Origin of the sequence: Streptomyces sp. NPDC004327, assembly GCF_042873935.1 — a bacterium.
In the GTDB taxonomy this organism is placed as follows: Bacteria; Actinomycetota; Actinomycetes; order Streptomycetales; family Streptomycetaceae; genus Streptomyces.
In genome coordinates, this window is the sequence record NZ_JBIAME010000002.1 from 689,248 (window position 1) to 742,903 (window position 53,656).

Consider the following 53,656-nt stretch of genomic DNA (forward strand, 5'->3'; position numbering starts at 1 on the left):
AGCTCCGGGGCGTCCTCGTCGTGGCGGGTGCCGCAGCGGCAGGGGCGGTTGCTGGGCCGGTTGTGGACGGGGCCGAACGAGGGGGCGGTGAGGGTGGCGAAGACGCGGGGGTGATCCCGGATGGTCTCCGGGGTGCCCTTGTCGGGGGCGCCGACGAGTCCGGCGCGGATCAGGTGGTAGGTGTCGCCGGCGTAGGTCCAGGCGCAGGACGGGCAGCGGGAGGCGCGGCGATTGCCGCAGGCGACCCGCAGGACCCCGCCGGGCTCGGCGTCGGTGGTGTAGGCGTGGAGGACGGTCTTGGTGGCCGGGTCGAGGAGCTTGGTGCCGCCGGTCAGGCGGATGGGGGCGGCGCATCCGCCGGTGTGGCGGATCTGTTCGGTGAGGCGGTCGAAGCCGGGTGACCCGGCCACCCGGAGCAGATCGCTCAGGGTGGTCGGGTCCAGGCCCGCCGCAGTGGCGGTGTCGGTCACGTGATCACTTCCCGTGCGCAAGGCCGTGGTTGGCGTTCCATCCGGCGACCAGGGCACCGACCTGGGCGTCTCCCTCGGCGGAGGCCGTGGCGCCGCAGTGGCAGACAGCCGAGGCGGTGGCGGGCTCGGACGGGGAGGGCTTGCTGATGTGCAGCCCGGGCGCGCTCTGTGTGGGGGCGAGGCCAGCCACGGCGGTCACTTCCCGGCGCGGGCGAGGGCGGCGGGGACGGTGTGGCCGAGGCCCCGGCACGTGCGGCAGTTGACGCGGATGGTGTCGCGGGTGCCATCGGCGGTCTTCAGGCCCGTGGTGATGGTGGCGGTGGCGAAGCCGTCGCAGTCGCGGCAGATACGCGGGGCCTGGATGGTCTGGGGCATGATGAGGTCTCCCTTTCGGGTCCGTTGGATCTGGAATGGGGTTCAGGCGCCCGGGGCGGCGGAAGTTTGGCGACAGAGGCCGCCCCGGGGGCCGCTTAGCGTGTGTTGCGCCTGCCGTGACCCTTGGCCGCGTACATCGACATGTCTGCGGCGGACAGGGCGTCGGTGAGGATCGGGACTGGCAGGTGTTCGCGGTGGCAGTGGCCGACCGAGGCGGAGACCCGCAGCGTGTGGCCGTTGTGCGTGACTGGCTGGTCCAGTGCGGCGCGGAGGGCCGGGAGGCCAGGGGTGTGGTCGGGGTAGGTGACGATGGCGGCGAACTCGTCTCCGCCGAGGCGGGCTGCGATGCCGTGGCGTCCGCACCAGGCCGCCAGACGGTCAGCGGTCGTGGTGAGAACGGCGTCTCCGGCGGCGTGGCCGTGGGTGTCGTTGATCGCCTTGAAGTCGTCCAAGTCGACCAGGACCACGAGCGCGTTCGCGTGCCGGGTGATGAGGTGGTCGGCGCGGGTGGTCCATCCGGCGCGTGTGTGCAGGCCGGTCAGGGGGTCGCGGCGTGCGGTGGCCAGGCGACGGATGAGCAGTCCGCCGTGCAGAGCCCAGCCGAGGGCCGGTAATCCGGCGGCGGCGAGCGTGTACGTGTCCATGGTGGTCACCGGCCCTTCTGCACGTCGCGGATGAGCAGCCGCAGGACGACCGCCACGACGGCGACGGAGACGCCGGTGATGGCGACCGCGAGCAGCAGGGAGACGAGGACGGCACCGACGACCAGGACCACGGCCCCGCCGCCGGCGGCGAGGGCGACCGCGCTACCGGGAGTGAGCTGAACCGTCGGGTGGGAGGCGGCGACCGGCACCGGCGCCGTGGCCGGGGTGGCCGGCGTGAGGGCCGTCGAGTGATCGGGCGCGATGGGCTGGACCGGGATGTAGGTGTCCGGGGTCGGGTACTTCGGGGTGAACACGAGCGGGTCTCCTCTCAGGCGTTGCAGCGGTGGGTGCGGGCGGCGAGTTCGGCGCCGGCGCGGGTCGGGTAGTCGGCGGAGTAGTCGCAGCCGGGGGCGGTGCACACGGCGGTGTGCTTGGTGCGGCCCCGGCCGTCGTGGTGGGTGCCGACCAGCACCGGGCCGAAGCGGACGACGTTGTAGAAGCGATTCGGACGCAAGAGGCCGATCTCCTTTCGAGGTCAGGCGAGTTGGAGGGCGATCGAGTCAGCCAGGGCGGGCGGAACACCGAGGCGGGCGCGGAGCGTGGCCGCGTCGATCGGGGCACCGGTCTGGGAGCGGTGGACGTCCGCGATCTTTCGCGCGTGGTCGAGCAGTGCGGGCGGGACAGGCACGGCCGGAGCCGACGGGGCAGGCACCGGCGGGACCGGTACGACGGTGGGCTCCGGCGCCATTTCTTCCGGTGTGGGCGCGGCCGGCGGAAGTTCGGGCGCCGGTTCCGGGGCGCGCTCCACGGTCAGATCCGGCACCGGTTCGGTGTCGGGCTCTTCCAGCGGCGCCGGGGTCGGATCGGGCTCAAGTGTCGGGGTGTGGGTGTGGGCGAGGAGGGTGCCGCCGAGGAAGGCGAGGGCGGGCCATCCGGCGACGAGGATGCGCAGCCAGGCCGGGACGTGGTGCATGTCGAGGAGTCCGGCGGTGGCGACGTTGGCGCCGAGGGAAGCGGTGAGGGCGATGGCGAACCACAGCCACGCGTCACGGTTGCCCGCCTCGGTACGCATCCGGCGCCAGGCGGCGACCAAGAGCAGGTCGACGCTGACCGGGTAGGCCCACGCCTTCCAGCCGTCCTGCCCGGCCGCCGCAGCCAGGTCGTGCAGGTGGGCGAAGGACAGAGCACCAGCGATGACGGCCTGGATCAGGACGGCGTCGAGGCGGAGGGTTCGGGCCACCGGGTCACCTCCTTTCTTGGGTCAGGCGAGGCAGCTGTCAGTCCGTTGCCGGGACCGGCTTCACCAGCGGCACGGACTCCACCGGCGGGACCTCAGCGGGAACCACGGGCCGGTACGGGGCGAGGGCCGGGAGGTGCGGGGTGAGGTGCGCGAACTCCACGCAGATCGCAGCGGCCTTGGCCGCACTCAGCTCGGGTGTGCGGATGCGGGACCAGCCGCCGGAGGAGTCACCCGCCACCGCGACACCGGGCTTGTCGGGCGGGATCGTCGTCACCGCCACCACGGCGTCCGGGGCGATGTCGCCCAAGCCCATGTCGGCGGTCTGCTTGTCGTTGACCCGGTGAACGACACGGCCAGTGAGCTGAGCACGCAGGGTGGTGGCACCCTTGCCGAGGTCCGAGCCGAAGCGCTGCCCGCAGACCTCCAGGAAGATGCCGGCCGCACTGGCCATCTGCCCGAGCCGGATCATCTGCGTGACCATCCGGTCCCGCCGTTCCTCGTCCTTCTTCCCTGCGACGAGGAACAGCTCCGCGACCTCGTCCACCAGGAGCACGACCGGCACGGGACGAACCGTGTCGGGCAGGTCCCAGATATCGCCAGCGCCATGCTCGCTGAGCAGGTCGAAGCGGTCTTCCATCTCGCCCACGAGCGCATCCAGAACACCGGAAGCTTCCTCAGGGGTGATCGCGAGGGCGGAGAGCCTGGGGGCGTACCCGCGCTGCTCGACACCGCGCTTGCAGTCGATCCCGACCAGCGCGACGTTCAGCCGCGCGAGCCCGGCGATCAGATTGCGCTGATACATGGACTTGCCCGACTGGTTCGCCCCGAGCGTCAGCGCGTGGGGGACCTTCAGGTAGTCGCGGACGAACGCGGTCCCGTCCTCCCGCAGCGCGACCGGAACCGTCATGGGCCCGGACGGGCGCCGGCGCGGCATTCGCACCCGACGCAGGACGTCATAGCCAGTCATCCGCAGCTCGACGAACCCAGGCTTGGTCTCCACCACGTTGACCGAGTGGACGCCCCAGGCGTGCCGCAGCCGTTCCGAGGCCGCCATCACGTCGGCGGGCTCAAGACCAGCTGGGAGACGGAGCGTGACCCGCATCCCGGTCGAGGAACCCCGCACCCGCCGGATCTTCGGCGGCACCGGCTGGACGTCGCTGCGACGGGCCACGTTGCGCACGAGGAAGGCCCGGAAGCGGGATGGCTGCACCGTCAGCCCGCACACGTCCATGGTGGAGCGGTAGGTCATCGTGAACCGCACCTGCGTGATCGGCAGTCCGACCAGCGACCAGTAGAGGCGCGGGGCGCGGACCTTCGCGACCCCGAGGCCACCGGCGCCGGCCAGCGGGAGGCCGACCTCCCATAATGTCGACAGGTCCGTCATGGTCAGGCCCCCATCGGCGTGACGGCGACGGCGCGGAACGAGATGCCGTGCCGGGTCTGGCCGTTGAACGTGTTCTCCCAGTCCCGCGCCTTGAGCCCGATCACCGACACCGGCGTGCCCGGCGTCAGGTTCTCCGGGAGCCCGGTCTCCGGGACGGTCACCTGGTAGAGGTTGCCCTCACCCTCGTCCGAGATCAGCAGGCCCACCGTGGACAGCCCGGCACCGGTCTCCCGGTCCATCGCGCGCTCACCGGTCTGCTTGCTCACGAGCTTCGGCGCCGGCGCGGTCGCGACGAACACCACGGCGGTCGAAAGGTCAATCTTGAAGGACGGCATGAGCACTCCCCTACATTGTCGAAGCAGCCCAGAAGAGGGCCGCAAGGCCCGCTGTCCTAGGACTGCGAGCGGCCTGAGTAGATAGTGCCCCGCAGTCCTAGGACTGTGTTTGACTAGATCTCGTCGAGAGGGGTTCGAGATGGCGCCCAAGTGGCGGGAGCTGGCAGACAAGCTGGCTGAGCAGATCAAGAGGGGCGACTACGAGCCAGGCCAGCGCTTGCCGCAGATCAGAGAGCTGGTCGAGGCCGGCGAAGGCTCCAAGGCCACCGTCCACGCCGCCTACAAGGCACTGGAGGCGGAGGGCTTGGTCACTTCCTCCCGTGGCCATGGGACTGTCGTGCGTCAGCAGGTACCGCTTAAGCGGCTCGGCATCGCTCGGTACGACAAGGCCAAGTGGCGAGACGGCGACGAGGTTGCGTTCATCGCTGATCGCGTCGCCACCGGACGGGCGTACCGCCGCAACGAACAGACCCAGACGGTCAGCCTCGTCGAAGCTTCACCAGAGGTAGCGGCCGCACACGGCCTCACGGCCGGCGATCCGGTCTACGCCCGCGCACGGTTGGTAAAGGAAGGCGACCGGCCAACACACTCGCTGACCAGCTACTACCGGCCTGAACACGTTGAAGGAACCCGGATCGTCGATCCGACGCCCGGCCCGGCCGGCCGAGGTGGCGGGTTTCGCGTCCTTTACGACGCGGGTTACGAGATCGACCACATGAAGGAACAGCTCTTCGCGCGTACACCCACCCCGGACGAGGTGAAGCTCCTGCAGCTGCCACCCGGTGAACCAGTAGTCGAGCTGCACCGGACGACGTACACGGCTTCCGGCACAGTGGTCGAGTTCGCCATCGGGATCCATGCTGCTTCGCGCTTCGCATGGGAGTACGACTTCAAGGTCCCGGACTCAGCCAAGGACAGGGAAGGTCGGGAGTGATCTCAGCGCAGAACTGGGCAGACACGCAGCGCCTGTGGGACTACCACCAGATGGGCCACGTGCCCCGGCCGTGCTCGGTGGCGATCGGGCTCGGCAGCCACGACCTGGGGGTGGCCGACACCGCAGTCGACCTGTACAGGCGCGGCATGGCTCCACTGCTCGTGTTCACCGGCGCCACCAGCCCGACGACGCGGGAACGCATGCCCCGCGGTGAAGCCGTCCATTACCAGGAGAGGGCGATCGAGCTTGGTGTTCCTAGCTCGGCGGTGCTGGTGGAGCCGCGGGCCCGAAACACCGGTGAGAACATTCGCTTCTCTCGGGAGCTGCTGGCCGAAGTCGGCATTGACGTGTCGTCCGTTCTGCTGATCAGCAAGCCTTACGAGGAACGACGGGCGTACGCCACGGCGCGGAAGCTGTGGCCCGAGGTTGAGATCGTCAGTGCTTCCAGCCCAATGACGCTCCAGGACTACGTAGACGCCATTGGTGACGCTCGGCTGGTGATCGACATGCTTGTCGGCGCATTGCAGCGGCTGCTGATCTACCCGGAGCTGGGATTCATGATCAGCCAGCAGGTGCCAGATGATGTGATCGGTGCGTACGAACGACTGTGCCGAGGCGGCTTCACGAGTCGCCTCATCCGAGACAAGGACGGTCACGTCCTCAGCCAGGCGCGTCGGTGACGGGCAACGGCATACACGGATTCCACTTGTTCAGAGGTGAGCTTGCCGGCGAGAGGGGCGAGAGCTGCGACTTCACGCTCCTGATAGACCCGGACCGTGTACTGGGTAGCTGCTCGCCGTAAGGACTCGACGCCCACGAACACCAGCACCGGCTCAACAGGCACGTCGAAGTCGCAGTACCGTCCCAACACGCCTCGGACGTATTCGGCCTCAGCGTTGCTTGCGGTGGCATAGGGGTGCGGCTTCCCACCGTTCACTTTGGCCATCGTGTCGCCGACCCAGACCGAAGCGCCACGATGGGTCTTGGTGTTGATGCTGAAGACTCCGCCGGGACCGATCAACAGGTGATCGATGTCGCCACCGTTGCTCTTCTCTATGCCGTGAAGGACCCGCCAGCCGAGGGAAGAGAGGCGTGCCAGCTCTCGACCAACCCGCTGTTCCCCCTCCAGCCCGGTGTACCAGGTGTCCCACTCGGAAAACTGCCGTAGCAGCTTCGCTCTCAAGCGTTGAGCGGTTGAAGGGCCCCCCGTTCAGCAATCAGCCCAAGGAGCCGAGCACCTGGACGGTTCTTCGCCAAGTCCTCGCTGGGTGACAGGGGTGGGAGGGCTGCCGGTCGAGGAGCGCGTCGCTGAGGTGTTGGCGGGGACTGCTGCGCGCGAGGCGCAGGGGGTGAGGCGCCGGCAAGTGAGGAGCCAACGGTGACCCCGTCGCCGAGGTGCCTTCGAAGTAGAGCCAGAGCTTCATCCTGGTACTTCTGAACCTTGATCGTCACGACCTTGGTGGCTCGGTCTGCCCATGCCACAGCAGCGCCGTTCGGCAGGTTCACGTACAGCCGATCCTTGCCGTGCCGCTTCCACGGATTCACCGTCAGATCGCTCATCGATCCCCCCATGCATGCCGTCTCCACACACATGCCAGCAGCTGGCGGCTACGCCGACAAGACCGCCCGGCCCGAGGGAGCTGTTACAGGTTTCTCTACCTCATCAAGGCACCCGGCTGCGCTACCGCTCCGCCGGGCGGGCTTCCCGGCTCCGCTCCGCGCGACGCTCCTGCCTGCGGCCCGCTCCGCGCGCGCTGCGCCGACGCCCGCCCCTGCAAGACGGGATAGGCCCAAGGGCATGAGTCGAGTCCCAACGGCCGCCGGGTTCCCACGGTCACCGACATGCCTCCGGCGGGGGCGCTCCGACTCCGGGATGGCGGGGGCACCGTACGCGAGTGCCGGCCCGTGGGGTGTGGCGGTGGGCAACTCCCATCCCGTCTGCCGTCGACCCAGGACAAGCCGAGCAGCCACGGCACCGGGCGTCCAGGTCGTTCGTACAGTGGCGCGCTCCACCTGGACGCCCGGCACCGCGCCCGCTCCACATACGTGTGGGCCGACGGCAGACGGGACGGGAGTTAGAGGTGAGTGACGGCCGAGGCCGTTCCCTTTCTTGCGGAACAGCAGCGAAGACAAAGGTGCCCGTGCCACGATACTGATCCCAAGTTGGGAGGGCACATGAAGGCTCAGGAAGCACTCATCTCAGTCAGGCTTGTGGATCACCCGGTCTACTACCCCCAAGAAGCATGGGACATTCAGCTTGACCACCTCGACATGTACACGGAGGAAGTATTGGAAGAACTCGCAATCATCCGCTGGGCTGAAACTTCCGAGTGGCCCACCCACAGCACGGTCTCAGCGAATACAACGCAACACAACTGGGGCGCATCAGGCTCGTTCTCTGAAATCATCATGCAGGTTTCCACTGGGGCAATGGGAGGAGTTGGAGCCGCGGCTATCGCTGGCTCTATAAAGGCCATTTATGCAAAATTGAGGGCCCGATCGCAGGGTGAGACCTGGAGCAATATCCCATCCGCCGAGGAAGCCTCACGTCTAGCGAAGTCTCGACTGCACCTGCATTACGACGTCGCAATGGACAAGCTAACCGTTTCGAGGTCCGATATCGACGCCGAGGCGGAGCGGTACGACTTCAATTTCGTCCATGAAGACGGCAGGAAATTCGGGGCGACAGTTGGAGCGGCAAAGGGAATCCCCTCATGCACGCGCGTCTGGATGGAGACGGCGCATCCTATTCTTCGCCCCACACGCGAACCACAGCAAGAGGAAGGATGATTTAAGGCGTCGGGGCCGGATAATGTTAGCGAGAGAAGAGTGACGAGGATTTCACCGGATTCTTTCTGCAGGTCCGAGGGTTGCGCTCGCGCGGTGTACGCCATGGGCCTCTGCGGCACCTGCTACGAAAAGGACCGCAAGAGTCGAATCTACAGAAAGTGCGAAGAGGGGGACTGTGCGGGAAACCAACACGGCCACGGACTTTGCAGCAAGCACTACCAGCGTCGCCGAAACGCGATGCCCAAGCAGCCTTGCAGTCTCGAATATTGTGAGGCGCCACTTTGGGCGGCAGGGTTGTGTCGAGGGCACTACAAGCAAAAGCAACGTGGAGGGGAATTCACTCCGCTCCAGGATAGAAAAGGTAGGACGCATCCCTGCAAGCATACTGGGTGCGAGGGAACTCCCGTGGCGAGAGGTTACTGCAACCTGCATTATCTGCAGTTCATGAAGACTGGTATGACAACCGATCGTTCGCGACGGCGGCGCAGCAAGAGCATGCTTGCAGAACTCCTAAATCAAGGCCTGTGGGAGTGCTGCCTATGCAATCACAGAGCACCAGTTGAAGAGTTTGGTAGATCCACCACCGGCGCTCCTGCTTCATACTGCCGCACCTGCTCTAACATGAAAATGCGTCTCCGTAAGTTTCGAATGACGGAAGACGCTTACGCTGAACTCCTTGAACTGCAGGGAAACGGTTGCGCGATATGCGGCGTTGCGCACCCAGACGATTCTATTTGGCACATAGATCATGATCACGCCTGCTGTCCTGTTGACGCCACGATTACGTGCGGAAAGTGCATCAGGGGCCTTCTGTGTCCCCCCTGCAACACCAGAGCGCTCGCTTGGTATGAACGGCTCCCCGTCGGGCTCCGAACCTTCGACCTGCTTAATAACTACCTCAACAGTCCCCCGTATCGCCTGTATATGGGCAGCAGGCACCGCCGCTAGGCACTCTATGTGCACCCGAGTAATGAACTCAGGGCGGGGTTGCAGCCTTGCGGCCCATTCGTGGACTAGGCGCGCCAAACCAAAGACAGTTATGGGGATCTGACCTGCGCAAATGATCGACACGCACGGGTCCTCCGGAGCTTCGTGCGATCGCGGTCATCATGGTCGGCATGAACCCTGAATCCAGCAGCGCTCCGACGGAGAGCCCCAGATTACGGCCGTGGGGTGGTGCCGGACTGGTATCCGCGTGGGACGCGAACGCGCGCATCGAGGTACGAGACTTTGGGGGCCAGGTTGTCATCGAGGTGCATGCAGCCGGCCTCAGGACGCCGGCTGGGAATTGCTGGTGCTGGCCGGGGACGGCGTTCCCGATGGGGCCCATCTGCATCTCGAAGACAGTAATGAGCTGGAGGACGGGTCCGTCACCCTGGTGCGGGAGCGCAGCGACGAGGAAGCGTCGGCGCACGGCTCGCGGGCGGCGATGGCTGGGCCATCTGTGGACCTTCCGAGAAGCCTTAGTGGTGACCGGTGGGGACCGACAGTGACAAGTCGACGGCCAAGGTGACCCGGGAAGCACGCAGCTCAGGAGCCCCTCACCCACTGGTTCGCACCTAGGGGCGGCGGTCAGACGAGATGGGGTGTTTCTCGCCGCGGCGGTAGGTTGAGTGGCTCGTGGTGGTGCCAGATGAGGTAGCGGTCCTCGCGGCGCAGTTCGGCGGAACCCCACTCGATGCGCATGACGCCCTGGGTCATGGAGCAGGCGTAGGCGACGAGTACGAGCTTCACGTCCTCTGACAGCACGGCGAGGTCCGGATGGGGTTCTTGCTCGTCCAACTCGTCGAGGCCCAGGTCGAAGGCTTGTTGCATGGGCTCGGGGCCATGCCGGCGTATCAGCTCGGCACGGAATCCCGTGGCGCGTCGCAGTCGTGCCGTCGTGACGGGGACGTCTTTCTTCGCGTAGCGGAACGGATAGATCACATGGTCGCCAAGGGGCATGAGCGTTCGTCCCTGTAAGCGCACAGGGGCAGCCGTGGGGAGCGAGGCGAGGCCCACTTCCAGTTCCTCGTACTGTGCGGCGTACAGGCCGTGTCCGTATGCCTCCAGAGTCTGTGTTTGCACTCCCTCGTGGCCGCTACGGGCTCGGGCATGAGCTCGAACCAAGCTGGAGGGGATCAGTTCGACCAACGGGCCGGCGGCGTCGCCGAAGGTCTTCTCGGCCCATCCTGTCACGGTTGGCATGGCCTACTACCGCCCTTCCCCCTTGTGGCACCTGAGTGCCGAGCAGCATTCAACGAAACCGTGCAGGTTGGGTGTGAGCCGCGCAAGAGGGCATCCGGCGCATGACCGGGCGCACGGTGGCCATCATTGGTTGCCTCGGGTGGCCGGTGGTCGTCAGTGGTGGGCCGTACGCTGCCGCCATGCGCAGAGGAGCGATCACACAGGGATCCGTGCTCAAGGCCATAGCGGAGTACGACGAGTTGGGACAGGCAGCGTTCCTGGCGAAGTACGGCTTTGGCGAGGCTCGTTCGTACGTTGTGCTGCACGACGGGCGGGAGTACGACTCCAAAGCCGTAGCCGGCGTGGCGCACCAGTGGGATCAAGGACGAGCACTCAGAGCCGATGAGTTCAGCGGAGGCAAGGAGCACGCCGCGGCGTGGCTGAAGCGGGCAGGCTTCCAGGTCAAGGCCGTCAAGAATCCTGACTGGGCCCGGGACGAGATCATCCTTGCCTGTCAGCTCGTGATGGAGAACGGCTGGAAGGGGCTGGACGCTCAGGACGCCACGGTGGTCGAACTGTCAGCCCTGCTCCAACTGCTTCCCATCCACGCGGAGGCGGAGCGCAACGAGAAGTTCCGCAACCCGAACGGAGTGGCGCGCAAGACGTTCGACATCGCCACGCGACATCCGGAGTACCAGGGCAAGCCCACCAACGGCGGCGCCCTCGATGTTGCAGTGCTGATGGAGTTCCTTGCCCGGCCCGACGAGATGACCGAGGTCGCTCGTCTCATTCGGCAGGGCATCGCGGCCGGCGAGCTGCAGAGCCTTGCGCCGACCGAGGAGGAGGAGTTCGACGACTACAGCGCTCCTGAGGGACGGCTCCTCATGCGCCGGCACCAGGCCCGCGAGCGGAACAAGAGCCTGCGGAGGAAGAAGATCGCTTCTGTGGTTCAGCGCGGTGGGCGGCTGGCGTGTGAGGCGTGTGGGTTCGACTTCGAGGAGGTCTACGGCGACCGCGGTGCTGGGTACATCGAGTGCCATCACGTTGTGCCGTTGCACGAAGCAGGCGAGGGGCGGACAAAGCTCAGCGATCTCGCCCTCATATGTGCCAACTGCCACCGCATGATTCACCGGCGTGCGCCATGGCCGACCCCTGAGGAGCTGCGGGCCTCCATCGCGCGAAAGCATGCAGCTGACAAGCGTGCCGCGGAAGCCATTGCCCGGCCTCGCAGGGCGGCTGACGAGCAGATGCCGAGCACGTGATCTGACTCCAATGCCGACATCAACGTCGGCGCACAGACACAGTTCCGATGGGCGATGGGTCGACGGCGGACAGGATGATAGCGAGGGCGCCTGGGATGATCGCCACGCCTTGCTGTCCGTCCTTCCACCGTTAACCTAGGGCGACTTCAGGTATCCCCTCGCGTTGAGGTATTGACTCCAGGAATCAACTAGATGGATTAGGAATTCGACGATATCGTCGACGTACCTCTCAACATCCGCGATGGCGACGCCTGCTTGCTGGAAAATTTCAGTGTAGGCGATGTTTCCGTGAGCAACGTCGTTTCTGAGCATCGCCATCTTTTGTAGCGAGGCCCCCCAAGATGCGACGGGGAACGAAACACCAGGAAGGCCATATATCTCCCAGAGGCGATTGAAATGCTCAGGTTTTAGCGTTTTTCCGTCGAGCGGCGGCTGGGCTTGCTTTCTATTGATGGGGAATTCTGCCGGCTCAGCACATGCATCCAGGGTTGTTGCGTACCTTCGACGCTCCCATAGTTTCCCGTGGTCATTGAGTTCGCGAAGGCTTTCGAAGGTGGTGTGGGCGGCGAGCTGTCGCAGCGTAGCCCTCAAGTCCCCTACCTGGATGGTAGAGGCGTTCAGGGCGGAGTGAGTATCCTGGATCAAGTACTTCGTGAACGACTCGAGCTCCGCCATTGAGCACACAATGGCGAGTGCTCTCGCGTCGCGACTCTCGCTTGCCCATTGAAGATTCCCTGTTGCGGACCTTCCTGTGACTAATGCCAGGAAGTTCTTTAGGTCGTCAACTCTCCGCAGGAACCTATCGGCCCGATCGTGTATCTCCGCCACGAGCGTTTCATGCGGCGCCACTGAGCAGTTCCTTGGCTCGCTTCAGGCGTCGGCGCAGCATCGAACGAGTATTCGTGCCTGCGCCCGTAGAAGCCCGCAGTTCGGGATCCTCTAGCCAATCCGGAGCAACGTCAGAAAAGGCGATTCCTTCCTGCACCATTTCTCCTGCGGCGACGAAGCATGCCTCGAACTGGACAAGGGGGGTGACTGGGGTCTGCTTGCGGAGAAAGGCCCCGCCGCCGCATGCCCTGTGTAGGGCTGCCAGTGCTTGGTCGAAGATGTCGCGCTCGGCGGCATAATTGAAATTTTTGTTGGCTTCCTGCATGTATTTATTAAGGAAGGTCTCGACCTTCCCGTCGAACTTATCCTTGTAATTCTTGTAGGCGAAGAATTTAAGGACTTGCTCCGTTCGTGTCCCATCATCTTGGCGCGCTTTTTGCAGCTTCAGGACATCGGTGAGGCGCTCATCCTTTGAGAGTTCTTCGAGGAACTCGTTGAAGCGCCCCCGGTAAACGCATGCCCGAACCTCTTGGGCTGTGAGCTGAATTCCTCCCCGGTTCAGCCTCTCGAAGACATCGAAGCGCGCCTGGAGGTCACTCTTGTCTGTTAGTGAGGTGACCTGTAGAGGTTGCCTGCCAAAATATACCTGCAGGTTTTTGGGAAGGTCGGAGAAGGTGCACTCGTTAAGCTCGGTGAGCTTTTCCAGTCCCCGCAGGCGTAGAGGCTCGTCCCGTTCGGTGAGTTGCGCTTCATCAGAGTCGCGTGCCAGGAAATGTGCGAGTGTCGAAAGCCGCTGGAGCCCGTCGACTACTTCCCATTGGAACCCGACGTTTGTAGCGACAAAGATTGGCGGGATCGGAAGTCCCAGGAAGACTGATTCGATGAAGAGGGACTCATCGTCCTCTGTCCAGCGAAACTTTCGCTGATAGCTCGGAGATGCGTTTAGCTCCTCGTCGAAGATCATGCGCACCAATTCGCGTACGGAGAAGTTGTGTACAGCCACATCGACTCGTCCACGCTCTCCGCGCAACTGCTCTTCGAGGTTCTCAAGAGTGGGAGACTCAGCCATGCAGAGCATTCTAGTGTCGCAAGGCTCAGCGACGAAGGCCACGGGTAGTTGGCTCCTCCGGCGAAGGCCTCAGCTACGGCGGTCAAGCCTCCCTCGTCGCAGTCCTCGATGGCCAGTCAGGTCCCCGTCGTTGCCATGGCCGACCTCTCGTCATGGCAAGGCGTGCCGAGGAGCCTGCTGTATGCCGGCGTTACCCCGTGTCGATGCGGGTGCCGCCCGAACTGTCCGCCGCTGGACGGGCCGTGTGCATCGGCCCCCGTTGCGGTGAAGCTCTCGGCAGTTGACCTCGAGCGTTCTGGGGTGCCGCAGAGGGAACAGGAGAGGGCTGATCATGGTGAGGCTGACATCCACAGGTGACATCAACACGGGTGTACAGCAGCGGTCTGCCGCGGTTACTCATGTTCCTGGTTGCTTGCCTGCGGCGGCCCAACGTCGGGCGCAGGGCGAGCTTACAAAGCAGATGTCGGCGGTTCGAAACCGTCCGCGCCCACCAGGACAGAGGCCCCTCGCCGATCATGGCGAGGGGCCTTTGACGTCCGTTTCTGACGGCAACGCGGACGGTCACTCATGCCCTGGGGCGTCTTGGTGCCAGCGGGTGTCGTGCCGGTGCGATTGGGAGTCACGTGACACCTGCCGGCGGGACAGGGTCAGCTTGCGCTGCTCCCGGTCGAGGGCTGTGATGACGACCGTCATTTTGTCGCCGACCTCGACGACGTCCTGCGGAGCTGCCCCGGGTACCGACGTGACCCGCTCAGTCCCACCAGAAGTACCAGCTGCCGGCCCGCAGCTGGCCCGCCGCGAGGGCCTCCAGGGAGCCGACGCCCTGCGAGACGATGTCGGGGCAGTAGGCGAGGTGTTCCAGGGTGGCGGTTGCCAGGGACTCGGGGGTGGCGGGGCGGCGGTGGACGAGGAGTTCGATGATGTCGGGCTCCAGGGTCACCAGGTCGGCGCCGTAGTGGGTGTGGAAGTGGCGCAGGACCGCCTGGTGGTCGGCGCCGTTGAGATCGTAGTTGCAGGCGCCCAGCCAGTTGAGGAGGGCGGGGACGTCGTGGCCGGCGGGGGCCTGGACGAGGCAGAGGGTGGTGCGGTCCTGGCCGAGGGCGGAGACGTGGATGCCGCCGGCCTGGGTGAGGTCGAGCTCGGCCTCGACATGGGCGGCGAGGGCGTGGACGGCGTCGGCCGTCACCTCTTCCGACAGCAGGTCGGGGTTGCTCGGGGTCGTCGTCCCGGGCGCGAAGTCGGGGCACAGACCGATCAGGACGCTCGCCAGCTCGTCCGGCTCGCCGGCGAGGACGGGCCACCAGCCCGTGTGCTCGTGCAGCCGGCGCAGGTCGCTCCAGAGCCGGAAGGCGTCGACGCCGTCGACCTCGCCCGCGTAGACGGGTGTGCCGTCCGTCGCCGTGGCCGCCTCGCGGAGCGGGGGCAGGGTGCGGAGCTGCTGGAGTTCGTCGATCGTCATCGCCATGAGGGCACCGTAGCGAGGGGGTCCGACAGTGCCATACTCGCCGCATGGAGAACATGGGGGACGGGCCTGAAGTGCGGCCGCAGAGCGGGGAGATGACGGCCCAGGCGTACGTCGACGAGCGGCTCGGGCAGTATCAGGCGTGGTACGACCGCAAGGCCACCAAGATGAAGGCGATGCATCTGCGGATGCGGACCGTGTCGGTGGTCGGGGGCGCGCTGGTGCCCGTGCTCGTGAATCTGGACATGGGGTTCGCGCGCGTGACGGCGACCGTGCTGAGTCTGGTCGTGGTGGCGTCGGTGTCGCTGGAGAGCGTGTACCGGTTCCGGGAACAGTGGAAGAACTACCGGTCGACCGAGCAGTTGCTCGGGCATGAGCGGGTGTACTTCGCGGCCCGGGTGGGGCCGTATCAAGGGCAGTCGGAGCGGGACGCGTTCACGACGCTGGTCGCGCGCGTGGAGAAGGCGATCGCGAGCGAGAACTCGGCGACGCTCAATGTCATGACGCTCGGCGGGCAGGTCAACTCGGAGCTGCAGCAGTACGGGCTCCCCCCGCAGCGCGAGGAGAGCCCGGAGGCCGACGTCAAGGCGTGACGTCAGCACATGACGGAGTCGACCCGGGTCGAGTTGTACGAGCAGGTGTCGACGCGGGTGCCGTTGGCCTTCTTCAGGGTGGCGGTGTCCCGGTCGTTGTTCCAGACGTACGCGGCGCGGCCCTGGTAGAGGTGGGCGGCCGTGTTGGTGCCGCGGCCCGTGTGGACCGTGACGGTCTTGCCGCGGCCGAGGGTGAAGTTGCCGAAGGTGTACGTGTGGCTGGACGCGTCGGTCAGCGTCCAGCCGCGCAGGTTGACCGCGTACGCGGTGGTGTTGCTTATCTGGACCCACTCGCCGTTGAGGCTGGTGTTGGAGCGGGTGTCCGTCCCCGGGCTGTCGTAGTAGATCTTGTAGAGGTGGACGGAGCCGGCGGCCTGCGCCTGCGCGGGCAGCAGGAGCAGGCCCGCGGCGGCGGCCGTGGCGGCCGCGGCGATCGTGCGCGTACGGAACATGGGTGTCCCTCAATCACGGTTCGGAAGGGTGCGATGAGCGCGCGCAGGGTGTTGTCCCCCGTTCAACCATCCCGGCGCATTCACAGAGTACGCACAGTCTTCACAACTTCTCCGTGAAGGAAGGGAATCGGCCACTGGCCGTTATGCGTCGAAGTCGTACTCCAGGACGTACGACGACGCGTCCAGCGTCATCTCGTTGAGTTCCACCGCGACTCCCGCCTCCGTCACCGCCGTTCGGCCGATCAGGATCACCGGCGTGCCGAACTCCAGGGCCAGCCGCGCCGATTCGTCCGAGCTCGGCATCCGGCAGCGGATCTCCTCCCGGAAGTGCGCCGGCCGGTGGCCCAGTTCGGTCAGGCGGGCGTAGGTGCCGCCGGGGCCGGTGTCCGGTTCGGTGATCGAGGTGCCCGCGGCGAGGGCGGCCGGCAGGTACGAGACCGAGAGCAGCACCGGCCGGTCGTCGAGCACGAAGCGGCGGCTGCGCACGCAGACCGGGGCGTCGGCGGAGTCCAGGCCGAGCACCCGGGCCACCCGCGCGCCCGCCGGAGCGGCCGGCGTCACCTCGATCTGGTCGACGACGAGCGCGCGGTCCTCGATGTCGGCCGACCACACCGAACGGCCGCTGCCCCAGTGGTCGCCGGCCAGCCGCGGGATGCCCCGGCGGCGCACCGGGAGGAACGCGCGGACGAAGACCCCGGCGCCCTTGCGGGCCTCGGCCAGGCCTTCGTTGCGCAGGACGGACAGGGCCTGACGGGCGGTCATCCGTGCCACGTCGTACGTGGACATGAGGTCGTTCTCGCCGGGGAGGCGGTCGCCCGGCGCGAAGGTGCCCGACTGGATCGCTGTCCTCAACTCGTCGGCGATGCGCTGGTACTTGGGCCGACGACCGGCGTCCTGGTCGGTCTGGTCAGTCATGGGTGGACCACTCCCTTCCGTCTGCGGGACACCCTAAGGCCCTGTTCTCGGCGCCGGTGCACAGCGGTGCGCGGGCCCGCGCCGCCGATCCATCCTTCGGGGGACATCTCTAGAGATGCGTTGACAGAGGAGGGTCTCGGCGATTCTCTGGGGGTGTCCATCCGATCTCCGCCGTCGTCGAAGGAAGGGCGGACCGACCGATAGGCGGACGGTTGGACCGGACGGAAAGGCGGACGGTTGGGCCGGCGGATGGACGGACGGTTGGACGGGAGGGACGCATGCAGCCAGTGCCCGAGGTCGGTGACCTCGTCCGGGACGGTGCCACCGGTGAGGTCGGCTTCTACGTCGGCACCGTCGCCGGCCGCTTCCTGATCCGGCCCGTCCACGGCGGCCACGCCTGGGAGGCCGAGCCCGCCGACGTCCAGCCCGCCACGCCCCTGCGGGAGCTGCGGGCCCGCGCCGCCGAGATCAACGCCCGCAGCCGGCGCGCCTGGGGCTGCTGAGGCCCGGGAATCCGGGCCGGCCTGGCGTTGTCAGTGGCGCGCGCCACACTGGAGGCATGTGCCGAAGCATCAAGACCCTCCGCCCGCCCGCGCTGCCCCACGAGGCCACCGAGGACGACATCCGCGCCGCCGCGCTGCAGTACGTCCGCAAGGTCTCCGGCTTCCGCGCGCCCGCCGCCCACAACCGCGAGGTGTTCGACCGCGCCGTCGACGAGATGGCGCAGGCCACCGCCCGGCTCCTGGCCGGGCTGCAGATCAGAGGAGGGCACCCGGTCAGGCAGCAGGTGCCGGAGCCTCAGCCGGACGCCGTATGACGAAGGCCGCGAGCGTCCCGGCCAGGAACAGCGCCAGGACCGGTACGCAGGCGCCGAGCCAGGTCGCGCCCAGCCAGCGGCCGCCGAGCCAGCCGAGGCCCACGCCGTAGGTCGCCCAGATCACCGCCGCCAGGGCCGACCAGGGCAGGAAGTCGCGCGGCCGGCGGCCGGTCGCGCCCGCGCCGAGGGAGACGACGGAGCGGCCCGCGGGGGCGAAGCGGGCGAGGACGACCAGCAGGCCGCCGCCCCGCGCGAGCGTCTCGCCGAGACGTTCCTGCGCCGCGGTCAGGCGGCGCGAGCGGGCGACGGCCCGGCCGAAGCGGGACCCGCCGCGCCGGGCCAGGCGGTAGGCGGCGAGGTCGCCGAGCACCGAGGCCGTGGCCGCGCAGAGCAGCAGCGGGAGGAGGGAGGGGGCGTACGGGACGGCCACCGCGCCCGCCTTCGCCGTGGCGGAGGTGCCGGCGGCCGCCGTGGCGGCCGTGACGACGAGGATTCCGCTCGGCAGCACCGGCAGGAAGACGTCGAGCAGGATCGACGTCGTCACCGCCGCGTAGATCCACGGGCCCGCGGTCAGCTCCTGCAGTGACCACCCCGTGCCGTCGAGCACGTTCACAGCGCCAGAGCCTACGCGGGCGGCGGTTCCAGGCCGCCGGCCGGGGCCGGAAACCGCCGTGGGGGCCGGTCCGTTACGCGGCGACCGCCGCCTCGCCCTTCTCCTGTCGCTGCTCGGCCCGCTGCCCGGCGAAGAGGGCGTCGAGCGCGAACGCGCCCGGGCCGGTGAAGACGAGGAGCAGGAACGCCCAGCAGAACAGGGCCGCGCCGTCGCCGCCGTTCTGCAGCGGGAAGAGGCCGCCGGGCTGGTGGACCGAGAAGTACGCGTACGCCATCGAGCCGGAGGCTATGAACGCGGCCGCGCGGGTGCCCAGGCCCACCAGGACCAGGACGCCGGCGACCAGTTGGATGACGGCCGCGTACCAGCCCGGCCAGCTGCCGGCCGGCACGGTGCCGCCGCCCATGGCGCCGCCGAGCACTCCGAAGAGCGAGGCGGCGCCGTGGCAGGCGAAGAGCAGGCCGACGACGACCCGGAACAGTCCGAGCGCGTAGGGCTGGGCCTGGTTCAGACGGCTGGCAAGCGCATGCATGAGGGGAGGACTCCTTCGGCCGTGGGGGGACGGTGAACCGATTGAGACCTTAGGTTAGGCAGCCCTCACTATTGCTTGCAAGTTCAACATTCGGACGGCGTGTCGCCCACGCCCCGGTTCAGCAGCCGTTGAGGATCGATTGCAGGGCGCTCTTCTCCGCCGAGTCGACGGTGAGGTCGTAGGAGTACTTCACCTGCACCCACATGCGGGCGTACGTGCAGTGGTACGCCGTGCGCGGCGGCAGCCACTGCGCCGGGTCCTTGTCGCCCTTGGCCTGGTTGACGTTGTCGGTGACCGCGATGAGCTGCGGGCGGGTCAGGTCGTTGGCGAAGTCCTGCCGCTGGGCGGTGGTCCAGGAGTTGGCGCCCGAGCGCCACGCCTCGGCCAGCGGGACGACGTGGTCGATGTCGACGTCGGAGGCGAGGGACCAGGTCGCGCCGTCGTACTCGGAGTACCAGCTGCCGCTCGTGGCCGCGCAGCTGGAGTCCGTGGTGACGTTGACGCCGTCGCGCTTGAGCACGACCTCGCGGGTGTTGCAGGTGCCGGACTGGGTGATCCAGTGCGGGAAGAGGGTGCGGCTGTAGCCGGTGGTGGAGCCGGCCGGCTGCACCGTCAGGGCGGCCAGGTAGGTGCGGGCGGTGGCGGCGCTGACCGGGGTGGGCGGGGACGCCTGCGCGGCCGGGGCGGTGGCGAGGAGACCCGCGACGGTCAGGGCGGCGGAGGCGGCGAGGGTGGCTATTCGACGCGCGTAGACACTGGCGGCGGACATGCGAACTCCCTTGGTGTGGGGGCCGGTGCCGGGTGGTCGGCCCGGTCATCGTGGGGGCGCGACGTTTCCTTTGGGGATGCGCCAGGTGACAGCGTGGCGACATGTGCACGTCACATCAAGGGTTGTCCGGTGCGGAGGTGTGATGAAGGTGTGACGGGATGACAGTTCGTGTGGCGATATGACCAGTTGGTGGTGGTCTTCGTGCGCCGGGGGCGTCTGCGGGGGCGAGTGGCGTCGGACGGCGGCGCCCGGAGTCGGCGCGCCTAGGGTTGGCGCGTGCTTCTGGACGTGAATGTGACCTTCGGGGTCGTCGTCGCCGTCTTCCTCGCGCTCGCCGCCGGGGTCGTCGCGCTCGCCCGGCTCGGCCGCGCCCGCGACACGCTCGCGGCCGGTGCCCGCGCCGCCGTCCAGCTCGTCGTCGTCTCGCTGGTGATCGGCGCGGTGGTCCGCTCGCTGCCGCTGCTGCTCGGTTTCCTGCTGCTGATGTACGGGGTCGCCGTCCGCACCGCCGGGCGGCGCGTGGTCCCGGCGCCCGGCCGGGCCTGGGTGTGGGCCGCCGTGCCGATCGCGGCGGGCGTGGTCCCGGTCGTCGCGGCGCTGCTGCTCACCGGCCTCGTGCCGTTCCGGGGCGTCACGCTCATCCCGGTCACCGGCATCCTCATCGGCGGCGCGCTCACCGCCACCGTGCTCGGCGGGCGCCGCGCGCTCGACGAGCTGACCAAGCGCAGGGGCGAGGTGGAGGCGGGCCTGGCGCTCGGTTTGCCGGACCGCGACGCCCGCCTGGAGGTCGCCCGCACGGCCGCCTCCGACGCCCTCCTGCCCGGCATGGACCAGACCCGCACCGTGGGGCTCGTCACCCTCCCGGGCGCCTTCGTCGGCATGCTCCTCGGCGGCGCCTCACCGCTCCAGGCGGGCGCCGTGCAGCTCTTCGTCCTGGTCGCGCTGCTGCTCGTCCAGGCGGTCGCGGTCGCCGTGACGCTGGAACTGGTGGCGCGCGGACGCCTGGTCCGGCACGGGGAGCCCTGACGGGGGAAGTCCCGACGGCGGGACCCCCGACCCTGACGTCGGGACCCCTGACGGCGGGGCCCTTAAGAGGGGCTCAGGGGGCTCCGTACGGGCTCCCCTCGGGGCAGTGCGCCCGGGCTGCGCGTCCGGGGCCGGGTTGCTTGCCCGGGATACGCGTCCGGGTTACGTATCCGGGTTACGCGTCCGCGAAGACGAGTGTGACCGAGCCGTCCTCCGCGGCCTCGATCCGGATGTCCGCCAGGTCCCGCACGTGCACGTCCGGAGCGAACGCGGCGGCGCGCGGGCCCACGCCGACCACCCGCATGCCGGCGGCGCGGCCGGCCTGGATGCCGGCCTCGGAGTCCTCGAAGACGACGCAGTCCGCGGGCGCGAAGCCCAGCTCGGCGGCGCCCTTCAGGAAGCCTTCCGGGTCCGGCTTGCTGGCGCTGACGTCCTCGGCGGTGACGCGGATCGTGGGCATCGGCAGCCCGGCCGCGCCCATCCGGGCCGTGGACAGGGTCCGGTCGGCAGAGGTCACCAGGGCGTGCGGGAACGGGTCGAGCGCGGCCAGGAAGGCCGGGGCGCCGGGGACCGGGACGACGCCGTCGAGGTCGGCGGTCTCCTCGGCGAGCATGACCCGGTTGTCGGCGTAGTTCTGCTCCATGGGCCGCTCCGGCAGCAGCGCGGCCATCGTGGCGTACCCCTGGCGCCCGTGCACCACCTTCATGGCCTCGTCCGGGTCGAGTCCGTGCCGCTCGGCCCAGCGGCGCCAGCAGCGCTCCACGACCGCGTCGGAGTTGACGAGCGTGCCGTCCATGTCGAGGAGGAGGGCGCGGACGGTGAGCGACGCCGGGGTGGTGGCGGTCATGCGGATCTCCAGGAGGGGTGTCGGAGATGGGGCGGTGCGGGGCCGCGCGCGGGGGGTGCGAAGGAGCGCGCAGGGGCACGAAAGGGTACGAAGCGGTCCCGCCCGCCGGTCAGGGAGTGCGAGCGGGGCCACTTTGTTTCTCAACGATACAAAACGCGGGGCCGAACCCGCCACCCCCGTCCGCATCGCGGACCCCGCCCCTCCGCCGCGGCCGGGGTCAGGGGCCGGTCCGGGCCGGGTCTACTGGTCGTTCCCCTGGCTGCTCGTCATCCGTTCCAGCTCGCGCCGCGTGGTCGGCCCGTACACGCCGCTCGGGTCCTCGGTGATGTCCATGTACGACTGGAAGACCTCCACGCCGTGCCGGACCCGCTTGCCGTACCGCCCGTCCATCGAGCCGCTGTAGAGCCCGATCTGGTTCAGCCGCCACTGCAGGTCCTCCACCGCCGGCCCGGAGTCCCCCTGGCGCAGCGTCTCGGCGTCCGGTGCCCCGGTCTCGGCCGGCGCGGTCCCGCTCGCCGGCGCCGTGGCCGTCGGCGAGGCCGGCGCGGTCGGGGCGACAGGGGCCCGGGTGGTGGCCGTGCGGGTGGCCTTCGGCGACGGCGAGGCGGAGGCCGGGGTCCGGCTCGCGGTCGGGGACGCGGAGGTGGACGCCGAGGAGGAGGGAGTGGTGGTCGGCGCCTCGGACACGGCGAGGTTCAGGGACGCGCTCGTGGTGACCGTCGGGACGTCGGCCCGGTCCTCGGTCTGGTCGTCGCCGCCGATCAGCACGGTCGCGAGGACCGCGGTGCCGACGACCGCCGCCGCGACCACGCCCGCGACCAGGGCCGCCCGGCCCGGGCCGCGGCCCTTCTCCCCGTGGCCGTCGGGGGCGTACGCGAGGGTGTGCGCGGGCTCGTAGGCGCCGGCGCTCTCGTACGCGCCCTGGGGCTCGGGCGGGTAGGTGCCCTCGGGTTGGTAGGCGTTCTCGGGGGCGTGAGCGTTCTGGGGTGCGTGAGCGCTTTGGGGCGCGTAGGCGCTCTCGGGGGCGTACGCGCTCTCGGGGGCGTACGCGCTCTCGGGGACGGGCGCGTGCCCGGGCGCGTACGGGTTCGCCGCCGACCCGGTCTCGTACCCGGCAACCGCCGGCCCGGTCTCGTACCCCTGCCCGTACCCGGTCCCGTACCCGTCCGCGTACGCGCTCGCGGGCGCGGTCCCGTACCCCCCGGTCGGATGCACCGCCTCCGCGCGCACCTGCACCGGCGGCTGCGTCGGCAGCTCGGTGACGGCGCCCGGCGGCATCTCCGGCGGCAGCGGTCCGGCCGGCGGCAGCGGAGGCACCGGCGTCATCAGCGCCGTGTCGTCGTCCGGTGCGCCCAGTGACACGTACGGCCGGATGCGCAGTGGATCGAAGTCCTCGGCCGCGGCCAGTGCGGCGGCCTGCGCCTGCGTGCGTTCGCAGGCGCAGCCGGGTCTGTGCGCACCGCACTCAGGACATGCGTTTCCGGACATCGTTGGAGCCCCTCCCCAGTCAACTGCGAGCGATTATGCAGCCCGCCCGACACGGTGAGGTGAACGCCTGTGCCCCGGAGTGCTTTATAACGGGTGATACCGGGGCGGAGTGGGTGACAGGGTGGCCGGGCGACCGGGTGACACCGGGGCGGTCAGAGCTCCTTGCCGTACCAGATCTCCATGTACGGACCCGTGCAGTACGCCGGGATCTCCTCGTACCCGTTGCGCGTGTACAGCGCCCGTGCCTCCACCAGGTCCAGACGCGTGTTCAGCACCGTCCGCTTGGCGCCGAGCTCGCGCGCCGCGTCCTCCAGGCCGCGAATGAGCAGGTCGGCCCCGCCCGTGCCGCGGAACGCCGGGCGGATGAAGACCCGTGTCAGCTCCGCCCGTTCGGCGTCGAGCAGCACGATCCCGCCGCAGGCCGCCGGCTCGCCGTCGCGCCGGCCGACGAGGAAGGCGCCGGTCGGCGGGGCGAGCAGGTCGAGCCCGTCGTCGATCATGTCGTCGTCGTACTCGTCCTCGCGCAGGACCCGGCCGAAGTAGCGGCCCGCGACATCGCCGTAGTAGTCGCGGCGCAGGGCGGTGGCGTCCGGGGTGTCGAAGCGCTCGGGAGTGATGATCCAGGTCATGCGCGCCATTCTCGGCGCGCATGACCCGGTCGCGCAGCTCAGTTCTTCGGCGACGCCTGCTGCACGACCTCGAACGACCACAGCGTGGAGCCGGTCGCGGCGGGCTTCGGCCGCTCGCCGGCGCCCTCGCCGCCGCCCTGGTGAGCCTCCTTCATGGAGCCGCTCATCCAGTTCTGGAAGTCCTCCTCGCTGCGCCAGCGCGTGTACACGAGGTACTGGTCGGTGCCCTCCAGGGGGCGCAGCAGCTCGAACCACTCGAAGCCGTCCGAGCCCTCGACGGCCCCGGCGCGGGAGGCGAAGCGCTGCTCCAGGACCTCGCGCTGCTCGGCCGGGACGGTCAGGGCGTTGATCTTCACGATGCTCATGCGGGAAGCATAGGCCGCGGGTCGCGGGCCCTATCCGACGACGCGGGCCACGAGCATGCCGTCGTAGCCCTTCGTGCCCACGGTCTGGAACGCGGTGGCGTCCAACCTCGGCTCGCGGGCGATCAGTTCGAACATCTCGCGGGTCGCGGTGACCGCCGGGTCGTCCGGGTCCGGGGTGGCGACGCGGCCCTCGCGGACCACGTTGTCGACGACGAGGAGGGTGCCCGGGCGGGAGAGCTTGAGGGCCCAGGTGACGTAGTGCGGGTTGTTGACCTTGTCGGCGTCGACGAAGACGAAGTCGAAGGGGCCGGCGCCCTCCTGTTCGAGGAGCGGGAGGGTGTCGAGGGCGGCGCCCGTGCGCACCTCGACGATCTTGTCGAGGCCGGCGCGGGCGAGGTTGGCGCGGGCCACGTCGGCGTGGACGGGGGAGTACTCGAGGGTGACGAGGCGGCCGTCGGCGGGCAGGGCGCGGGCCAGCCAGATGGTGCTGTAGCCGCCGAGGGTGCCGATCTCCAGGACGTTCCTGGCGCCCTGCGCGGCGACCAGGAGGTGGAGCAGCTTGCCCTGGTTGGGGGCGACGGCGATCTCGGGGAGGCCGGCGGCGGTGGAGTCGGCGAGGGCGGCGGTCAGGGCCTCGTCGGCGGGGGCGAGCAGATCGGTGAGGTAGCGGTCGACTGCGGTCCAGCGCGCGTGGTCGTTGCTCATGCGGCCGAACGTACACCCGGCGGGGGCCGCGCCGACCGGACCCGGTGGGCATGTGGCCGAACGTCGCCCCGGCCCCACGCGGGCGTACGTAGCCCGGTCTCACGTGGTCGTACGTAACCCGGCCCCCGGCCCCGGCCTCACGTGGCCGAACGTCGCCCCGGCCTCACGTGGGCGTACGTACCCCAGCCTCACGTGGCCGTACGTACCTCCGGCCCCCGGCCCCGTACGCGTGCCCGGCCCCGCTCCCCGGCCCCCAGTCCCGGCCCCGGTGCTCACACGGCCGCGGGTGTGCCCGGACCGGGCCGTCCCGTCCGTGCCCGCGCCCGGGTCCGTACCCGGGCCGCCGTGAGCGCGCCGGCCGTGAGCAGCACGAGTCCGCCGCCCACGGTGAGCAGCCACACCGGGACGCCGCCGGCGACCGTCCACAGCCGGTCGTGCCAGATGACCACGCGGTACGGGGTGTCGGCGGCGGCGCGGACCAGTTCGTGGTCGCCGTCGATGCGGGCCGGTTCCGGGAAGGACTGGTCGACCGCGGTGAGGAACACCGGTCCCGGGCCGGCGAGTCGGGCCAGTTCGCCGCCCTTGGTCGGGGTGACGGCGCCCGCGAAGAGGACCTCGGGCCGGTTGCCGCCGATGGCGTCGCGCGGTTCCATGCGGTGGCCGGCGAGCACGTACAGGCCGAGCGACTGCGGGGTCTTCGCGAGCCGGGAGAGCCGCATCGGGTAGACGGGGCGGTCGTTGGCGAAGCGGATCCGGATCGGGTCGAGCGCGCCGTAGAGCTTCTGGCCGGCCTGCTCGGGGGCGAGGCGCACGGCCACGTACTCCCACTTCCGCTCGACGTACGGCCGGAGTTCGCCGGAGAGCCGGTCGGAGAGCTCGAAGCCGTTGCGGTGCAGCCAGTCGCCGAGCGCGTCCGGGTCGGTGGCGGTGAGCCGGGCGACGTCGAAGGGGCCGAGCCGTTCGCGGCCGAGGACGCCGACGCCCGGGCCGCGGGCGCCCGGCGGGGCGGCGCCCACCAGGGCGTCGCCGTCGCCCGTGGTGAAGGGCCAGTCGGAGCCGCGCGGCCAGAAGTACTCGCGGTCGCGGTGCTCGGGCGCGGTGAGCCCGTCGAGTTCGGTGAAGAGGTCGGGGTCGCCGAGGGCGACGTCGGCACGGTGCGGCACGGGCATGATCCAGGCGGCCTGTTCGGCGTCGCCGTGCACGGTGAAGCGCATGACGATCTCCTCGGCTCGCGCGCGCTCGTCCCAGCGCACGACCGAGGTCTCCCGGTCGACGCCGAGCCGCGCCATCCTGTTGGTGACCATGGCGCCGCAGCCGCACGCGTACGCCGGCGCGACGAGCGAGCCGAGCTGGAGCGTGAGCAGTGCGACGAGTACGGCCAGAACGCGCGCCGTCAGGTTTCTCCGTGTCCCCCGCATGCCTGCTCGGACGCGCGAACGGACCTCCCGGTTCCGCCCGCGCGCCCCATCCCGATCGGGTGGGCGGCCCCGTTCGGTCAGCTCATCCCGCCCACGGGTCCCATCCCGTCCGGTCACCCCATCCCGTCCGGTCACCCCACCCCGTCCCGTCACCCCACCCTGACCTGCAGCTCCTTGATCCCGTTCAGCCAGGCCGCCCGCAGCCGGCGCGGCTCGCCCGCGAGTGTCAGGTCGGGCAGTTCGTCGGCGAGTGCCTCGAAGATCAGCTCGATCTCCTTGACGGCGAGGGACTTGCCGAGGCAGAAGTGCGGTCCGCCGCCGCCGAAGCCGAGGTGCGGGTTGGGGTCGCGGGTGATGTCGAAGGTCTCGGGGTTCTCGAAGACCTCCGGGTCGTTGTTGGCGGAGGAGTAGAAGAGGCCGACGCGGTCGCCGCGGCGGATCTTCTGGCCGCCGAGTTCGGTGTCCTGGGTGGCGGTGCGCTGGAAGGAGACGACCGGGGTGGCCCAGCGGACGATCTCCTCGGCGGTGGTGGCGGGCCGCTCCCGCTTGTAGAGCTCCCACTGCTCGGGGTGGGTGAGGAAGGCGTGCATGCCGTGGCTGATGGCGTTGCGGGTGGTCTCGTTGCCGGCGACGGCGAGCAGCAGCACGAAGAAGCCGAACTCGTCGGAGGAGAGGTTGCCCTGGCCCTCGGCGGCGACGAGCTGGGACACGATGTCCTTGGCCGGGCACTGCTTGCGGGCGGCGGCGAGGTTCATGGAGTAGCCGATGAGCTCCATGGCGGCCTCGGCGCCGATCTCCTCGGTGATGGCGTACTCGGGGTCGTCGTACGCGACCATCTTGTTCGACCAGTCGAAGATCCGGGCCCGGTCCTCCTGCGGCACGCCGATGAGTTCGGCGATGGCCTGGAGCGGCAGTTCGACGGCGACGCGGGTGACGAAGTCGAAGGCGCCGTCGCTTCCCGCGGCGGCCCGCGCCTCGGTGACGATGGCGCGGGCGCGGTCGCGCAGGGCGGTCTCCAGGCTGCGGACGGCGCGCGGGGTGAAGCCGCGCTGGACGATCTGGCGGACCCGGCTGTGCTCGGGCGGGTCCATGTTGAGCATGATCAGCTTCTGGACCTCGATCTGGTCCCGGGTGATGTGCTCGTTGAAGCGGATGACGGCGGTGTTCTCCTGGGAGGAGAACAACTCCGGGTGCGTGGACACGTACTTGACGTCGGCGTGGCGGGTCACGGCCCAGTAGCCCTCGTCGGCGAAGCCGGTGACGCCGGGGGGCTGGGCGCACCACCAGACGGGGGCGGTCTGCCGCAGCTTCGCGAACTCCGGGTGGGGGACGCGGGATTGGAGGAGGTCGGGGTCGGTGGCGTCGAACCCTTCGGAGACCCCGGCGGCGAGGTGGGGGCAGCGCATCGGCAACACACTCCAGATACCGGAAATCTGATGGTCCATCAGAAGTTGGGTTGCCGGAAAGGTAGTAACGAGTTCTACAAGTGGCAAGGCGCGCGGCGGGAACTGTTGCGTCCCGGACCCTTGCGTACCGGCGGTAGCAGTCATAAGACTGCATTCGGAACTAGAACACGTACTAGTTCTCGTCAGTTCAGCACCCGTTCCACGTGACCCGTCGACCGGCGAGGGTGCCGGGACACCCGCCCGGGCGAGGAGAGGACGAGCTCATGGCCGCGGAACCCGTCATCGTCGAAGCCGTACGCACCCCCATCGGCAAGCGCGGAGGCGCGCTCGCCAACCTCCACCCCGCCTATCTCCTCGGCGAGACCTACCGCGAGCTCCTCGGCCGCACCGGCATCCACGCCGACTGCGTCGAGCAGATCGTCGGCGGCACGGTCACGCACGCCGGCGAACAGTCCATGAACCCCGCCCGCACCGCCTGGCTCGCCATGGGCCTGCCCTACGAGACCGCCGCCACCACCGTCGACTGCCAGTGCGGCTCCTCGCAGCAGGCCAGTCACATGGTCGCCAACATGGTCGCGGCCGGCGTCATCGACATCGGCATCTCCTGCGGCGTCGAGGCCATGTCCCGGGTCCCGCTCGGCTCCGGCTCCAAGCACGGGCCCGGCAAGCCCTTCCCGGACGAGTGGAACGTCGACCTGCCCAACCAGTTCGAGGCCGCCGAGCGCATTGCCCGCCGCCGCGGCCTCACCCGCGAGCGCGTCGACTCCCTCGGCCTGCTCTCCCAGGAGCGCGCCGCCGTCGCCTGGTCCGAGGAACGCTTCAAGCGCGAGACCTTCGCCGTCCAGGTGCCGACCACCGAGGAGGAGCAGCACGCCGGGCAGGGCATGTGGCGGCTCGTCGACCGCGACGAGGGGCTGCGCGACACCACCATGGAGGGCCTCGCCCGGCTCAAGCCGGTCATGCCCACCGCCGTCCACACCGCCGGCAACGCCTCCCAGATCTCCGACGGCGCCTGCGCGATCATGTGGGCCTCCAAGCGCATGGCCCGCGCCCTCAAGCTGCGGCCGCGCGCCCGGATCGTCGCCCAGGCCCTGGTCGGCGCCGACCCGCACTACCACCTCGACGGACCCGTCGACGCGACCCGGGCCGTGCTCGGCAAGGCCGGGATGTCGCTCAAGGACATCGACCTCGTCGAGATCAACGAGGCGTTCGCCTCGGTGGTGCTGAGCTGGGCGCAGGTCTTCGACCAGGACCTGGAGAAGGTCAACGTCAACGGCGGCGCCATCGCCCTCGGCCACCCCGTCGGCGCCACCGGGGCCCGGCTCATCACCACGGCGCTGCACGAGCTGGAGCGCACGGACAAGGAGTTCGCGCTGATCACGATGTGCGCGGGCGGCGCGCTGGCGACGGGCACGATCATCCAGCGGCTGTAGCCCGCCGGGGCGTCCGGTCCGTCGCGGTGCGCGGGCGCGGTGCGCGGGGGTGCGGTGCGCGGGCGCGGTGCGCGGGGGTGCGGAAACGCCGCAGGCCCCGGTTCCTCCGCTGGGGAGGACGGGGCCTTGCTGCGTCAGGCTGTGAAGCTGTTCGGCTTAGTACCAGCCGTGGGACTGCCAGAAGTCCCAGGCGGCGTTCGGGGAGCCGTAGCGCTGGTTCATGTAGTCGAGGCCCCACTTGATCTGCGTGGCGGGGTTGGTCTTCCAGTCGGAACCGGCGGAGGCCATCTTCGAGCCCGGGAGGGCCTGGACCAGGCCGTAGGCGCCCGAGGACGAGTTGGTGGCGGTGTGGTTCCAGCCGGACTCGTGCTCGACGATCTTGCTGAAGGACGCGAACTGCGCCGGCGGGACGATCTTGCGGGCGATCTCCTGCTCCGTGGCGGCCGAGGCCGTACCCGTCGTGCCCAGCACCGCGGCCGACGTGCCGACCAGCACGGCGGCGGAGACGGCGAAGGTCTTCTTGCGGGCGTTGACACGAGTGGCGATCGAGCGGAACAAAACGTCTACCTAACGTCGGGGGCAAAGGTCGCGCCGGGCGCTTTCGGCATGCCGGAACCAGGGCCCGGGAGACCCGGGAACTGGGGGGAACCGGCCTGCCGTGGTGCTCTCGGACGAGAAGTCCCGAACACCGGCTGCCTGGCGACGTCCACCAGAGAAGCAGCCCGGCGGGGCCGTGGCAACGACCCCCTGTACGAGGAGGGTTCGGAGACCCGGGGGTGCGGGGTGCCCCCGCCGCGCGCGTCCGGTCCATGACATAAGCGCAGGTCATAGACGCGTATGGGGGGATTTGGGCGGCTCGTCCCGGTCTACTATTCCGGTTCGGACGTGACGTGGGTCCTATGAGGGGCCTCACCCCGGAGGGCCCCCACGGGGGCCTCGAATGTGACCTGGGCCTCGAAGTTCGCCCGCCGCGTGGCCCGCCGCAGCGCCCTCAGCAGCGCGCCGCCCGTGGTGAGCGTGAGGACGACGGTCAGCAGCGCCCGGCCCAGGTCCCAGCCGAGCGAGGTCGCGGCCACGTACGCCACGAAGCGCACCAGGTTCTCCCGCACCGGATCGCCCGGCTGGAACGAGATCCCCTGCCCCATGCCGCCGACCGTCACCCAGCCGTACAGATTGGTGACCGTGCCGTACGCGAACGCCGCCACGAAGCCGTACGCCGCGAGCACCAGCCGCTCGCCCCGGCCCCGCAGCCCCTCCGGGCCCGCGCCCGGCAGCAGCCCCGCGCCCATCGCGAACCAGCCCATCGCCAGCATCTGCGTCGGCAGCCACGGCCCCACCCCGCCCGTGAGCAGCGCCGACGCGAACATCGTCACCGCGCCCAGCACGAAGCCGAAGCCCGGGCCGAGCACCCGGCCGCTCAGCACCATCAGGAAGAACATCGGCTCCAGGCCCGCCGTCCCCGCCCCGATCGGCCGCAGCGCCGCCCCCACGGCGGCCAGCACGCCCAGCATCGCCACCGCCTTCGCGTCCATCCCGCAGTCGGCGATCGTCGCCACGACCACGGCGATGAGCAGCGGCAGCATCAGCGCGAAGAACCACGGCGCGTCGGCGGCGTGGTCCGTCAGCGCGGAGCCCGCGTCGGCGAAGAGGGGCCAGCCGATGGCGATCAGCCCGACGACGGAGACCAGGACGAGGGCGGCCACCGAGCGGGGCCCGAGCCGGATGGGACGCGTGTTCATGCGCGCATCGCCTCCTCCACCTGCTCCACCGTGAGCCACGGCTGCGGCGCCAGGATCTTCGCCACCTGCGGCGAGAACGCCGGCGACGACACCACCACCTCGGCCGTCGGCCCGTCCGCCACCACCTCGCCGCCGGCCACGACCACGACCCGGTCCGCCAGCTCCGCCGCCAGCTCCACGTCATGCGTGGCCAGCACGATCGCGTGGCCCCGCGCGGCCAGCGAGCGCAGATGGGTGACCAGGCGCGCCTTCGCCGCGTAGTCCAGGCCACGGGTCGGCTCGTCGAGGAGGAGGAGCGGCGGGCGCGCGGTCAGCACGACGGCGAGCGCGAGCGCGAGGCGCTGGCCCTCGGACAGGTCGCGGGGGTGCGTCCCGTCCGCCACGCCCGGCAGCAGCTCGGACACCAGGGCCCGGCAGCTCCCGGGCGCGGCGCCCGCGTCCTGGTCGGCCGCCGCGCACTCGGCGGCGACGGTGTCCGCGTACAGCAGGTCCCGGGGCTCCTGCGGCACGAGCCCCACCTGCCGGATCAGCGCCCGAGGGTCGGTGGCGTGCGGGGCCAGCCCGGCGACCCGTACGGTCCCGCCGGTCGGCGCGATCATCCCGACGACCGTCCCGAGGAGCGTCGACTTGCCGGCGCCGTTGCGGCCCATGAGCGCGACGGTCTCGCCGGGGCGGACGTGGAGGTCGACGCGGCGGAGGGCCTCGACGCGGCCGCGGCGGACGGCGAGACGGTCGACGGAGAGGAGGGGGGCGGTGGGGTCGGGCGCGGGGGCGGTGCGGCGCCGTCGGAACAGGGAGATTCCCCCACCCCGCCCCTTCCCGGAACCAGGGGCTCCGCCCCCGGACCCCCGCGCCTCAAACGCCGGCGGGGCTGGATTTTCCGCCGCGCTGCGGAGAGAACCCGCCGCAGGCGCAACCGGACCCGCAGGCGCACCCGCACCCGCAGACGCAACCGGATCCGCAGCTGCACCGGCACCCGCGCCCGGCGTCCGCCCCGCCAGCCGTTCCTTCAGCGGACCCGCCGCCCTCCTCGCATCCCGCACCGTCAGCGGCAGCGGGTCCCAGCCCGCCACGCGGCCCAGTGCCACCACCGGCGGGTGCACCGGCGAGACGGCCATGATCTGGGCCGGCGGGCCGATCGCCGCCTCCGGGAGGAGCAGCACCTGGTCCGCGTACTGCACGACCCGCTCCAGGCGGTGCTCCGCCATGAGCACCGTCGTGCCGAGGTCGTGGACGAGGCGCTGGAGCACGGCCAGCACGTCCTCCGCCGCCGACGGGTCGAGCGCCGACGTCGGCTCGTCGAGCACGAGGACCTTCGGGTGCGGGGTGAGGACGGAGCCGATGGCGACGCGCTGCTGCTGGCCGCCGGAGAGGGTGGAGATCGGCCGGTCGCGCAGTTCCGCGAGGCCGAGCAGGTCGAGGGTCTCCTCCACGCGGCGGCGCATGACGGCGGGGGCGAGGCCGAGGGACTCCATGCCGTAGGCGAGCTCGTCCTCGACGGTGTCGGTGACGAAGTGGGCGAGCGGGTCCTGGCCGACGGTGCCGACGAGGTCGGCCAGCTCGCGCGGCGGATGCGTCCGGGTGTCGCGCCCGTCGACCGTGACGCGGCCGCGCAGGGTGCCGCCGGTGAAGTGGGGGACGAGCCCGCAGACGGCGCCGAGCAGGGTCGACTTGCCGACGCCGGACGGGCCGACGAGGAGGACCAGCTCTCCCTCGGGCACGACGAGGTCCACGTCCTTCAGCGTGGGCTCGGCCGCGCCGTCGTACGTCACGGAGACGTTCTCGAAGCGGATCAACGCGAGGACTCCTTCGGTACGGGGGCCACGAACGCGGGCAGCAGACCGATCAGCACGGACAGCGCCGGCCACACCGGCAGCTCCGGGGCTTGAAGGGGGACGACCCCGGGGTGCAGGGCCGCCGGGGCCACCGACCCCGCCCGGATCATCGCCACCGCCACGGCGATGCCCGAACCGGCGACGAGCCAGGCCCGGAGGCCCCACCGGTCGGGCCGGTAGCGGGTACGGGCGGCCCGGCGTCCGCCGAGCCGCAGGCCCGCGAAGGCCGCGACGAGCCCGGCGGCGAGCAGCGGCAGCCCGTAACCCGCGCCCTCCGCGGCGAGCAGCCCGTACGAGCCGGCGCACACGCCGAGCAGCCCGCCGAGGGTGAGCACGTTGGTGGTGCGCCGGACGGCGGGCGGGACCTTGGCCGTGCGTCCGTAGCCGCGCGCGTCCATGGACGCGGCGACGGCCACCGACCGCTCCAGGGCGCCTTCGAGCACGGGCAGGCCGATCTGGAGGAGGGCCCGGACGCCGCCCGTGGGGCGGCCGCGCAGCCGGCGGGCGGTGCGCAGCCGCAGCACGTCGGCGACGAGGTTCGGGGCGAAGGTCAGGGCGACGACCACGGCGACCCCGGCCTCGTACAGCGCGCCCGGCAGCGACTTGAGCAGCCGCGCTGGGTTGGCGAGGGCGTTCGCCGCGCCGACGCAGATGAGCAGGGCGGCCAGCTTCAGGCCGTCGTACACGGCGAAGACGACCTGCTCGGCGGTGACCCGGCCGCCGATCCGGATGCCCTGCGCCCAGTCGGGCAGCGGCAGCTCGGGCAGCGTGAACAGGAGCGTCGAACCCGGGATCGGCGAGCCGAGGACCAGCGAGAAGGCGACCCGCAGGGCCACGACGAACAGCCCCAGCTTGACGAAGGCGCCGTACGAGCGGGCCCACGGCGCGTCGGTACGGCGGGCCGCCACGACATAGCCGGCGACGCCGACGACCAGGCCGAGCAGCAGCGGGTTGGTGGTGCGGGAGGCGGCCACGGCCAGGCCGAGCGCCCAGAGCCACCAGGCGCCGGGGTGCAGGGCGTTGGAACGGTTCGCCTCCGGAGCGGCGAGCATCACGGCCGGCGGCGGCGGGCCTGCCAGACGCCGGCGGCGCCGAGCAGCAGCACGGCGGCCCCGCCCGCGACGAGCCCGACGGACGGACCGCCCGAGGAGCCGCCGCCGGCCGCGGCGGGCCGGGGACCGGCGGTGCCGGCGGGCTTCGCCGGTTCCCGCGACGCCACCTGCTCACCGCAGCCCCGCGCCGGGTAGCCCGATATCCCGCACAGCAGCGCGTTCGTGTCGTACCGCAGCGGCTTGGCGACCTCCGCCAGCGCCTCCGCCGCCGTGGCGTCCTCGCGGATCAGCGGGCAGCCGACCCGGAGCACCTTCGCCGGCGGGGTCTCGCCGGGCGGGGCGTCCGCCGGGCCGCCGAAGTCGACGACGACCGCGACCCGCTTGGTGCCCGGCTTCTTCTCCACACCCGCGCAGACCGACGCGAAGTCGGGGGCGGCGGAGGGCTTCGAGGCGTCGTTCGAGTCCTGGCTGATCGCGAAGCGGAAGCCGATCGCGTCGCCGTCGGCGGGCCGGGCGGTGGCCGGGCCCTGGGTGGCGTAGGCCCAGCCGCCGCCCTTGCCCCCGCTCTCCCAGAAGGACCAGTAGCGGTAGCCGGCGGCCTCGGCGGGCGCGGCGGCCGCGCCGAACATCAGGAGGGCGGCCGCGCCCACCGCGAGCCTGCGGCCGAGGCGACGAAGGGTCACTTCTTGCGGCCGCTCAGGAGGAAGCCGATGCCGACGCCGACGACCATGCCGATGCCGATGATCCACCACACGTCGAAGCCGCCCTCGTCGTCCGCGCCCGCGGACGCCTCCGAGTTGTCGGGGGCCTTGGGGGCCGGGCCGGTGGCGTTGAGCTGCTCGATCAGGTCGGTGGTGCCGAAGCTGCGCGGGTCGGTGTCCATGGCGTGCGCGGCGAAGACGAGCTGGGCGTACGCGGCGGGCCCGTTGGTCTTGGCCCAGGGCGCCGAGTTCTTCTCCAGCCAGGCGAGGGCGCCGGTGGCCTCCTTCTTCGCCCCGGCGGCGGCGAGCGCGACGACGGCGTCGGCGGTGTTGCCGTAGTCGGGCAGCTCGGCGGTCTCGGCGGCGCCGGGCAGCGGCGGGGTGGAGAGGTGCGGGTTCTTGCCGAGCTGGGCGGCGAGCCAGGCGGCGCCGTTGCGGGCGGCCCGGTCGGGCGCCGGCCTGGCGGCGTCGGTGCAGACCGGGTGCTGCTCGGGGGCGGCGCCGCGCGCGGTGATGCCCTTGCCGAGGCCGGCGAGGGTGGCGGCGGCCGTCGCGTCGGCGTTGGCGAGGAGCTTGCCGGTCTTGTCGGGCTGGTAGGCGAAGGCTCCCGCGCCGCCGTCCTTCACCGTCCCGCCCGTGCAGGGCAGCGCGAAGGTGAGGAGGGCGTCGTACGGGGTCCGGCCGGCGGCGGACCGCACCTCGGCGGGCCGGACGCCGGAGGCGGCGAAGGAACCGATGACGAGGGAGGTGGAGTTGGCGTCGCTGGGGGCGCCGGGGTTGTAGCTCCAGCCGCCGTCCTTGTTCTGCACGCTCTTCAGCCAGGCGGCGCCGTCCTTCGCGGCCTGCGCGGTCTTCGCCGGGTCGGCGGACTGGCGGGCCACGGCCCCGAGCGCCTGGACGGCGGCCGCGGTGGCGTTGGTGTCGAGCACGGTCGTCGCGTCGCAGGGCTTGGCGGGCTCGGCGCGGTACGAGGCGAAGGCGCCGTCGGCGCACTGCTGGCCCAGCAGCCAGGTCACGGCCTGGTCGGCGGGCTGGATGCCGGAGGTGCGCTGGGCGAGGAAGGCGAGCGACTGGCGCCAGACGCCGTCGTAGGTGGGGTCGCCCGTGCCGTAGAGACCGGCGGGGATCTTCACCGGGGCGGGGGAGGGCGTCGGCGCGGTCGCGGCGGCGGCCACTCCTGCGGCGGTGGTGCTGAGCACGGCACCGGCCGCGAGTGCGGCGGCGGCGCGGCGAACGCTGATCATGGGTCCCTCTCCTGCGGGCACCGGACACCGGCACCCGAGGAGGAGCCGGCCTCCGGCGCCGTGTTCCTCGACGGTGCCGGCGCTCATGTCCCGTACAGGGCATCCCGGCTCACCACCGGTGACGGCGGCTCACGGCACGGGGTGTCCCCGGCCCGCGCGGAGCGCTGGGCGCGGGGAAGGGTCAGTGCCGGACTGCCACCGGCTTCCCCCTGTACAGGCATGACGACGGCCGCCGAGTCTACCGGCCGGCCCGTCCGCCCTCCCGGAGCCGTACGTCACACCGCCCCGCTCACAGCGGCACGTACGGCACCGCCTCGCTCGGGCGCCCGCTCACACCGTCATGTACCGCACCGGCCTGCTCAGGCCGGCCCGCGCTCACACCGCCACGTACCGCACCGCTCAGACCGGCCGACGCTCACACCGCCACGTACCGCACCACTCAGACCGGCCGACGCTCACAGCGCCGCGTACCGCACCGCCCCGCTCACACCGCCACGTACCGCACCGGCTCCGTCCCCGCCACCGGCTCCGCGCGGCCCAGCTTCACCAGGCGCCGCACATGGGCCTCGGCCTCGCTGACGGCGATGCTGCGGGAGCCGTGCGGGATGCGGTCCCAGGGGCGGTTCCACTCCATGCGCTCGGCGAGCTGCCACGGCGTGAGCGGGGTGGCGAGCAGGTCCAGCAGGTCCGTGAGCCGGGCCTCGTGGTGGACGAGGAGTTCGCGGACGCGGCCGGCGGCGTCGGCGAAGGCGTGCTGGTGGGCGGGGAGCACCTCGGCGACGCCGAGGCGGCCGATGCGTTCGAGGGAGGCGAGGTAGTCGCCGAGGGGGTCGGTGACGGTGTCGGCGTCGGGGTCCTCGTAGAGGCCGATGTGCGGGCTGATGCCGGGCAGCAGGTGGTCGCCGGAGAAGAGCCGGCCGTGGCCGGGCAGGCCGGCCGGGTGTTCCTCCTCCAGGTGGAGGCAGACGTGGCCGGGGGTGTGGCCCGGGGTCCAGACGGCGCGGAGCCGGCGGCCGGCCAGGTCGAGGAGTTCGCCGGGCACGATCTCGCGGTCGGGCAGGGCGGAGCGCAGCCCGGGCAGGGTGCGCGTGCGGCCGTGGCGGGCGGCGAGCAGCGGGGCGGTGTGCTCCTCGGGGGCGCCGACGGCTTCGAGCTTGCGGGCCAGGTAGTCGAGCCAGGTGCCGGGCTCGGCCCCGCGGGTGCGGCGGACGACGGCGATGTCGGCGGCGTGCATGGCGATCCACGCGCCGGACTCCTCCCGCACCCGGCCGGACAGGCCGTGGTGGTCGGGATGGTGGTGGGTGACGACGACACCGTGCACGTCGGCGACGGCGAGGCCGAGCTCGCCGAGTCCGCCGGAGAGTTCGGCCCAGGACTCGGGGTCGTCCCAGCCGGTGTCGACGAGGACGGGCCCGCGGTCGGTGTCGACGACGTGGACCAGGGTGTGGCCGAGCGGGTTGTCCGGGATCGGCACCCGCAGGGACCAGACGCCGCCGCCGTGCTCGGTCACTCGCGCGGTCTCCTGCGTCATGAGCGTCCTCATCTCTCCGTACGGGTACGGCACCTGCCCGGCCATTGCCGATGATAACTAGAACTGGTATCAGTTCTGAGGCATCGTCAGAAATCAGTGAAGCCAGATACGCGAAACAGTCACGCGAGACAGACACACGAGACAGACAGACGGCGGCGGGTTCCGGGAGGCAGTCGGTCATGACCGAGCTTGTGGAGCACGGAAAACTGTTCATCGGCGGCGAGTTGACCGATCCCCTCGGCGGTGACGTCATCGAGGTGGTCTCCCCGCACACCGAGGAGGTCATCGGCCGGGTCCCGCACGCCTCCGGCGCCGACGTCGACCGGGCCGTCGCCGCCGCGCGCCGGGCCTTCGACGAGGGGCCGTGGCCGCGGCTGACGCTGGAGGAGCGGATCGAGGTCGTCGGCCGGATCAAGGACGCGATCGCGGTGCGGCACGAGGAGATCGCGCGCTCGATCAGCGCGCAGAACGGCTCCCCGTACTCCTGGTCCGTCCTCGCCCAGGCACTCGGCGCGATGATGGTGTGGGACTCGGCGATCACGGTCGCGCGCCAGTACGCCTACGAGGAGCGGCGGGCCGGTGTCCTCGGGCCGCTGCTCGTGCGGCGCGAGCCGGTCGGCGTGGTCGCCGCCGTCGTGCCGTGGAACGTGCCGCAGTTCACCGCCGCCGCCAAGCTCGGCCCGGCGCTCCTCGCCGGCTGCACGGTGATCCTCAAGCCGTCGCCGGAGTCGCCGCTCGACTCCTACATCCTCGGCGAGATCGCGGCCGAGGCCGGGCTGCCCGAGGGCGTCCTGTCGATCCTCCCCGCCGACCGCGAGGTCAGCGAGTACCTCGTCGGGCACCCGGGCGTCGACAAGGTCTCCTTCACCGGCTCGGTCGCGGCCGGCAAGCGCGTGATGGAGGTCGCCGCCCGCAACCTCACCCGCGTCACCCTCGAACTCGGCGGCAAGTCCGCGGCCGTCGTCCTGCCCGACGCCGACCTGGCGGCGGCGGTCGCCGGCATCGTCCCGGCGGCCTGGATGAACAACGGCCAGGCGTGCGTCGCCCAGACCCGCATCCTCGTCCCGCGCTCCCGCTACGAGGAGACCGCCGAGGCGTTCGCGGCGGCCGCGGGCGCCCTCGTGGTCGGCGACCCGCTCGACCCGGCCACCCAGGTCGGCCCGCTCGTCGCCCGCCGCCAGCAGCATCGCTCCCTCGACTACATCGCCGTCGGCCAGGCCGAGGGCGCCAAGGTCCTCACCGGCGGCGGCCGCCCGGCGGGCCTGGACCGCGGCTGGTACGTCGAACCGACCCTCTTCGGCGGCGTCGACAACTCCATGCGGATCGCCCGCGAGGAGATCTTCGGCCCGGTCATCTGCCTCCTGCCGTACGGCGACGAGGCCGACGCGCTGCGCATCGCCGACGACTCCGACTACGGGCTCTCCGGCAGCGTCTGGACCGGCGACGTCGAGCGCGGCATCGACTTCGCCCGCAAGGTCCGCACCGGCACCTTCAACGTCAACACCTTCAGCCTCGACATGCTCGGCCCCTTCGGCGGCTACAAGAACTCCGGCCTGGGACGGGAGTTCGGCCCCGAGGGCCTCTCCGAGTACCTGGAGCACAAGATGATCCACCTCCCGGCCGGCTACGAGGGCCCGGGGAGTGGTGCCTGATGGGCGACCGCTGGCACGTCGAGGTCGACCGCACCGTCTGCATCGGCTCCGGCATGTGCGTCAACCACGCCCCCGACGGCTTCCGCCTCGACACCGCCCGCCAGGCCCACCCGCGCGACGCGGAGTCCGACGCGAACGAGAAGGTCCTCGCGGCGGCGGAGGGCTGCCCGGTGGAGGCGATCACGATCACCCTCGCGGACGGCGGGGAGCCGGTCTTCCCGCCCGAGGACTAGGACCGCGGGAAGTCGGAGGACGGGTTCCCTTATGCAAAACTACTCCCTTGGTCACGGGGGCAAGGGGCCTTCGTGCGCACGTATTTGGGAGAGTTGTGCGCAAGGCGAATTGGGTGGCCGCGGCCGCCGGCGTGGTGCTGCTGGTCGCGGGCTGCGGAAGCAACGGCGGCTCGGACAACGGCGGTTCGGGCAAGGGCAAGACGTCCGTCACGTCCGGCGGTTCGACCGGCGGCGGTTCGGAGACGGGCGGTGGCGACCTGACGGCCGATGCCGTGAAGAAGGAGATCGAGACCGCGGCCACCGGCGCCGGTTTCACGCAGGACGCCTCCGGCGACAAGGTGCCGGCCGGTACGGAGCAGTGCATGGTCATGTGGACCGCCGACTCCGCGAAGGCCGCCGACCAGAAGAAGTCCTACAAGGAGACCGTCACCGCCCTCGGCCAGGCCGGCTGGAGCATCGACAAGAACTTCGAGCAGAGCGGCTCGACCATCAAGACCCTCAGCAAGGGCACCTGGCTGCTCAAGGCCAGCGACCACAGCATGGGCATGCTGAAGATGGACATGTTCATCGCCACCGACGCCAAGCCCGAGTGCGAGGCCGCGCTCAAGGCCGCCGGTCCGCAGAAGACCCCCTGACGCCGGATCCCCGGGCGCCCGCCCGCCGCGAGGCGTCAGCCGCGCCCGCGCACCCCGGGGTGCGCGGGCCCGGCGCCCGGCGCCGTCAGGTCGATCAGCCGGCACACCGTCTCGATGTCGATCTTCACCTGGGCGATCGACGCCCGCCCCGACAGCCAGGTGATCAGCGCCGAGTGCCAGGTGTGCTCGATCACCCGCACCGCCGACAGCTGCTCCGGCGTCGGATGCTCCGCCCCCATCGCGTCCAGGATGATCGCGGTCGTCAGCCGTGACACCGTGTCGACCTCGGGGCTCACGCTCCGGTCCGCGAACGTCAGCGCCCGCACCATCGCGTCCGCGAGCTGCGGCTCGCGCTGCAGCGCCCGGAAGGCCCGCATCAGCGTCTCCGCCACCCGTTCGGCCGGGTCCGCGCCCGCCGGCGGGCGCTTGCGCAGCGTGGTGTGCATGTGCTGGAGCTGGTCCTGCATGGTGGCGACCAGCAGATGGATCTTCGATGGGAAGTAGCGGTAGAGCGTGCCGAGCGCGACCCCGGCCGCCTCCGCGACCTCGCGCATCTGGACGGCGTCGAAACCGCCCCGCCCGGCGAGCTGCGCACTGGCGTGCAGGATGCGCCGGCGGCGGGCCTCCTGGCGCTCTGTCAGGGGCGGTGACGCAGGTCTGGCTTCCGCGGTCATGGGTCCCGTTCCGTGCGGTGTCCGAGCTGGATTCCGTGCCGTGTCCGTGCAGGTTTCCGGGCGACTGCCCGGGCGACCGTCCGGATGCTGAAGGGGCGACAGTATGGCGGGTCGGCGGTGGTGGCGCGAATCACCCGACGTGCCTCTCGCGGCCGAGCTACCGACCGGTAGATTCAGTGCTCCTCGCAGGATCGATCTGTAACTTGTTCTAGGTTAGCGCGGGCGGTTACGCTCCCGCGAAACGCACGCTCGAAGGGGGTCCACGTTGACCGCGGAAGCCATAGAGGCAAGCCCCCGGCGGGGCACCACGGGCGACGGTGACCGTCCGTTGCGGATCGCTCTCCTCACGTACAAGGGGAACCCGTTCTGCGGCGGTCAGGGCGTGTATGTCCGTCACCTCTCCCGTGAGCTGGCCCGCCTCGGCCACACCGTCGAGGTCATCGGCTCCCAGCCGTACCCGGTGCTGGACGAGGGCGAGGAGCTGCGGGGCCTGTCCCTCACCGAGATCGCCAGCCTCGACCTCTACCGCCAGCCCGACCCCTTCCGCACGCCCGCGCGCGAGGAGTACCGGGACTGGATCGACGCGCTCGAGGTCGGCACCATGTGGACCGGCGGCTTCCCCGAGCCGCTCACCTTCTCGCTCCGGGCCCGGCGCATGCTCGCCGCCCGCCGCGGCGACTTCGACGTCATCCACGACAACCAGACGCTCGGCTACGGGCTCCTCGGCGGCCCGCGCGCCCTCGGCGCCCCGCTCGTCACCACCATCCACCACCCCATCACCGTCGACCGGCAGCTCGAAATCGACGCCGCCGCCGACTGGAAGCGCCGCGCCTCCGTCCGCCGCTGGTACGCCTTCACCCGCATGCAGAAGCGGGTCGCCCGCCGGCTGCCGTCCGTCCTCACCGTCTCCGGCACCTCGCGCCAGGAGATCGTCGAGCACCTGGGCGTACGCGAGGACCGCATCCGGGTCGTCCACATCGGCGCCGACACCGAACTGTGGTCCCCGGACCCGTCCGTCGCCGAGGTCCCCGGCCGGATCGTCACCACCTCCAGCGCCGACGTCCCGCTCAAGGGCCTGGTCCACCTGATCGAGGCGCTCGCCAAACTGCGCACCGAGCGGCCCGACGCCCACCTCGTCGTCGTCGGCAAGCGCGCCGAGGACGGGCCGGTCGCCCAGGCCATCGAGCGGTACGGGCTCGACGGAGCCGTCCGCTTCGTCAAGGGCATCAGCGACGCCGAGCTCGTCGACCTCTACCGCTCGGCCCAGGTCGCCTGCGTGCCCAGCCTCTACGAGGGCTTCTCGCTGCCCGCCGCCGAGGGCATGGCCACCGGCACCCCGCTCGTCGCCACCACCGGCGGCGCGATCCCCGAGGTCGCCGGCCCCGACGGCGAGACCTGCCTCGCCGTGCCGACGGGCGACGCGGGGGCACTCGCCGCCGCGCTCGGACGGGTGCTGGGCGACCCGGGCCTGCGCGCCCGCCTCGGTCACGCGGGCCGCGAACGGGTCCTCGCCAACTTCACCTGGGCGCGCGCGGCCCAGGGGACCGCCGACCTCTACCGCGAGGCGCTCGCGCGTCAGGGTGCCGGAGCCCGCCGGTGACGCCCGAGCCGCGCGTGCCGGGTGCGGCCCGGTGGGCGGGTGCGCCCACCCTCCCCCACGCTCCCGGCCCCGCCCGGACAGGGGGGACCCCCATCGCCCTGGCGGAACGCCAGCCCACCACCTTCGTCAATCCTGAAAGCGGGACCCCGTGCTGACCGTCGACTTCACCCGCTTCCCGCTCGCCCCCGGCGACCGCGTGCTCGACCTGGGCTGCGGCGGGGGCCGGCACGCCTTCGAGTGCTACCGGCGCGGCGCCCAGGTCGTGGCCCTCGACCAGAACGGCGAGGAGATCCGCGAGGTCGCCAAGTGGTTCGCGGCCATGAAGGAGGCCGGCGAGGCCCCGGCCGGCGCGAGCGCCACCGCGATGGAGGGCGACGCGCTCAACCTGCCCTTCCCCGACGAGTCCTTCGACGTCGTCATCATCTCCGAGGTCATGGAGCACATCCCGGACGACAAGGGCGTGCTCGCCGAGATGGTCCGGGTCCTCAAGCCCGGCGGCCGGATCGCGATCACCGTCCCGCGCTACGGCCCGGAGAAGGTCTGCTGGGCGCTGTCCGACGAGTACCACGAGGTCGAGGGCGGCCACATCCGCATCTACAAGGCCGACGAGCTCCTCGCCCGGATCCGCGAGGCCGGCCTGCGGCCCTACGGCACCCACCACGCCCACGCCCTGCACGCGCCGTACTGGTGGCTCAAGTGCGCCTTCGGCGTGGACAACGACAAGGCGCTGCCGGTCCGCGCGTACCACAAGCTCCTGGTCTGGGACATCATGAAGAAGCCCGCCGTGACCCGGATCGCCGAGCAGCTGCTCAACCCGGTCGTCGGCAAGAGCTTCGTCGCCTACGCCACCAAGCCCCACCTGCCGAAGGCCGACGCCGCCGCGGACGCCGCGAAGGCAGCGGCCCGGTGACCGAGCGGATGGCGGAGCACCTGGTACTCCCCGGCGTCCTGACCGCCGAGCAGGCCGCCGAGACGGTCGCGGGCATCCTCGCCGCCCAGCGCGCGGACGGCGCCATACCGTGGTTCCGCGGTCACCACCTCGACCCGTGGGACCACACCGAGGCCGCGATGGCCCTGGACACGGCCGGCGAGCACGAGGCCGCCCGGCGTGCGTACGAGTGGCTGGCCCGGCACCAGAACGCCGACGGCTCCTGGTACGCGGCCTACCAGGACGGCGACCCGGACGACGTCACCGACCGCGGTCTGGAGTCCAACTTCGTCGCGTACGTCGCCGTCGGCGTCTGGCACCACTACCTGTCGACGGGCGACGACGCCTTCCTCGACCGCATGTGGCCCGTCGTCTACGCGGCCGTCGAGTTCGTCCTCGGGCTCCAGCAGCCCGGCGGGCAGATCGGCTGGAAGCGCGAGGCCGACGGCACGCCGGTCACCGACGCGCTGCTGACCGGCAGTTCGTCGGTCCACCAGGCGCTGCGCTGCGCGCTCGCCATCGCAGACGAGCGCGAGGAGCCGCAGCCCGACTGGGAGTTGGCGGCCGGCGCGCTCGGCCACGCGATCCGCAGCCATCCGGAGCGCTTCCTCGACAAGTCCCGCTACTCGATGGACTGGTACTACCCGGTCCTCGGCGGCGCGGTGACCGGCGCGGCGGCGAAGGAGCGGATCGAGGAGCTGTGGGACGACTTCGTCGTGCCCGGCCTCGGCGTGCGCTGCGTGCTGCCCAACCCCTGGGTCACCGGCGGCGAGAGCTGCGAACTCGCGCTCACGCTCTGGGTGATGGGGGAGTCGGACCGGGCGCTGGAGATCCTCCAGGCGATCCAGCACCTGCGGGCCGACAACGGCAACTACTGGACCGGGTACGTCTTCGAGGGCAACCGGGCCGTCTGGCCGGAGGAGCAGACCACCTGGACGGCGGGCTCGCTGCTGCTCGCGGTGGCGGCGCTCGGCGGCGAGGAGGCGACGGTCGCGGTCTTCGGTGGCGAGCGGCTGCCGCGGGGTCTGGAACCGGACTGCTGTAAGTGACAGTTGTAGGTGGTCGTTACACGTGTTTGGGGCGGCCACCCTTGTGCACGATGCACAAAATCGGCCACTCGGCCGGTGGCTGAAAGAGCCCCGTACGGACCCCTAATATGTGCGTGTTCATGGCAGGCATGAACACGCATGACAGGAGTACCGGTCAACATGGACCGTGCGGGGTCGGTCAAGGACCTGGCGAGCGAACTGCTCGCGCTGAAGAAGGCGTCGGGATCGAGCTTCGCGCAGCTCAGCGAGAAAACCCACTACGCGAAGTCCTCGTGGGAGCGCTGGGTCAACGGCAAGCAGTTCCCGCCGCGTGACGCCGTCGAGAGCCTGGCCCGGCTCTGCGAGACGGACCCGGAGCCGCTGCTCGCGCTCTGGGACGAGGAGGAGGCCCGGCGCACCGCCCCCGAGCCGGAGCCCGGGCCGCAGGCCGAGGGACCGGAGGCCGAGGGGCCGGAGGCCGTGGGGACCCCGGAGGCCGCGCCGGAGCCGGAGGAGGCCCCGCGCAAGCGCCGCCGGCCCCTCTGGGCCGCGCTCGGCCTCGCCGCGCTCCTCACGGCCGGCGCCGGCACGTACGCGGTCGTCGCCCACACCGGCGACCCCGCGCCGCCCAAGCCCAAGCCGGTCGTGAAGGTCGCGGGCCCGGCCACCGGCTGCACGCTCACCGGGTGCGAGGGCAAGGACCCGAAGAAGATGAACTGCGGCGCCGACGCGGTCACCGTCCGCACCGGCTCCATCCCCAAGGACCTCGTCATCGAGCTGCGCTACAGCCGCGCCTGCAAGGCCGCCTGGGGCCGCATCACCTTCGCCGAGATCGGCGCCACCGTCGTCGTCAACAACTCCGACGGCGCCGCCCAGGCCGATGTCGTCCACTACGACCGCGACGTCTACACGCCGCTGATCGCGGCCCCGGACGACGGTTCGGTCTGGGTCTGCTCGGCCCTGCCGAAGAAGCCCGGCAAGGACAGCGTGCCCACCTGCACGGGCCGCTACATCCCGAGCCAGGAGAAGGACGCCCAGCAGCCCTGAGCGACGGAACCGGCGGGTCCCGGTGCACCCCTGTCGCACCGGGCCCCGCCCATCCGTTGAGGCGAATGCCCCCGCGAGATCAATGATCATGCGCGGGGCCGGCCCCCGTATTGGAAAAAACCGCAGCCGGCCGCGGACGCCCGCGGACTCGCCGCCGGCGATCGCGGCCGAACGAAGGCTCGCGACCGCGGCCGTACGAAGGCCCGCCCACGTGGGACGGCGGCCGTACGAAGGCCTGCGACCGCTGACGTACGGCCGCTCAGCCCGCGATCCACGCGCTCGCCGTGTCCCGGCCCGCCAGGAACCGCCCCGGCGGCAGCCCCGTCAGGGCCGTGAACTCCCGGCTCAGGTGAGCCTGGTCGTACAGCCCGCACTCCACCGCCGTCTCCGCCGCCGGCGTGCCCGCCGTGAGCAGCCGGATCGCCCGGTTGAGCCGCAGGACGCGGGCGAGCCGCTTCGGGCTGATGCCCAGCTGCTCGCGGAAGCGGCTCTCCAGGTGCCGCATGCTCCAGCCCGTCTCGGCCGCGACCTCGTGGATCGGCAGCGCCCCGGCGGAGCGCTCCAGGACCCGCCACGCCTCCAGGACGGCCGGCGCGGGCCCGGGCGCCGCGGCCGCCTGTGCCGTCCAGCGCAGCAGCGTCTCGTCGAGCAGCGCGAACCGCTCCTGCCAGCCCGGCGCCTCCGCCAGGGCCTCGCCCAGGTGCCGGGCGCGGGCGCCGAGCACGTCGGCAGGGTCGGTGAGCGCGTCGGCGAGCTCGCCGAGCGGGCTGCCGAAGAGCCGGTACGCCGCCCAGGGCGCGAGCGCGAGCTCCACGCCGTACGCCTCGCCCCCGTGCCCGAGCACCCGGGCCCGGGTGTGCAGCCCGGACACCAGCGAGCGGTGCCGCATGCCGCCGGCGCCGCCGGTGCCGGTGCACGCGCCCGTCCCCCTGCCCGTCCCCGAAGCCGGCCCCGAGCCCGTCCCGCGGACCCGCATCTCTCCCCCGAAGCCGATGAGCAGCGACACCCGCCCGCTCGGCACCACCAGACGCTCCTGCGGCACACCCGCCGTCGTCCTGAACCCCCGGTACGTCCCGATGCCCGGCCGCAGCCGGGCGTCGGGCGCCCCGTAATACCACTGGCACCGGCCCCCACCGGTGCACACGCGGCTTCTGACCATCTATCCCTCGAACCTCTCGTTCCGTCTCGGGAACCACTCTCCGAGCGGCCCGGTGGCGAGGGCCAGAGGCGCCGCCGTCCCAGGGACGCGGAGGGACGTCCCAGGGCTCTGACCTGCGGGTATGTGCATCGAGTGGAGTGCAGGAAGGGACGGTCGCACCCGTACGGACACACTCCGCTGGCGCCCTCCCGGCCCCCGGGCGAGGCTGACGCCATGCCCTCCGTGCCCCGCTTCACGCGTGCCCGCCGCGCCCTCGCCGCCGTCTGCCTGTCCGCCGCGCTGCTCTCGACCACGGCCGCCTGCGGCAGTGACGGCTCGCAGTCCATGGCGACGAGCGCCGACGTGCGGGCGAAGGCGACCCCGACCCCGTCCGCCAGTGCGAGCTTCGAGAAGCAGAAGCTGGCCAAGACCCGCTTCGTCGCCAACGCGGGCCTCGCGGCCGGCGCCACGTACCAGTGGATCGTGAAGCCCTATCGCGCGGGCAAGTTCAAGAAGGGCGCCGACGGCCGGACCTTCGCCCTCGTCAAGGCGGGCCTCGCGGGCGCGTTCACGTACAACCGCCTCAAGGCCGCCGTGGAGAACGCCAAGGGCGACCCGCTCCTGTCCAAGGCGGTCGCTCCGCTCTCCGCCGGCATCGAGTCGCTGAAGCAGCTCGGCACGAAGCTCCGCAAGGGCGGCGCCACGGACGGCGACATCGGCGGCCTGGAGGGCGTCATCAACAGCGTGAAGGAGGCCGGGAAGAGCGCGGGCGCCAATGTCGTCGACAAGGTGCCGAGCGCGTCCCAGCTCAGCGGTGGGTGAGCCCCGTCAGGCGTTCAGCTCCGCGAGCGTCCGCAGGGTGACCGGGTCCGGTGCCGTGACCAGGAGGTCCGTCACCGGGCCCGTCCGCCATCGCGCGAGCCGCTCGGCGATCCGGGCGCGCGGCCCGACGAGCGAGATCTCGTCCGCGAAGGCGTCCGGCACCGCGAGCACGGCCTCCTCGCGCCGCCCGGCCGCGAACAGCTCCTGGATGTGCCGGGCCGCCGCCTCGTAGCCCATCCGCGCCATCAGATCGGCGTGGAAGTTACGGGCCGCGTGCCCCATGCCGCCGATGTAGAAGCCCAGCATCGCCTTGACCGGCAGCAGCCCGGCGGCGACGTCGTCGCAGACCTGCGCCCGCACCATGGGGGCCACCGTGAACCCGTCCGGCAGCGCCTCCGGCAGGGCGTACACCTCGGCCCAGCGGCCCGGCGACCAGTAGAGCGGCAGCCAGCCGTCGGCGATCCGCAGCGTCTGCGCGATGTTCTTCGGGCCCTCGGCGCCCAGCAGCACGGGCAGGCCGGCGCGGAGCGGATGCGTGATCGGCTTGAGCGGCTTGCCGAGGCCGGTGCCGTCCGGGCCGGTGTACGGGAGCGGGTGGTAGCGCCCGTCGAGCGTGACGGGCCCCTCGCGGCGCAGCACCTGCCGCACCACGTCCACGTACTCCCGGGTCGCGGTCAGCGGCGAGCGCGGGAACGGCCGCCCGTACCAGCCCTCCACGACCTGTGGCCCCGAGAGCCCGAGCCCGAGCGTCATCCGGCCGCCGGACAGATGGTCGAGGGTCAGGGCGTGCATGGCGGTCGCGGTCGGCGTCCGGGCGGCCATCTGCGCGACCGCCGTGCCGAGCCGGATGCGGGAGGTGTGCGCGGCGATCCAGGTGAGCGCGGTGAAGGCGTCGGAGCCCCAGGCCTCGGCCGTCCACACCGAGTCGTAGCCGAGCGCCTCGGCCTCGCGGGCGAGTGCGAGGTGCGCGGGGGCGGGGCCGCGGCCCCAGTAGCCGAGGGCGAGTCCGAGTCGCATGCCGCGCAGCCTTTCTGACGGTGTGTCAGCCAAGTCGGCCAGGTCGGCACTGTACGACAGCGGCCCCCCGCCCGGAAGAGATCCGGGCCGAGGGGCCGCCGGTGAAGCAGGAGGGAACGGCAGGACGGGAGGGTCAGCCGCGCTGGATGCCCGTCGTGTCCTGGAGCACACCGCGCCGGCCGTCCTGGGTCTGCGCCACCAGCGCCTGACCGCGCTGTTCGACCGCCAGGTACCAGGTGCCGGGCGCCAGCTCGGCGATCGGGGCGGCGCCGCCGTCCTCGCCGTAGAGCGGACGGGCCACCGGGACCGCGAACCAGAACGGCGCGAAGTCCGAGGCGGCCGGGGCCGGGGCCGGAGCCGGGGCCGCGGCGGCGGGGGCCGGGGCGGGAGCCGGAGCGGCCTGGTGCTGGGCGGCCTGCGGCTGGCCGCCGAAGGGCTGGCCACCGAGCGACGGGTCCGGCTGCGCGCCGTACGGCTGCTGCTGCGCACCCGGGTAGCCGTAGCCGCCCGGGACGCCCTGCTGACCCGGGCCCTGCTGCATGCCCATGCCGTACGGCTGCGGGGTCTGCGGCTTCGGCGCGCCGAGCAGCGGCGCCTGCAGCGCCGGGACCAGCGGGCCCGCGACAGCGGCGCCGGCCAGGACGAGCGAGGCGATGAGGCCGAGGATCAGACCGGCACCCGCGTTGGCCGACTCGAAGACCCACATGAGCATGGACCACGCCGAGGCGACCGCGAACGCCGCGCCGACCTGCCCGAGCTCCAGACCGGCCACCTTCCGCGGCTGCGGCAGCGCGCGCGTGACGAGCACCAGCGCGGCACCGGCGATGCCGAGGAAGACGGCGCCCCAGCCGAGCGGCGAGATCTCCCACGAGTACGCGGAGTCGTACGACTTGCAGATGTCGCCCGGCGCGTCACAGCCGGAGATGCCGAGGAACGAGGCGATGAACAGCAACACCGCAGCACCGGCCAGCACGCCGTCGCCTCGGGTGAGGGAGCGGATATTCACGTAAGAATCCTTCGTCGGGTCGTCTCGTCGGGGTGGCGCGAAGCACGGGGGCGGCCCCATCGTACGGAAGCGTACGGAGAGCACGGAGAACACAGAGAGTACGGAGCGTACCGATCGAATCTATCGTCCGCCCGTTCGTTCACCGGCTCCGGCCCCGAGTCCTACCCCTTGAGATAGGCCGCGATGCCGTTCGCGATCCCCTGCGCAGCCTTCTGGCGCCACGCGGCGTCGGTGAACAGCGTGGCGTCCTTCGGATCACGCATGTTGCCGCATTCGATGAACACCTTGGGAACGGTGGAGAGATTGAGGCCCCCGAGATCGTCGCGGACGTCCAACCCGGTACCGGATCCGATGTAGTTGGCGGGCCTGGAACCCGTCGCGCGGGCGAACTGTGTGACCAGCGCCTCGCCGAGGGTACGGGACGGTCCCACGATCTTCGAGGTGTCGGCGGCCCCGCCCTTCACCTTCGCGGGCAGGATCACATGGAACCCGCGGTTCCCGGCCGCCGAACCGTCCGCGTGCACGGACACCACGGCGTCCGCCCGGGCGGCGTTGCCGATCCGGGCGCGCTCGTCGATGCACGGCCCGTACGGGCGCTCGGCGTCATGGACGAGCACGACCTTCGCGCCCTGCTTCTTGAGGAGATCGCGAAGACGGTGTGAAACATCGAGGGTGTACGCGGCTTCGGTGTAACCGTGGTTCGTGGACGTGCCGGTGGTGTCGCACTCCTTGCGAGTCGTCCCGATATCCACCTTCTTGTTGATTTCGGTGGAATGCCGGAAATTGCCAGGATTGTGCCCGGGGTCGACGACGATCGTCCGCCCGGCGAGGGGGAGGGCTGCCGAGGTGGCGGCCGAGGTGGCCGCGGGGCTGGGCGCGGCCGTGGCCTTGGCGTCGGCGGCACGGGCGCTCCGCGGCCCCGCCGACTCGGCGGCGCCGCCGCAGGCGGTCAGGGCGAGCGGCAGGGTGAGCGGCACGGCGAGGGCGAGAAGCATCCGATGGTGGTGGGGCACCCCGCGACGGTAACGGTTTCCGGCCGGGATTGCCTGCACCGGAACCGTGTGTGTGGGGGGATCGTGAAGGGTAAGTGCGTGGAACCGTCGCGACGACCAGAGGGGGAACGGTGACGGGCGAAGACCGTGAATCAGCACCCAGACCATGGGAGTGGACGGGCGGGGCTCCGGGCGGGGGCCCGTCCGTGCCGCCACCTCCCGAGCACCCGCCGGTGTACGACGCGGTGCCACCCGCGTCGGCACCGCCTCCCGCACCTCCGGCACCTCCCGTACCTGCCGCCCCTCCAGGGCCCGCGAATCCCGCCCAAGCGGCGGCCGTCGCCCTGCTCAACCTCTCCTGCCTCGGCCTCGGCTACGTCTTGCTCAAGCAGTGGATCCTCGCCGCCGTCTGCTGGGCGGCCACCATCGCCCTGCTCGTCGTCGCGCTGCCCGCCGACCCCGACGGCGTCCCGCTCGCCGCGCTCGTCGCGTACGGGCTCTTCCTGCTCCTCGCCGCCGCCGACGGCGCCCGCCGCGGTCTGCGCGCGGACCCCGACACCCTGGCCCTGCCCGCCGCGCGCCGCGGCCTCGTGCTGCCCGCCGCGCTCGTGCTGGTGCTCGTCGTCCCCGGCGGCGGCACCTTCGCGTACGGCGCGGCGCGCGACGAGGCCGTCGAGCAGTCGCTGCTCGACCGCCTGGCCGCGGCGGACACCCAGGTGAAGCAGGGCGAGGGGCAGTCCTTCACGAGCGTCGAGTCGGTCTACCGCCAGGCCCTGGCCACGTACCAGGACATCGGCGCCGGGCACGCCGGCTCGCGCGCCGCCAAGCAGGTCCCCGACCGGCTCGTCACCTACTACAAGACGGTCTCCGCCCCGTACGACAAGCAGGACTACTGCGCCGCCGTCGCCCCGCTCAAGCACCTGCGCTCGCTGCCCGACACCGTGGACCGCAAGCTGCTCGGCAGCCTCGTCGGCAAGGCCGACGACCCGCTCGCCCAGTCGCTCTTCGAGTGCGGCACGCGCACGATCGGCTCGGCCGGCGCCGAGAACACCTCCGCCGACCAGCTCAACGAGCTGAGCAGCACCTTCCCGCAGTCGCCGTACACGCAGAAGGTCGAGCCCACCCTCCGCGAGGGCCTGCGCACCCGGGACAAGTCCGTCGGCATCGCGCCCTGCGACTCGACCCTCGAACTGCGCCGCTTCCGCGACACCGTGAGCCGGCTGCAGGGCGCCGGGTTCGGCGACCTGGGCCAGGACACCGCGGCGACGATCCAGCGCGCCGACTTCGGCTGCGGCCTCGACCACTTCAAGAAGAAGGAGTTCGACGAGGCCAAGTCGGCGATGGACGACTACGTGAAGGCGTACCCGTCCAGCCCGCAGAACGCCCAGGCCCGCAACGTCTCCATCGCCGCCGAGATCGCCGGCGAGACCCCGGCCGCCGGCAACAGGGTCCCGAGCGGTGACACCGCCGACGGCTCGGGCCAGCCGATGGTCGTCAGCAACGACGGCCCCGGCGAGGTCGAACTCCTCTACACCGGCCCGGTCACCGGCCGCATCACCATCCCGGCCTGCGGCGGCTGCAAGGCCTACCCGACGCTCCTGCTGCCCAAGGGCGGCAGCGTGAAGCCCTGCTCCGGTTCGTCGTCGAAGTACCCGAAGCGGACGCTGATGCTTCCGCCCGGCAACTACCAGATGCTCCAGAAGCGCTCGGGGACGACGACGTCGCGGGAGGTGAAGAAGGGCAGCACCACGAAGATCGAGTCGGGCTACACGTACACGAACTGCCTGTACGTGACGTCGCTGTACTGAGCCCCGCCCGTTCCGTCACTTGTTCCGTCGGAGGACCCGGAGGGAGTCCGTGACCGAGATCTCCTCGAAGTCACCGGACTCCAGGGCGCGGAGGTAGATGCGGTACGGGGCCTGGCCGCCGTCCTCCGGGTCCGGGAAGACGTCGTGGATGACGAGCAGGCCCCCGGGGGCGACCTTGGGGGCCCAGCCCTCGTAGTCGGCGCCCGCGTGCTCGTCGGTGTGGCCGCCGTCGATGAACACGAAGCCGAGCTGCCCGCCCCACACCGCCGCGACCTGCGGGGACCGGCCGACGACCGCGATGACGTGGTCCTCCAGGCCGGCCTTGCGCAGCGTGCGGCGGAAGGTCGGCAGCGTGTCCATGACGCCGACCTCGGGGTCGACGACGGTCTCGTCGTGGTACTCCCAGCCCGGCTGCTGCTCCTCGCTGCCCCGGTGGTGGTCCACGGTGACGGCGACGGTCCCGGCCGCGCGCGCCACGTCGGCGAGGAGGATGGTCGAGCGCCCGCAGTAGGTGCCGACCTCCAGGAGGGGAAGCCCCAGCTCCGCGGCCTCGGCGGCGGCCTCGTACAGCGCGAGCCCTTCCTTGACCGGCATGAAGCCCTTGGCGGCCTCGAAGGCGGCGAGGATCTCGGGGGTGGGCTCGGTGGCGGGCATGGGGCGCTCCTACTGGCGAGTACGTGGGTACGGGCGCCCATCGTGCCCTACGCGCCGCACACGGACCACACCGTCGTCCCGCTTCCCGTCCCCGACGGCAACCGTGATCGACCACTCCGGCCGCTGACCCACAGCGCCGCGCGCCTGCCCCGGTGCCGAGAACGCCGGGGCAGGCGCGCGGTCGTCCGTGCCGCTCCTACAGGCCGAGGTCCTTCGCGGCGAGCTCCGTGCCCTTCACCCGCGCCTCGATCTTCGCGAAGGCGGTCTCGCGCGACAGGAACGTGTCGTCGGCGTACGCGGCGAAGCCGGCGTCGTCGCAGGTGCCGAGCCGGTCGGCCGGGAGGTGCCGGGCGGCCGCCAGGATCCGGTCCCGTACCTGCTCGGGCGTCTCGACCCGCTGGTCCAGGGGGTCGGTCACCCCGACGAACACCCGGGCGCTCGGGGGCAGATGGTCCGCGACGAGCGCCAGGACCCTGTCGGGGTCGGGCTCGCTCGCCAGCTGGACGTAGAAGTTGCCGGCCTTGAGCCGGAAGAACTTGGGCAGCAGCTCGGCGTAGTCGACGTCCAGGCTGTGGGTGGAGCCCTGGTCCGCGCCCGGGTACGTGTGCACGCCGATGCGGGCCCGCTCGTCCTCGGTGAAGCGCTCCAGGACCCGGTTGTCGAGCGCGACGAAGTCGTCGAGCAGGCCACCCGACGGGTCCAGCTTCGCCGTCAGCCGGTGCAGGCCGCAGTCCAGCTGGACGCGGTGCGCGCCGGCGTCGAGGCAGGAGCGGATGTCGGCCTCGGCCTCGTCGGCGACGTCGCTCAGGAACTGCTCGCGGGAGTAGCCGTCGATGCCGTCGGCCGGGTAGAGCAGGCTGAGGTGGGAGGGGGAGACCACGGTCGCCTTGACCGGCAGGGACGTGTGCTCCCTCGCCTCGCGGACGAAGCTGCCCGCGCGCCCTCCGTACCGGAAGGGCCCGGCGGTGAGCTTCGGGAACTCCCGCAGGTGCCCGTCCGCGTAGGGGATCGTCACGCCGCTGGCGGCGACGCCGGCGAGGCCCGTGAGCGGATAGGCGACGGAGTTCGTCCGGCCCTCCTCGCCGTCGACGAGCACGGGGCAGCCCAGCTTCTCCAGCTCGGCCAGGTTGTCGGCGACGGTCCCGCCCTGCTTGCGCGGGAGGCTGCCGATGGGTTCGGTGGCAAGAGTCATGATCCGGACCCTAGGAATCCGGTGGGCCCGCCGGGTCTGACCTGGGGGATGTTCACCCGATCGGGGCGGCGGTTGCGGGGTGCTCCGGGCGGCCGGACGCTGGAAGGAGCAAGGCCAAGAGGGAGAGGAGGTCTGTCCTCATGGCTGAGAAGGTCTCGCTGAAG

At 71.2% G+C, this 53,656-nt stretch carries 60 protein-coding genes (2 of these 60 running past the window's edge); 20 read left to right on the forward strand and 40 right to left on the reverse strand.

The window, feature by feature from the left end:
* From repSA to ACFYU9_RS09220, 9 genes are all read right to left on the reverse strand, one after another.
* Nucleotides 1–470, reverse strand: the beginning of a protein-coding gene (repSA, locus tag ACFYU9_RS09180) for a replication initiator protein RepSA (protein ID WP_389343852.1). 931 nt of this gene lie to the left of the window's left edge; 470 of the gene's 1,401 nt are visible here — the first part of the coding sequence; its start codon is at nucleotides 468–470; its stop codon lies beyond the left edge, outside the window.
* A gap of 4 nt (nucleotides 471–474) precedes the next feature.
* Nucleotides 475–660 carry a hypothetical protein gene (locus ACFYU9_RS09185; RefSeq protein ID WP_389343855.1) on the reverse strand — a complete coding sequence of 62 codons (186 nt, stop codon included), beginning with the start codon at nucleotides 658–660 and terminating at the stop codon, nucleotides 475–477.
* A 5-nt stretch (nucleotides 661–665) separates the two neighbouring features.
* Nucleotides 666–845, reverse strand: coding sequence for a hypothetical protein (locus ACFYU9_RS09190; RefSeq protein ID WP_389343858.1), 180 nt, complete (start codon nucleotides 843–845; stop codon nucleotides 666–668).
* A gap of 95 nt (nucleotides 846–940) precedes the next feature.
* Nucleotides 941–1,489, reverse strand: coding sequence for a GGDEF domain-containing protein (locus tag ACFYU9_RS09195; protein WP_389344148.1), 549 nt, complete (start codon nucleotides 1,487–1,489; stop codon nucleotides 941–943).
* A gap of 5 nt (nucleotides 1,490–1,494) precedes the next feature.
* A complete protein-coding gene (locus tag ACFYU9_RS09200; RefSeq protein ID WP_389343860.1) occupies nucleotides 1,495–1,803 on the reverse strand; it encodes a SpdD protein in 309 nt (102 codons plus the stop codon).
* Nucleotides 1,804–1,817: 14 nt separating this feature from the next.
* A complete protein-coding gene (locus tag ACFYU9_RS09205) occupies nucleotides 1,818–2,003 on the reverse strand; it encodes a mobile element transfer protein (RefSeq protein WP_389343863.1) in 186 nt (61 codons plus the stop codon).
* Nucleotides 2,004–2,024: 21 nt separating this feature from the next.
* Nucleotides 2,025–2,729, reverse strand: coding sequence for a DUF2637 domain-containing protein (locus tag ACFYU9_RS09210; RefSeq protein WP_389343865.1), 705 nt, complete (start codon nucleotides 2,727–2,729; stop codon nucleotides 2,025–2,027).
* Nucleotides 2,730–2,766: 37 nt separating this feature from the next.
* Nucleotides 2,767–4,113 carry an FtsK/SpoIIIE domain-containing protein gene (locus tag ACFYU9_RS09215; RefSeq protein WP_389343868.1) on the reverse strand — a complete coding sequence of 449 codons (1,347 nt, stop codon included), beginning with the start codon at nucleotides 4,111–4,113 and terminating at the stop codon, nucleotides 2,767–2,769.
* 2 nt (nucleotides 4,114–4,115) lie between these two features.
* Complete coding sequence (locus tag ACFYU9_RS09220) at nucleotides 4,116–4,448, reverse strand: hypothetical protein (RefSeq protein WP_376629994.1); 333 nt, start codon at nucleotides 4,446–4,448, stop codon at nucleotides 4,116–4,118.
* Between the two features lie 139 nt (nucleotides 4,449–4,587).
* On the opposite strand from ACFYU9_RS09220, the gene ACFYU9_RS09225 reads away from it, so the two are divergent.
* Entirely contained in the window at nucleotides 4,588–5,382 is a 795-nt protein-coding gene (locus tag ACFYU9_RS09225) for a GntR family transcriptional regulator (protein WP_389343871.1), read from the forward strand.
* Nucleotides 5,379–6,062, forward strand: coding sequence for a YdcF family protein (locus ACFYU9_RS09230; RefSeq protein WP_389343874.1), 684 nt, complete (start codon nucleotides 5,379–5,381; stop codon nucleotides 6,060–6,062). Before ACFYU9_RS09225 ends, ACFYU9_RS09230 begins: the two co-directional genes overlap by 4 nt.
* Here the strand turns inward: ACFYU9_RS09230 and ACFYU9_RS09235 are convergent.
* Nucleotides 6,035–6,565: a nuclease-related domain-containing protein gene (locus ACFYU9_RS09235; RefSeq protein ID WP_389343877.1), complete on the reverse strand. Its 531-nt coding sequence runs from the start codon at nucleotides 6,563–6,565 to the stop codon at nucleotides 6,035–6,037. The genes ACFYU9_RS09230 and ACFYU9_RS09235 overlap by 28 nt on opposite strands.
* Nucleotides 6,566–7,557: 992 nt before the next feature.
* Here ACFYU9_RS09235 and ACFYU9_RS09240 point away from each other — a divergent pair.
* Both ACFYU9_RS09240 and ACFYU9_RS09245 read left to right on the forward strand, forming a co-directional pair.
* Nucleotides 7,558–8,172, forward strand: a complete 615-nt coding sequence (locus ACFYU9_RS09240; protein WP_389343880.1) for a hypothetical protein — start codon at nucleotides 7,558–7,560, stop codon at nucleotides 8,170–8,172.
* A gap of 627 nt (nucleotides 8,173–8,799) precedes the next feature.
* Nucleotides 8,800–9,120, forward strand: a complete 321-nt coding sequence (locus ACFYU9_RS09245) for an endonuclease domain-containing protein (RefSeq protein ID WP_389344150.1) — start codon at nucleotides 8,800–8,802, stop codon at nucleotides 9,118–9,120.
* A 624-nt stretch (nucleotides 9,121–9,744) separates the two neighbouring features.
* Here the strand turns inward: ACFYU9_RS09245 and ACFYU9_RS09250 are convergent.
* Nucleotides 9,745–10,359 carry a hypothetical protein gene (locus ACFYU9_RS09250; RefSeq protein ID WP_389343883.1) on the reverse strand — a complete coding sequence of 205 codons (615 nt, stop codon included), beginning with the start codon at nucleotides 10,357–10,359 and terminating at the stop codon, nucleotides 9,745–9,747.
* 179 nt (nucleotides 10,360–10,538) lie between these two features.
* On the opposite strand from ACFYU9_RS09250, the gene ACFYU9_RS09255 reads away from it, so the two are divergent.
* The gene (locus ACFYU9_RS09255) at nucleotides 10,539–11,600 is read left to right on the forward strand and encodes an HNH endonuclease (RefSeq protein WP_389343886.1); all 1,062 of its coding nucleotides are present in this window, start codon (nucleotides 10,539–10,541) and stop codon (nucleotides 11,598–11,600) included.
* A gap of 135 nt (nucleotides 11,601–11,735) precedes the next feature.
* Here ACFYU9_RS09255 and ACFYU9_RS09260 read toward each other — a convergent pair whose 3' ends face one another.
* The 3 genes from ACFYU9_RS09260 to ACFYU9_RS09270 form a co-directional block, all read right to left on the reverse strand.
* On the reverse strand, nucleotides 11,736–12,428 hold the full coding sequence (locus tag ACFYU9_RS09260; protein ID WP_389343889.1) for a HEPN domain-containing protein: 693 nt from the start codon (nucleotides 12,426–12,428) through the stop codon (nucleotides 11,736–11,738).
* 7 nt (nucleotides 12,429–12,435) lie between these two features.
* Entirely contained in the window at nucleotides 12,436–13,497 is a 1,062-nt protein-coding gene (locus ACFYU9_RS09265; RefSeq protein ID WP_389343891.1) for a DUF262 domain-containing protein, read from the reverse strand.
* Nucleotides 13,498–14,248: 751 nt separating this feature from the next.
* Nucleotides 14,249–14,962, reverse strand: coding sequence for a DUF4253 domain-containing protein (locus ACFYU9_RS09270; protein WP_389343894.1), 714 nt, complete (start codon nucleotides 14,960–14,962; stop codon nucleotides 14,249–14,251).
* 44 nt (nucleotides 14,963–15,006) lie between these two features.
* Here ACFYU9_RS09270 and ACFYU9_RS09275 point away from each other — a divergent pair, with 44 nt between their 5' ends.
* Nucleotides 15,007–15,552, forward strand: a complete 546-nt coding sequence (locus tag ACFYU9_RS09275) for a DUF4231 domain-containing protein (RefSeq protein ID WP_389205731.1) — start codon at nucleotides 15,007–15,009, stop codon at nucleotides 15,550–15,552.
* Between the two features lie 2 nt (nucleotides 15,553–15,554).
* Here the strand turns inward: ACFYU9_RS09275 and ACFYU9_RS09280 are convergent, their stop codons facing one another.
* Nucleotides 15,555–16,004: a lamin tail domain-containing protein gene (locus tag ACFYU9_RS09280; RefSeq protein ID WP_389205729.1), complete on the reverse strand. Its 450-nt coding sequence runs from the start codon at nucleotides 16,002–16,004 to the stop codon at nucleotides 15,555–15,557.
* Between the two features lie 141 nt (nucleotides 16,005–16,145).
* Complete coding sequence (locus ACFYU9_RS09285; RefSeq protein ID WP_389343897.1) at nucleotides 16,146–16,919, reverse strand: GntR family transcriptional regulator; 774 nt, start codon at nucleotides 16,917–16,919, stop codon at nucleotides 16,146–16,148.
* Between the two features lie 278 nt (nucleotides 16,920–17,197).
* Here ACFYU9_RS09285 and ACFYU9_RS09290 point away from each other — a divergent pair, with 278 nt between their 5' ends.
* Nucleotides 17,198–17,422 (forward strand): hypothetical protein, encoded by a 225-nt coding sequence (locus ACFYU9_RS09290; RefSeq protein ID WP_389205725.1) that lies wholly within the window; start codon nucleotides 17,198–17,200, stop codon nucleotides 17,420–17,422.
* 56 nt (nucleotides 17,423–17,478) lie between these two features.
* On the forward strand, nucleotides 17,479–17,736 hold the full coding sequence (locus ACFYU9_RS09295; RefSeq protein WP_389205723.1) for a DUF2277 domain-containing protein: 258 nt from the start codon (nucleotides 17,479–17,481) through the stop codon (nucleotides 17,734–17,736).
* On the opposite strand, the gene ACFYU9_RS09300 is transcribed toward ACFYU9_RS09295, so the two are convergent.
* From ACFYU9_RS09300 to ACFYU9_RS09310, 3 genes are all read right to left on the reverse strand, one after another.
* On the reverse strand, nucleotides 17,696–18,349 hold the full coding sequence (locus ACFYU9_RS09300) for a DedA family protein (protein ID WP_389343900.1): 654 nt from the start codon (nucleotides 18,347–18,349) through the stop codon (nucleotides 17,696–17,698). The genes ACFYU9_RS09295 and ACFYU9_RS09300 overlap by 41 nt on opposite strands.
* A gap of 73 nt (nucleotides 18,350–18,422) precedes the next feature.
* The gene (locus tag ACFYU9_RS09305; RefSeq protein WP_389343903.1) at nucleotides 18,423–18,878 is read right to left on the reverse strand and encodes a DoxX family protein; all 456 of its coding nucleotides are present in this window, start codon (nucleotides 18,876–18,878) and stop codon (nucleotides 18,423–18,425) included.
* Nucleotides 18,879–18,996: 118 nt separating this feature from the next.
* Entirely contained in the window at nucleotides 18,997–19,647 is a 651-nt protein-coding gene (locus ACFYU9_RS09310; protein ID WP_389343906.1) for an HNH endonuclease family protein, read from the reverse strand.
* Nucleotides 19,648–19,923: 276 nt separating this feature from the next.
* On the opposite strand from ACFYU9_RS09310, the gene ACFYU9_RS09315 reads away from it, so the two are divergent.
* The gene (locus ACFYU9_RS09315; RefSeq protein WP_389205715.1) at nucleotides 19,924–20,673 is read left to right on the forward strand and encodes an ABC transporter permease; all 750 of its coding nucleotides are present in this window, start codon (nucleotides 19,924–19,926) and stop codon (nucleotides 20,671–20,673) included.
* Between the two features lie 175 nt (nucleotides 20,674–20,848).
* Here ACFYU9_RS09315 and ACFYU9_RS09320 read toward each other — a convergent pair whose 3' ends face one another.
* The 7 genes from ACFYU9_RS09320 to ACFYU9_RS09350 form a co-directional block, all read right to left on the reverse strand.
* Complete coding sequence (locus ACFYU9_RS09320; protein ID WP_389205713.1) at nucleotides 20,849–21,520, reverse strand: HAD family hydrolase; 672 nt, start codon at nucleotides 21,518–21,520, stop codon at nucleotides 20,849–20,851.
* Nucleotides 21,521–21,760: 240 nt separating this feature from the next.
* Nucleotides 21,761–23,008, reverse strand: coding sequence for a peptidoglycan-binding protein (locus ACFYU9_RS09325; RefSeq protein ID WP_389343909.1), 1,248 nt, complete (start codon nucleotides 23,006–23,008; stop codon nucleotides 21,761–21,763).
* A gap of 152 nt (nucleotides 23,009–23,160) precedes the next feature.
* Nucleotides 23,161–23,646, reverse strand: a complete 486-nt coding sequence (locus ACFYU9_RS09330; protein WP_389343911.1) for a GNAT family N-acetyltransferase — start codon at nucleotides 23,644–23,646, stop codon at nucleotides 23,161–23,163.
* Nucleotides 23,647–23,675: 29 nt separating this feature from the next.
* Nucleotides 23,676–24,002, reverse strand: coding sequence for an antibiotic biosynthesis monooxygenase family protein (locus ACFYU9_RS09335; protein ID WP_389205707.1), 327 nt, complete (start codon nucleotides 24,000–24,002; stop codon nucleotides 23,676–23,678).
* Between the two features lie 30 nt (nucleotides 24,003–24,032).
* The gene (locus ACFYU9_RS09340; protein ID WP_389205705.1) at nucleotides 24,033–24,707 is read right to left on the reverse strand and encodes an O-methyltransferase; all 675 of its coding nucleotides are present in this window, start codon (nucleotides 24,705–24,707) and stop codon (nucleotides 24,033–24,035) included.
* A 272-nt stretch (nucleotides 24,708–24,979) separates the two neighbouring features.
* Entirely contained in the window at nucleotides 24,980–26,125 is a 1,146-nt protein-coding gene (locus ACFYU9_RS09345) for a DUF2330 domain-containing protein (protein ID WP_389343913.1), read from the reverse strand.
* Nucleotides 26,126–26,274: 149 nt separating this feature from the next.
* Nucleotides 26,275–27,531: a cytochrome P450 gene (locus tag ACFYU9_RS09350; RefSeq protein WP_389205701.1), complete on the reverse strand. Its 1,257-nt coding sequence runs from the start codon at nucleotides 27,529–27,531 to the stop codon at nucleotides 26,275–26,277.
* 263 nt (nucleotides 27,532–27,794) lie between these two features.
* Between ACFYU9_RS09350 and ACFYU9_RS09355 the strand changes: the two genes are divergently transcribed.
* Nucleotides 27,795–28,964, forward strand: a complete 1,170-nt coding sequence (locus ACFYU9_RS09355; protein ID WP_389205699.1) for a steroid 3-ketoacyl-CoA thiolase — start codon at nucleotides 27,795–27,797, stop codon at nucleotides 28,962–28,964.
* Nucleotides 28,965–29,120: 156 nt separating this feature from the next.
* Here ACFYU9_RS09355 and ACFYU9_RS09360 read toward each other — a convergent pair whose 3' ends face one another.
* The 7 genes from ACFYU9_RS09360 to ACFYU9_RS09390 form a co-directional block, all read right to left on the reverse strand.
* Nucleotides 29,121–29,522 (reverse strand): transglycosylase SLT domain-containing protein, encoded by a 402-nt coding sequence (locus ACFYU9_RS09360; RefSeq protein ID WP_389205697.1) that lies wholly within the window; start codon nucleotides 29,520–29,522, stop codon nucleotides 29,121–29,123.
* Between the two features lie 311 nt (nucleotides 29,523–29,833).
* Complete coding sequence (locus tag ACFYU9_RS09365) at nucleotides 29,834–30,703, reverse strand: ECF transporter S component (protein ID WP_389343915.1); 870 nt, start codon at nucleotides 30,701–30,703, stop codon at nucleotides 29,834–29,836.
* Nucleotides 30,700–32,499: an ABC transporter ATP-binding protein gene (locus ACFYU9_RS09370; protein WP_389343918.1), complete on the reverse strand. Its 1,800-nt coding sequence runs from the start codon at nucleotides 32,497–32,499 to the stop codon at nucleotides 30,700–30,702. The genes ACFYU9_RS09365 and ACFYU9_RS09370 overlap by 4 nt, the downstream gene beginning before the upstream one ends.
* The gene (locus ACFYU9_RS09375) at nucleotides 32,496–33,590 is read right to left on the reverse strand and encodes a CbiQ family ECF transporter T component (protein ID WP_389343921.1); all 1,095 of its coding nucleotides are present in this window, start codon (nucleotides 33,588–33,590) and stop codon (nucleotides 32,496–32,498) included. The genes ACFYU9_RS09370 and ACFYU9_RS09375 overlap by 4 nt, the downstream gene beginning before the upstream one ends.
* Nucleotides 33,590–34,219, reverse strand: a complete 630-nt coding sequence (locus ACFYU9_RS09380; RefSeq protein ID WP_389344152.1) for an SCO2322 family protein — start codon at nucleotides 34,217–34,219, stop codon at nucleotides 33,590–33,592. Before ACFYU9_RS09380 ends, ACFYU9_RS09375 begins: the two co-directional genes overlap by 1 nt.
* Before the next feature lie 50 nt (nucleotides 34,220–34,269).
* Nucleotides 34,270–35,532: a prenyltransferase/squalene oxidase repeat-containing protein gene (locus tag ACFYU9_RS09385; protein WP_389344154.1), complete on the reverse strand. Its 1,263-nt coding sequence runs from the start codon at nucleotides 35,530–35,532 to the stop codon at nucleotides 34,270–34,272.
* A gap of 487 nt (nucleotides 35,533–36,019) precedes the next feature.
* Nucleotides 36,020–37,066, reverse strand: coding sequence for an MBL fold metallo-hydrolase (locus ACFYU9_RS09390; RefSeq protein WP_389205689.1), 1,047 nt, complete (start codon nucleotides 37,064–37,066; stop codon nucleotides 36,020–36,022).
* Between the two features lie 179 nt (nucleotides 37,067–37,245).
* Between ACFYU9_RS09390 and ACFYU9_RS09395 the strand changes: the two genes are divergently transcribed.
* The 3 genes from ACFYU9_RS09395 to ACFYU9_RS09405 all read left to right on the forward strand — a co-directional run bounded on the left by ACFYU9_RS09395 (nucleotide 37,246) and on the right by ACFYU9_RS09405 (nucleotide 39,586).
* Nucleotides 37,246–38,718, forward strand: a complete 1,473-nt coding sequence (locus tag ACFYU9_RS09395; protein WP_389343924.1) for an aldehyde dehydrogenase — start codon at nucleotides 37,246–37,248, stop codon at nucleotides 38,716–38,718.
* Nucleotides 38,718–38,951 (forward strand): ferredoxin, encoded by a 234-nt coding sequence (locus tag ACFYU9_RS09400; protein WP_389205685.1) that lies wholly within the window; start codon nucleotides 38,718–38,720, stop codon nucleotides 38,949–38,951. Before ACFYU9_RS09395 ends, ACFYU9_RS09400 begins: the two co-directional genes overlap by 1 nt.
* A gap of 95 nt (nucleotides 38,952–39,046) precedes the next feature.
* Nucleotides 39,047–39,586 (forward strand): hypothetical protein, encoded by a 540-nt coding sequence (locus tag ACFYU9_RS09405; RefSeq protein ID WP_389343927.1) that lies wholly within the window; start codon nucleotides 39,047–39,049, stop codon nucleotides 39,584–39,586.
* A 35-nt stretch (nucleotides 39,587–39,621) separates the two neighbouring features.
* Here ACFYU9_RS09405 and ACFYU9_RS09410 read toward each other — a convergent pair whose 3' ends face one another.
* Nucleotides 39,622–40,260: a TetR family transcriptional regulator gene (locus tag ACFYU9_RS09410; protein WP_389205681.1), complete on the reverse strand. Its 639-nt coding sequence runs from the start codon at nucleotides 40,258–40,260 to the stop codon at nucleotides 39,622–39,624.
* A 265-nt stretch (nucleotides 40,261–40,525) separates the two neighbouring features.
* On the opposite strand from ACFYU9_RS09410, the gene ACFYU9_RS09415 reads away from it, so the two are divergent.
* The 4 genes from ACFYU9_RS09415 to ACFYU9_RS09430 all read left to right on the forward strand — a co-directional run bounded on the left by ACFYU9_RS09415 (nucleotide 40,526) and on the right by ACFYU9_RS09430 (nucleotide 44,863).
* Nucleotides 40,526–41,860, forward strand: coding sequence for a glycosyltransferase family 4 protein (locus ACFYU9_RS09415; protein WP_389205679.1), 1,335 nt, complete (start codon nucleotides 40,526–40,528; stop codon nucleotides 41,858–41,860).
* A gap of 148 nt (nucleotides 41,861–42,008) precedes the next feature.
* Nucleotides 42,009–42,770, forward strand: coding sequence for a class I SAM-dependent methyltransferase (locus ACFYU9_RS09420; RefSeq protein WP_389205677.1), 762 nt, complete (start codon nucleotides 42,009–42,011; stop codon nucleotides 42,768–42,770).
* Nucleotides 42,771–42,778: 8 nt separating this feature from the next.
* Nucleotides 42,779–43,837 carry a prenyltransferase gene (locus ACFYU9_RS09425; RefSeq protein WP_389206721.1) on the forward strand — a complete coding sequence of 353 codons (1,059 nt, stop codon included), beginning with the start codon at nucleotides 42,779–42,781 and terminating at the stop codon, nucleotides 43,835–43,837.
* A gap of 138 nt (nucleotides 43,838–43,975) precedes the next feature.
* Nucleotides 43,976–44,863, forward strand: a complete 888-nt coding sequence (locus tag ACFYU9_RS09430) for a DUF2690 domain-containing protein (RefSeq protein ID WP_389343929.1) — start codon at nucleotides 43,976–43,978, stop codon at nucleotides 44,861–44,863.
* A gap of 259 nt (nucleotides 44,864–45,122) precedes the next feature.
* Here ACFYU9_RS09430 and ACFYU9_RS09435 read toward each other — a convergent pair whose 3' ends face one another.
* Nucleotides 45,123–45,905 carry a helix-turn-helix domain-containing protein gene (locus ACFYU9_RS09435; RefSeq protein ID WP_389343932.1) on the reverse strand — a complete coding sequence of 261 codons (783 nt, stop codon included), beginning with the start codon at nucleotides 45,903–45,905 and terminating at the stop codon, nucleotides 45,123–45,125.
* 339 nt (nucleotides 45,906–46,244) lie between these two features.
* Here ACFYU9_RS09435 and ACFYU9_RS09440 point away from each other — a divergent pair, with 339 nt between their 5' ends.
* A complete protein-coding gene (locus ACFYU9_RS09440; RefSeq protein WP_389206719.1) occupies nucleotides 46,245–46,823 on the forward strand; it encodes a hypothetical protein in 579 nt (192 codons plus the stop codon).
* Nucleotides 46,824–46,829: 6 nt separating this feature from the next.
* Here the strand turns inward: ACFYU9_RS09440 and ACFYU9_RS09445 are convergent, their stop codons facing one another.
* The 3 genes from ACFYU9_RS09445 to ACFYU9_RS09455 form a co-directional block, all read right to left on the reverse strand.
* A complete protein-coding gene (locus tag ACFYU9_RS09445; RefSeq protein WP_389343935.1) occupies nucleotides 46,830–47,840 on the reverse strand; it encodes an LLM class F420-dependent oxidoreductase in 1,011 nt (336 codons plus the stop codon).
* A gap of 133 nt (nucleotides 47,841–47,973) precedes the next feature.
* Complete coding sequence (locus tag ACFYU9_RS09450) at nucleotides 47,974–48,846, reverse strand: DUF5336 domain-containing protein (protein WP_389205669.1); 873 nt, start codon at nucleotides 48,844–48,846, stop codon at nucleotides 47,974–47,976.
* Nucleotides 48,847–49,007: 161 nt separating this feature from the next.
* Entirely contained in the window at nucleotides 49,008–49,841 is an 834-nt protein-coding gene (locus ACFYU9_RS09455) for an N-acetylmuramoyl-L-alanine amidase (RefSeq protein ID WP_389343938.1), read from the reverse strand.
* Nucleotides 49,842–50,218: 377 nt separating this feature from the next.
* On the opposite strand from ACFYU9_RS09455, the gene ACFYU9_RS09460 reads away from it, so the two are divergent.
* Nucleotides 50,219–51,646, forward strand: a complete 1,428-nt coding sequence (locus tag ACFYU9_RS09460; protein WP_389343941.1) for a DUF3488 domain-containing protein — start codon at nucleotides 50,219–50,221, stop codon at nucleotides 51,644–51,646.
* 15 nt (nucleotides 51,647–51,661) lie between these two features.
* Here the strand turns inward: ACFYU9_RS09460 and ACFYU9_RS09465 are convergent, their stop codons facing one another.
* Together ACFYU9_RS09465 and ACFYU9_RS09470 are read right to left on the reverse strand one after the other, a co-directional pair.
* Nucleotides 51,662–52,300 carry a class I SAM-dependent methyltransferase gene (locus ACFYU9_RS09465; RefSeq protein ID WP_389205665.1) on the reverse strand — a complete coding sequence of 213 codons (639 nt, stop codon included), beginning with the start codon at nucleotides 52,298–52,300 and terminating at the stop codon, nucleotides 51,662–51,664.
* A 196-nt stretch (nucleotides 52,301–52,496) separates the two neighbouring features.
* Nucleotides 52,497–53,492 carry a 5-methyltetrahydropteroyltriglutamate--homocysteine methyltransferase gene (locus ACFYU9_RS09470; RefSeq protein ID WP_389343944.1) on the reverse strand — a complete coding sequence of 332 codons (996 nt, stop codon included), beginning with the start codon at nucleotides 53,490–53,492 and terminating at the stop codon, nucleotides 52,497–52,499.
* A 140-nt stretch (nucleotides 53,493–53,632) separates the two neighbouring features.
* Between ACFYU9_RS09470 and ACFYU9_RS09475 the strand changes: the two genes are divergently transcribed.
* A protein-coding gene (locus ACFYU9_RS09475) for a cupin domain-containing protein (RefSeq protein WP_389205661.1) crosses the window boundary here: on the forward strand, nucleotides 53,633–53,656 show its start. The gene runs 444 nt beyond the window's last position; 24 of the gene's 468 nt are visible here — the first part of the coding sequence; its start codon is at nucleotides 53,633–53,635; its stop codon lies beyond the right edge, outside the window.

Coding starts and splice junctions, on each gene's coding strand:
- ACFYU9_RS09190 (WP_389343858.1), bottom strand. CDS start 845: ATGCCCCAGACCATCCAGGCCCCGCGTATCTGCCGCGACTGCGACGGC.
- ACFYU9_RS09195 (WP_389344148.1), bottom strand. CDS start 1,489: ATGGACACGTACACGCTCGCCGCCGCCGGATTACCGGCCCTCGGCTGG.
- ACFYU9_RS09215 (WP_389343868.1), bottom strand. CDS start 4,113: ATGACGGACCTGTCGACATTATGGGAGGTCGGCCTCCCGCTGGCCGGC.
- ACFYU9_RS09220 (WP_376629994.1), bottom strand. CDS start 4,448: ATGCCGTCCTTCAAGATTGACCTTTCGACCGCCGTGGTGTTCGTCGCG.
- ACFYU9_RS09225 (WP_389343871.1), top strand. CDS start 4,588: ATGGCGCCCAAGTGGCGGGAGCTGGCAGACAAGCTGGCTGAGCAGATC.
- ACFYU9_RS09240 (WP_389343880.1), top strand. CDS start 7,558: ATGAAGGCTCAGGAAGCACTCATCTCAGTCAGGCTTGTGGATCACCCG.
- ACFYU9_RS09245 (WP_389344150.1), top strand. CDS start 8,800: ATGCGTCTCCGTAAGTTTCGAATGACGGAAGACGCTTACGCTGAACTC.
- ACFYU9_RS09250 (WP_389343883.1), bottom strand. CDS start 10,359: ATGCCAACCGTGACAGGATGGGCCGAGAAGACCTTCGGCGACGCCGCC.
- ACFYU9_RS09255 (WP_389343886.1), top strand. CDS start 10,539: ATGCGCAGAGGAGCGATCACACAGGGATCCGTGCTCAAGGCCATAGCG.
- ACFYU9_RS09265 (WP_389343891.1), bottom strand. CDS start 13,497: ATGGCTGAGTCTCCCACTCTTGAGAACCTCGAAGAGCAGTTGCGCGGA.
- ACFYU9_RS09270 (WP_389343894.1), bottom strand. CDS start 14,962: ATGGCGATGACGATCGACGAACTCCAGCAGCTCCGCACCCTGCCCCCG.
- ACFYU9_RS09275 (WP_389205731.1), top strand. CDS start 15,007: ATGGAGAACATGGGGGACGGGCCTGAAGTGCGGCCGCAGAGCGGGGAG.
- ACFYU9_RS09280 (WP_389205729.1), bottom strand. CDS start 16,004: ATGTTCCGTACGCGCACGATCGCCGCGGCCGCCACGGCCGCCGCCGCG.
- ACFYU9_RS09285 (WP_389343897.1), bottom strand. CDS start 16,919: ATGACTGACCAGACCGACCAGGACGCCGGTCGTCGGCCCAAGTACCAG.
- ACFYU9_RS09290 (WP_389205725.1), top strand. CDS start 17,198: ATGCAGCCAGTGCCCGAGGTCGGTGACCTCGTCCGGGACGGTGCCACC.
- ACFYU9_RS09295 (WP_389205723.1), top strand. CDS start 17,479: ATGTGCCGAAGCATCAAGACCCTCCGCCCGCCCGCGCTGCCCCACGAG.
- ACFYU9_RS09305 (WP_389343903.1), bottom strand. CDS start 18,878: ATGCATGCGCTTGCCAGCCGTCTGAACCAGGCCCAGCCCTACGCGCTC.
- ACFYU9_RS09310 (WP_389343906.1), bottom strand. CDS start 19,647: ATGTCCGCCGCCAGTGTCTACGCGCGTCGAATAGCCACCCTCGCCGCC.
- ACFYU9_RS09320 (WP_389205713.1), bottom strand. CDS start 21,520: ATGACCGCCACCACCCCGGCGTCGCTCACCGTCCGCGCCCTCCTCCTC.
- ACFYU9_RS09325 (WP_389343909.1), bottom strand. CDS start 23,008: ATGTCCGGAAACGCATGTCCTGAGTGCGGTGCGCACAGACCCGGCTGC.
- ACFYU9_RS09330 (WP_389343911.1), bottom strand. CDS start 23,646: ATGGCGCGCATGACCTGGATCATCACTCCCGAGCGCTTCGACACCCCG.
- ACFYU9_RS09335 (WP_389205707.1), bottom strand. CDS start 24,002: ATGAGCATCGTGAAGATCAACGCCCTGACCGTCCCGGCCGAGCAGCGC.
- ACFYU9_RS09340 (WP_389205705.1), bottom strand. CDS start 24,707: ATGAGCAACGACCACGCGCGCTGGACCGCAGTCGACCGCTACCTCACC.
- ACFYU9_RS09345 (WP_389343913.1), bottom strand. CDS start 26,125: ATGCGGGGGACACGGAGAAACCTGACGGCGCGCGTTCTGGCCGTACTC.
- ACFYU9_RS09350 (WP_389205701.1), bottom strand. CDS start 27,531: ATGCGCTGCCCCCACCTCGCCGCCGGGGTCTCCGAAGGGTTCGACGCC.
- ACFYU9_RS09355 (WP_389205699.1), top strand. CDS start 27,795: ATGGCCGCGGAACCCGTCATCGTCGAAGCCGTACGCACCCCCATCGGC.
- ACFYU9_RS09365 (WP_389343915.1), bottom strand. CDS start 30,703: ATGAACACGCGTCCCATCCGGCTCGGGCCCCGCTCGGTGGCCGCCCTC.
- ACFYU9_RS09375 (WP_389343921.1), bottom strand. CDS start 33,590: ATGCTCGCCGCTCCGGAGGCGAACCGTTCCAACGCCCTGCACCCCGGC.
- ACFYU9_RS09380 (WP_389344152.1), bottom strand. CDS start 34,219: ATGTTCGGCGCGGCCGCCGCGCCCGCCGAGGCCGCCGGCTACCGCTAC.
- ACFYU9_RS09390 (WP_389205689.1), bottom strand. CDS start 37,066: ATGACGCAGGAGACCGCGCGAGTGACCGAGCACGGCGGCGGCGTCTGG.
- ACFYU9_RS09395 (WP_389343924.1), top strand. CDS start 37,246: ATGACCGAGCTTGTGGAGCACGGAAAACTGTTCATCGGCGGCGAGTTG.
- ACFYU9_RS09400 (WP_389205685.1), top strand. CDS start 38,718: ATGGGCGACCGCTGGCACGTCGAGGTCGACCGCACCGTCTGCATCGGC.
- ACFYU9_RS09410 (WP_389205681.1), bottom strand. CDS start 40,260: ATGACCGCGGAAGCCAGACCTGCGTCACCGCCCCTGACAGAGCGCCAG.
- ACFYU9_RS09425 (WP_389206721.1), top strand. CDS start 42,779: ATGGCGGAGCACCTGGTACTCCCCGGCGTCCTGACCGCCGAGCAGGCC.
- ACFYU9_RS09430 (WP_389343929.1), top strand. CDS start 43,976: ATGACAGGAGTACCGGTCAACATGGACCGTGCGGGGTCGGTCAAGGAC.
- ACFYU9_RS09445 (WP_389343935.1), bottom strand. CDS start 47,840: ATGCGACTCGGACTCGCCCTCGGCTACTGGGGCCGCGGCCCCGCCCCC.
- ACFYU9_RS09455 (WP_389343938.1), bottom strand. CDS start 49,841: ATGCTTCTCGCCCTCGCCGTGCCGCTCACCCTGCCGCTCGCCCTGACC.
- ACFYU9_RS09465 (WP_389205665.1), bottom strand. CDS start 52,300: ATGCCCGCCACCGAGCCCACCCCCGAGATCCTCGCCGCCTTCGAGGCC.
- ACFYU9_RS09470 (WP_389343944.1), bottom strand. CDS start 53,492: ATGACTCTTGCCACCGAACCCATCGGCAGCCTCCCGCGCAAGCAGGGC.